Here is a 57,671-nt window from a genome sequence, read left to right on the forward strand (position 1 = left end):
TACCCAGTGCCGCCATACTGTTCGGGTTAACCGCTGGCTGTTTGCCACGGGTTTCCTGTTCAACACGGGCCGCAGCCGAAGCAATCGCATCATCCGCTTCAGTGGTGACAGCTTCATCATCAACACTACCGGTATTCAGCGCATCACGCACATCTGAAGTCAGACGACCGCGTGAGTCAGTTACGATGTCGCGGACATTCAGGCGACCAATTTCAGAACGCAAACGGTCACTGAATTTACGTTTCAACAGCACTTCAGCCTGAGACACATCACCACCACCGGTGGCCAGATAGTAACGGCTGAAATCACTGATACGCCATTTCAGGTAGGAGTCAACAATCAGGTCTTTCTTTTCGTTAGTCACGAAACGGTCAGCCTGGTTATCCATGGTCTGAATACGAGCATCCAACGTCTTCACTGTTTCGATAAATGGTATCTTGAAGTGCAGGCCCGGTGCATACACCAGCGGCTTGTTATCACTATCACGCAATACCTTACCAAAGCGCAGCACGATCCCGCGCTGACCTTCTTGCACCACAAACAGCGAAGCGTAGAGTGCGACTAACACCACAACGACGATAAGTAAAATAGACTTACGCATTGGTTATTCTCTCCCTACGCGAGTGGAAGTATCACGCTGAGCATTCGCTCGGCGCTGATCCATGATAGAGCCACTGGTTGAGCTTGAATTACTTGCACCAGACTCTTGGCTGCTATTAGCAGAGGAAGGCGGATTCAAACGAAGCAGGCTGGTGTCTTTGTTGCCATCCGCTTTATCTGCGCCTTGACCGCGCAGCATTTGATCCAATGGCAGCACCATCAGACTGTTGCCTTTATCATTAGCCAGCACTTTGCGAGTTTTGCCCAGAACCTTCTCCATGGTTTCTATATATAGACGCTCACGGGTAATTTCTGGTGCAGCCTTATACTCAGGCAGCAACTTGGCAAAACCAGCTACCTCACCTTGCGCTTCCAACACCTTACGTGCGGCATAAGCACGAGCATCTTCTAACAGACGCTGCGCCTGACCATTAGCACGTGGCTGGACTTCGTTGGTGTAGGCCTCCGCTTCACGAATATATTGCTGTTCGTTTTCACGGGCGGCAATTGCATCATCAAATGCCGCTTTAACTTCTTCCGGCGGACGTGCAGCCTGGAAGTTAACGTCCAGCAGCGTTATACCCATGTTGTACGGACGAATAGTCTCTTCCAGTACACGCTGAGTATCGCTACGAACAATGGTACGGCCTTCGGTGAGAATTTTGTCCATGGTGTATTTACCAATAACACCACGCACTGCGCTGTCTGTTGCCTGACGCAGACTATCATCCGGATTCGTCACGCTAAACAGATAAGCGGCCGGGTCAGTCACGCGATACTGTACGTTCATCTCGATGCGAACCACGTTCTCATCGGAGGTCAGCATGACGCCAGAAGCGGCCAATTCACGTACTGACTCAACGTTAACTGGGGTCACTTCATCGATAAAGGTCGGTTTCCAGTTCAAACCAGGCTGCACGATGTGGCTTAATTTACCCAAGCGAGTCACAACACCGCGCTCGGCTTCTTTAATTGTATAGAAACCACTGGCCGCCCAGATAACCACAACCGCAACTACCGCGATACCCACAATACGGCCACTGAAACCGGGGCCTTGTGTCGCGCCGTTGTTGCCATTACCGCTTCCGCCACCTTTGCCACCGAGACTACTCAGTTTTTTGCTCAGTTTACGGAAGATATCATCCAGATCAGGCGGCCCTTGGTCACGGCCACCTTTATTATTGTTATTTCCGCCAGAGTTGCCGCCATTATTATTGCTGCTCCCCCACGGATCGCGGTCCTGTCCGTTATTACCGGGCTGATTCCACGCCATGTTTTAGCTCCATTCTTCTATGATTGGTTTTCTTCAGGCCAAGAGCACATGCCAAAGACGCTGGCTCTTAATTTCACAAGAAAGATCTGATAATCAATGAGTTTGAATATAACTGATCAATTCTTGTTCTTGTTTACAGAGACGACGCCAATCCACGATAGGCATTCTTACCACCATACCGACGTTCCCGTCCTCATCTATCCACTCTTTTTCAATTGCCTGAAGCTGGTAAAAACGGCTACGTAGACGACCTGCCTGAGGCGGCAAACGCAATTCATAGTGTGCGATCTCACCTGAAAGGCGCTCCGTCAACGCTTGAAAGAGCAACGGGATCCCTGCGCCGGTTTGAGCTGAAAGCCAAACTCTGACTGGCAGATTGTCTTCGTTGCGATCAATTCGCGGGACAAAATCATCCAACAAATCAATTTTATTCATTACTAATAATGTAGGTATTTCATCGGCCTCTATTTCTGCCAAAACAGCATCGACGGCGGCCATATTCTCAGTTACCCGAGGATCTGCTGCATCGATAATGTGTAACAGTAATGAAGCCTGCCGCGTTTCTTGTAATGTCGCTTTAAAAGCAGCAACCAGATCGTGCGGCAGATGCCGGATAAAACCTACCGTATCCGCCAATACTGTATCACCCACATCAGCCACATTAATACGGCGTAATGTTGGATCCAGCGTGGCAAATAGTTGGTCAGCCGCATAAACATCAGCTGCCGTAATTTTGTTAAACAGGCTGGATTTACCGGCGTTGGTATATCCCACCAAGGATACTGTCGGAATATCAGCACGGGTACGCGCACGCCGCCCTTGCTCACGCTGCTTGGCCACACGCTCTAAACGACTTAAAATCAAAGTGATACGGTCGCGTAATAGACGGCGGTCAGTCTCCAACTGGGTTTCACCTGGCCCTCTTAGGCCAATCCCCCCCTTTTGACGCTCAAGATGCGTCCAGCCACGAACCAAACGGGTCGCGATATGACGCAATTGCGCTAACTCGACCTGTAATTTACCTTCGTGGGTACGGGCCCGTTGGGCAAAAATATCTAAAATTAGTCCAGTACGATCAATGACTCGACACTCACACAATCGCTCAAGATTTCGCTCTTGCGCTGCGGATAGAGCATGATCAAACAGGACAACAGACGCGCCACTGGCTTTCACCGCGTCAGCAATTTCTACGGCCTTTCCTTCGCCAACAAAGTACTTAGGGTGTGGTGCTTTGCGACTACCTGTCACAATTTGCAAAGCCTCTACGCCCGCAGAAGATACCAACGCTTCGAATTCACGCAGATCTTCTGAGTTTTTGTCTTGCGAGAAATAGATATGGACCAGTACGGCCTGCTCACCGGCTTCATAGCGGTCAAACAAACGTGCAACCTCTCAAACGGATCAAAACCGCTAGTGCGGAGAACATAAGCCCGAATCCGTTGCTTATGTTCTCCGTCATGGTCGACCAACAATGCGCTTTATTCAGCGTCATCGCTATCCTGCTGCGGCTGTTGCGGCGCAGACGGATTACTACCATGATAATTATTGGTGCTACCACTCGGACTATTGCTGTGATGCGAAACCGGGCGGGAAGGCACTACAGTAGAGATGGCATGTTTATAAACCATCTGGCTGACTGTGTTTTTTAACAGAATGACAAACTGATCAAAAGACTCAACTTGGCCCTGCAGTTTAATGCCATTCACTAAATAAATAGAAACCGGAACACGTTCACGACGCAATGCGTTCAGGAACGGATCTTGCAAAGATTGCCCCTTAGCCATTCTATGTTTTCCTTATTTGCTTGTTGTTTTTAACTAAGAACCTATCGGCTCAAAAATAAACTGCGTAAAAAAAATCCGCGCGTTGAGTACTAATCAATTGTACACAATCATTCAACCTATGCACTAACAACCTGTATTACAGAGTCTAAAGCCTCTCCCGGCTTATCACTGTCGAGCCACTGAACTGAACTCCAGCCCCGCAACCAGGTTATTTGGCGCTTTGCCAGTTGACGTGTCGCACAAACTCCGCGGTAAACCATTTCGTTGTAATCAATCTCACCGGACAGATAAGACCACATCTGCCGGTATCCCACACAACGAATGGCAGGCAAATCCGTATGCAAGTCACCGCGGTCAAAAAGCGCCCTAGCCTCTGCTTCAAACCCTGCCTCCAACATCTGATGAAAACGTAATTCAATCCGCTGGTGCAGAAGCTCCCGGCTAACAGGCGCAATCGCAAATTGGTGAACCCGATAAGGTAAGGATTCACCCGAAATTTTAGTCAGTTCCGTTAAAGTTTTACCTGAAATAAAAAAAACTTCCAGTGCTCTAGAGAGCCGTTGGGGATCATTAGGATGAATTCGCGCCGCCGAGACAGGATCGATATCAGCCAATTGCTGGTGCAATGCTTCCCAACCTAGTTCCGCGGCCTGCTCTTCAATACGCTGGCGTATTTGCGGATCAGCAGAGGGTAACGGCGATAACCCCTCCAATAGCGCTTTAAAGTACAACATCGTCCCCCCCACCAGCAGCGGAATTCGCCCGGCGGCGGTAATGTCGGCCATCTCTTGGAGTGCATCTTTACGGAAATCAGCGGCTGAGTAGGATTCGGCCGGGTCACGGATATCAATCAGGCGATGTGGCGCTAACGCCAGCTCTTCGGCACTGGGCTTAGCCGTGCCGATATCCATGCCACGATAGATCAGGGCAGAGTCGACGCTGATTAACTCCACAGGTAGCCGCTGTCTCAGCGCAATTGAGAGCGCTGTTTTACCTGAAGCGGTAGGCCCCATAACAAAGATTGCCGGTGGACGGTCTCTATTTTCAATATCATTCATGAGTCAGGGTTGCCAATGCAGCCTTTATATCAATAGGTTGTAATAGCCCGGCAGGGGGTGATTGCACCAACTGCGGACAAAGACGCTCAACGTCCGTCAATAACTGTATCGCTTGAGACACATTCCATACCTCATGTTCACTGCCAAGGTGGCGGGCAAGCCATGTGGCCAAAGCATCTGGCGATATCTCTTCATGCTGCGACAGATAGCCTAACAGTTCCGGTATCAGTTTTTGTAAATTTTGTTGGCGTAATGGTAAAGATACTGCACGTAAGGTCGCTCTTCCCTGTTCGACAGCCAGCTCTATCCCCATCGTCACCAACAACGCCTGATGGCGCTGACAGGCAGCGGCCTCAATTTTATCTAATGTCAGTTTTAATGGGATGAGTAACGGCTGAGGGCGCAGCCCCTCAGGGGGCGGATTCAACTGAGCTTGTTTTAGCCAACGTTCGGCCACCTTCAGTGCCAATAATGCTACCCCTTGCTTATATTCAATCAGAGCATAGCAAGGTGGCAATACCGTTAACACCCGACCAAAACTGTAATGATCGCCCTGAAGAGGGGCGTCAGCGGAGGTTTGGCGTGGTAGTGGTGGTAACGGTGGCGCAACTGCCGGTGTGCGCGGCTCTGCTGGATGAGTCACCGCAGCCGGTTGCACCAGTTGCCGATATAACTCACCTTGCTGTTTTTGGTAAGGCTGGCCGGCGCTATAACCCGGGGCCGCCTGTTCACGTACCGGTGATACCCGTTCAGGGGGCGCTCTTCGCTCTGCTGGATGGGCTTGCGTCGGTTCCGGTTGCGCATATTTATTCACCCCTGCCGCCACGCGGTTTTCTGGCTGCCAACGTGGTGCTTCTATCTCTTCGCCATCGTCATTGACGTTCAAAATTGGGGTCGCGGTTTGTTGTAAAACCGTCGTCACGGCTTGATAGATAAAGTCATGCACCAGACGCGCCTGATGGAAGCGCACCTCATGTTTAGCCGGATGCACGTTGACATCCACCTGATGGGGGTCAATATCCAGATACAAAACATAAGCTGGCTGCTGGTCGTCCTTGAGTAAATCCTGATAGGCCTGACGGATAGCATGGTTGATCAGCCGGTCGCGCATCATGCGGTTGTTTACGTAACAATACTGCATTTCACCTAGGGTGCGGCTCGCCGCTGGGTCCGCCACCCAACCACGGATGGTTAAATCACCATGCTGCCAAGAGACTGCCAGTGCATGCTGCAAAAACGCCGGGCCACAGATACTCGCCAGGCGGCGCTCATGGTGCGAAGGATCAGTGGCCGCGCGGTACTGGCGCATTAATTTACCGTTATGACTCAAATTGATAGCCACATCAAAGCGCGCCAACGCAATGCGCCGCACCACTTCATCAATGTGACCAAACTCGGTTTTTTCGGTGCGCATAAATTTGCGGCGGGCGGGCGTATTGTAAAACAGATCCAACACTTCAAGGGTGCTACCCACCGGATGCGCGGCAGGTTTGATGGTCACCGCCATATCGCGACCCTCTGCGTAAGCCTGCCAGGCTTCATTTTGCTCGGCAGTCCGTGACGTCAGAATTAGGCGGGAGACTGAGCTAATGCTGGCCAGTGCTTCACCGCGAAAGCCCATACTGAGGATGGCCTCCAGATCCTCCAGCGAGCTTATTTTACTGGTGGCATGGCGCGCCAATGCAAGCGCCAAGTCCTCTTTGTTAATCCCACAGCCGTTATCACGGATGCGAATGAGTTTCACCCCACCGCGCTCAATATCAATATCAATCCGCGTCGCCCCCGCATCCAGACTGTTCTCTACCAACTCTTTCACTACCGATGCAGGCCGCTCTACCACTTCACCTGCGGCAATTTGGTTAGCGAGCTGTGGAGGTAGAATCTGAATCGGCATAGCAGTTCCTTTCGCTTATGACTGTGGGATCGTGAGGGTCTGCCCAAGTTGGACGTTGCCTGACTTTATCTTATTCGCCCGCTCAATCTCGCTCATCGACACACCGTATCGGGCGGCAATGGCGGACAGCGTATCGCCACGTTTTACCTGATGCTTAACCGGCTGACTTTTACTCGGCTTCGCTTTAGCTGACGCGGTGGCTTTTGGCGTGACTGCCACTACCGCACTGCCAGAGGCGGGAACTTTCAACCGCTGCCCGACCCAGACCACATCATTTTTCAGCGTATTACTCTGCCGCAACAGCGCCATACTGACACCATATTGACTGGCAATGCCGGATAAAGTTTCGCCACGCTGCACTTTATGGATCTGGCTTTTACCCGTCGCAACCGGTTTAGCGGCAGATACCCTGCCGCTTTGCGCATTACTGATGACGGGATCCGGCTGATTAACACTTGAGCGTTGTGAAGATGAATCAACCGCCGCTGTTTCTATTAGCGGACGGTTTTCGACCTTTGGGTCGGCTTGTAGCGGATGCGCGAGGAAATAACTACGCAAGCCTTTATAAATGGCTTGCGCAATCTTCTCCTGATACGCGCTACTGCCAAGCAGCCGCTCCTCCGTGCTATTACTGATAAAGCCGGTTTCCACTAACAACGACGGAATATCCGGTGAACGTAGCACCCCAAGACTTGCATGCTCAGGGCGACTTTTATGAATATCGCCAATGGTTTGCAGCTCGCGCAGCACTTTGGTGGCGACGTCATACCCCACCCGCTGGGAGTGCCCAAATTGCAGATCCAGCACCGCTTGACTCAAATAGGGGTCAGATGCGGTATTGGCTAACACATCACCTGCGCCACCCAGCAGCTCGGACTGTTTCTCATGCTGCTCTAGCCAGCTCCCCATCTCACTGTTGGCGCGACGGTTAGAGAGCACCCAGACCGAAGCCCCGGTGGCACTGCGGTTAGGTGCTGCATCGGCATGGATGGAAACCAGCACGTTAGCGCTCTGTTTCCGCGCCACGTCAGAGCGGCCCATCACCGAAATAAAGTAGTCGCCATTGCGGGTCAAAACCGGTTTAAACATCGGGTCGCTGTTAAGCAGCGCTTCCAGCCGGCGGGAGATGGCAATAGTGACATTTTTCTCTTTCAGACCATTTTGCCCAATAGCGCCGGGGTCCTGCCCCCCGTGCCCCGCATCAATAGCCACCACCACACGATCACTGCTTGCGACACGGGCGGTTTTAATTGGGCGGGCAGTATTCGTGGTTGTGCTTTCGCTGCTCACCACCACCGTCGGCTTATTATTAAACGGATTTTTCGCCACTGAAGTGGTGTTGGAATTAGTTATCCGTGGAGGGGGAGTCGAATTCGTCGCCTGTGACGTCAATCGCCCCGCATTAGGGCTAGGTGTATTGGTCTGGCTCAAGACCTGCGGCTGACGTGTGGGGGCGCTATCCGTGGCCGTCATGGTGATGACAACCGTGTAATTATTGCCCGACTGCTGAGTAACGGCGCGAGTTTTCACTTTTTGCGTCAGTTCCAGTACCAGGCGGGTGCTTTGCTCATCTTTCGGGGTACTGGATCGAATCCTTTTCAGCAGATTCTGCCCACTAAACTCAAGCGGTAAGCCGGAAAGATTGCCGCTTTGGCGGACATCCAACACCACACGTTCTGGCCCGCTTAAAGAGAAAAAGGCGTAGATCGGTTTGCCATCAAAACTGAGCGTAACCCTGCTCTCAGTTGGGCCATTATTGACCTTAATATCTGTTAGTTTCATCGCGAATGCTGAAGGCAGGGTCAATAACCCCAGCACAACTAGCACTGCCGCGGCCAATGCGCGTTTCCCGCGGTTAAGCCGCGACCGGCTAATAAATTTTGTTAAGCCATGCATCATTATCAAATTATCCTTGCACAGCAGCTAAACGGCGCAATACATCCGCACCCGCATCAGAAATCGCTATCAGACGAGCTTCACGCCCCTCGTCCTGATAAGCCAAATGCAGCTCAACATCCGCCTGAGGCAGGAACCCAGCCCCTTGCTGCGGCCACTCCACCAGACAAATTGCCTGTTTATCGAAATAGTCGCGAATCCCCATAAACTCCAGCTCTTCAGGGTCAGCCAGACGATAGAGATCAAAATGGTAAACGGGCCTTGGAGTCAGCGCATAAGGTTCAACTAAGGTATAAGTGGGGCTTTTAACATGCCCAAGGTGGCCAAGGGCCTGAAGGAAGCCACGGCTAAAAGTCGTTTTTCCGGCTCCCAGATCGCCGAAGAGATAAATAACGCTGGCACCATTGAAGGCATGGGCCAAAGTGGCCCCTAATGCAACGGTCGCTGCCTCATCAGGCAAAGGTAAAACGAGTTCTTTCATTCTGTGATATCTATCTTGCTAACTCAGGATTAACGTACTTCGGAATAACTGACAGCAAATCTGTGGCCAGTAAACCCCGGGTGCCTTGAACTTCAGCCAGTTTGTCTGCGGCAACGCCATGCACAACACAACCCGCGCAGGCAGCATCATACAGCACCAGCTTTTGTGCTATCAAACTACCAATAATGCCGGACAGAATATCCCCCATACCACCGGAGGCCATACCCGCATTACCAACATCAGCAATCGCCATCTCGCCCTGTTCACTGGCAATCAGAGTACCAGCCCCTTTCAATACCACCACACCACCATATTGTTTAACGATGTTACGGGCGGAAAGTAAGCGGTCACTCTCAATATCAGCGATGCGGCAACCAAGCAGACGGGCAGCTTCCCCAGGATGAGGGGTCAATACCCGATTCTGACGCTTCAGCGGATTTAATGCCAGTAAGTTGAGCGCATCTGCGTCCCATAATGTTGGTTTATCACTTTGTTGCAATAAATTCAGCGCATTCTTGCCCCAGTCAGATTGCCCCAACCCCGGCCCGACGACCAACACATCGGCCCAGCGAATACTTTGCTTGAGGGCTTCATCGGTTAATTCCTGCACCATCAGCTCAGGGCGAGCGGCCAGAATCGGCGCCACATGTTCAATGTGAGTGAGTACTCGCACTAGCCCAGCACCGCTACGCAGGGCAGCTTCACCCGCCATCCGAATCGCGCCTCCCAGGCCTTTATCACCACCGACCAATAACAGTCGCCCATGCTCCCCTTTATGGGCGCAGGGGCGGCGCGGTTTGAGCCATTGCGGCAGATGCTCAGCGGTCAAACGCTCAATTTGCACCGGTTGCGCGGCGAGCCATTGCGCCAATCCCAAATCATTGCAGTGTAAATGCCCCACCCAATCACGGGCCTGCCCGGTGAGCAAGCCGGGTTTTAGCGCAACAAAGGTCAGGGTGTGGTCCGCACGAATGACTGAACCGGGGGCGGCGCCGCTATCGGCGCTGAGTCCTGAAGGAATATCCAAGGCAATCTTCGCCGCCCGATGGCGGTTTGCGGTATCAATAAGAGTCGCATAAACGCCTTGCGGCGCAGCGCGTAGGCCAATGCCCAACAGACCATCGATAATCAAATCGATATGTGGCGGCCATGATGCATCAGGAGGGTTAATAACACCCCCTGCCGCTAGCCACTGGGATTGTGCCTGATGCGCCTCGGCGGGCAGTGGACGATTGCCCGGACAGGCGATGAGTGTCACATTCAAACCCGCCGCTAATGCGCGGCTAGCCACAATATAACCATCGCCGCCGTTATTACCATGACCACATAAAATTAGCCAATGACGTGCGGCTGGGTACTGTTTACGCGCCAGTTGAAACGCCGCATCACCGGCTCTGACCATCAGATCAAATAGGCTCAGGGAGAGGTGTGCGGCGGCGATAGCCTCATTCTGACGCACCCAGTCCGCAGAAAAAACAGAGTGTGGTAAACTAACCCCGATTTGTTTCTTACTATGGTCCGTCATGGCACACCCCCTCGATTTGAATCAACTAGCCCAACATATCAAGCAATGGGGGCAATCGCTAGGTTTCCAGCAAGTTGGTATTTGCGATACTGATTTGTCTGCGGAAGAGCCGCGTTTGCAGGCATGGCTTGATAAACAATATCATGGCGAAATGGCTTGGATGGCCCGCCATGGAATGTTGCGCGCCCGGCCTCATGAGCTATTGCCAGGGACATTACGGGTGATCAGCGTGCGAATGAATTATCTGCCTGCCAAGGCGGCATTTGCCAGCACATTGAAAGATTCATCGTTAGGTTATGTGAGCCGTTACGCATTAGGCCGTGACTACCATAAATTATTGCGCCAACGGCTAAAAAAATTGGGTGACCAGATCCAGAGCTATTGCCTTGAGCAGCAAGCGATAAATTTCCGTCCGTTTGTCGATTCCGCTCCGATAATGGAGCGCTCACTGGCAGCCAAAGCGGGGATTGGCTGGGTTGGTAAGCACTCACTAATTTTAAATCGTGATGCTGGCTCCTGGTTCTTCCTCGGCGAGTTGCTAATTGATCTGCCGCTACCCGTCGATAAGCCGCAAGAAGAGCAATGTGGCCGCTGTGTCGCCTGCATGACTACCTGCCCGACAGGGGCTATCGTTGCTCCCTACACCGTTGATGCGCGCCGCTGTATCTCTTATCTGACCATTGAGTTGGAAGGGGCGATACCTGAAGAGTTTCGTCCACTGATGGGCAATCGTATTTATGGCTGTGATGATTGCCAGTTGATCTGCCCTTGGAACCGCTTCTCCCAATTAACTGATGAAGAAGATTTTAGCCCGCGTGCCGTGCTGCATACGCCAAAGTTACTGGATTTATTTGCCTGGAATGAAGAGAAATTTTTGCGGGTAACGGAAGGTTCTGCCATCCGGCGTATTGGTCACTTGCGCTGGTTACGTAATATAGCGGTCGCGCTGGGGAATGCGCCCTATCTCGACACTATTGTGTTGGCACTGGAGGCGCGCCGAGGTATACACCCGATGCTAGATGAACATATTGATTGGGCAATATCACAACAATTGAAAAAACGGTCTACACTGATTGTGGATCTTCAATTACCACAGAAAAAACGGCTGGTGAGGGCCATTGAAAAAGGCCTGCCACGCGACGCCTGATCCCCCTTAATAACCTGAAACTAAGTACGGTTAGGTATTGCTGTTTTTTTATTATTTCTGTAATAAATAAGCTCGGACTTTTCCTGTGCATAAAAATAAAAACACCTTGGCAATCAAGCGCAAAAAAAAGCACAAGTGATCGGCATAACGTTTTCATATAAAAATATGTTCAGCTAAATCAAATAGATAGAAAACAGGAAATAGAATCGCTTAAATTATAAGCTGGATATAAAAAGAACAGAAATTGTGGATAACTCTGTTGAAGAAGTTAATACATTGTGTGTAGAGCACGGTGCAGCGCATGACATGGCTGTGGATAATTAATTTAAGATTGAATAAAAATTTTGGAGCGGGAAACGAGACTCGAACTCGCGACCCCGACCTTGGCAAGGTCGTGCTCTACCAACTGAGCTATTCCCGCATTGAGATGCTTTTGCACCCTGCTGTTATGACAGCATTTGACATTTACTTTAAGAAAAACGGCACTAAGAGAGAGAAAAATTTGGAGCGGGAAACGAGACTCGAACTCGCGACCCCGACCTTGGCAAGGTCGTGCTCTACCAACTGAGCTATTCCCGCATCACTTTTATTTCTTTCTACTGCACTGCTTCTCTGTTACTACCCATTTCTTCATTACTGAAAGAAATTGGAGCGGGAAACGAGACTCGAACTCGCGACCCCGACCTTGGCAAGGTCGTGCTCTACCAACTGAGCTATTCCCGCTCGGGATACTATATTTTCGATACTGAATCTGTCTGCGCAGGCTTGCGAATTCTTCATCGGTACGGGGTGCGCATTATACGAGAAATCCGTTTTGCCGCAAGCCCCTGAAAGCAAAAAAATCATTTTTTAGTTTAAGTGCTGATTAAAACAGCAATGTGATGTTTTTACCAGCACCGGTTAATTAAGATTGGATAAAGTGCTCGCGATAGTAGGCCAGTTCTGCCACCGACTCACGAATGTCATCCAGTGCTTGATGGGTGTTCTGCTTCTTAAAACCAGCCAGAATTTCAGGTTTCCAGCGGCGCGCCAACTCTTTTAACGTGCTGACATCCAGATAGCGGTAATGGAAATAGGCTTCAAGCTCCGGCATGTAGCGGAACAGGAAGCGGCGGTCTTGACCCACGCTGTTGCCACAAATCGGTGAAACACCTGCCGGTACCCACTGCTTCAGGAATTCAATGGTTTGCAGCTCAGCATCATGGTCACTGAATGGGCTGGCTTTAACCCGCTCAACCAAACCACTGCCAGTGTGAGTACGTACATTCCACTCATCCATTAGCCCAAGCTGCCCATCCGTTTGATGAACCGCCAGCACCGGGCCTTCTGCCAAGATATTAAGATTAGCATCGGTGACCAGGGTTGCGATCTCGATGATCCGATCTCGTTCAGGATCAAGGCCAGTCATTTCCAGATCAATCCAGATCAAATTATTTTGGTTCTCTGCCATTTTATTTCCTGCCTGTTAACGGGTGAGTCGACCGAACAAAGGGTTAATTGATAAAATTATGTGTATCATAGCCCTTTTGGTCGCAACCAGCGATATATGCGAAATCAAGTGAGGCACAGTGAGTAAGAATAAACTGTCCAAAGGTCAACAACGCCGTGTGCAGGCGAACCATCAGCGCCGACTACGCACTGATAGAAAACCTGAGTTAGATGACTCTCAGCTTGGCGATGCGCAAGAAGGTATCGTAATCAGCCGTTTCGGTCAGCATGCCGATGTTGAAGCCGCCGATGGCGTTCAGCACCGTTGTAATATCCGCCGCACCATCAAGTCACTAGTGACCGGTGACCGTGTGGTCTGGCGCCCCGGTCTGCAAGCGCAGGAAGGTGTGCGGGTTAAAGGTATTGTCGAAGCCGTGCATGAACGGACCTCGGTTCTGACGCGCCCTGATCTTTATGATGGCGTGAAACCGATCGCCGCCAATATCAACCAGATCGTGATCGTATCGGCGATCTTACCTGAACTTTCCCTTAATATTATCGATCGCTATCTGGTGGCCTGCGAAACACTGGATGTCGAGCCATTAATCGTGCTGAATAAGATCGATTTACTGGATGCCGATGGGCGTAAATTCGTTGATGGCATGATGGATATTTACCGTCGCATTGGCTACAACGTGCTCGAAGTCTCTAGCCAAACCCGTGAAGGGATGGAGGCCTTTGAGCAGGCCCTGGCTGGGCGCATCAGTATCTTTGCCGGTCAGTCTGGTGTGGGTAAATCCAGCCTGTTAAATGCCCTGTTGCCACCAACGGATAACGAAATTTTGGTGAATACCGTTTCGGATAACTCCGGTCTGGGCCAGCACACCACTACCGCTGCTCGCTTATATCATTTCCAGCATGGCGGCGATGTGATTGATTCACCGGGGGTGCGTGAATTTGGCCTCTGGCATCTAGCTCCGGAACAAATCACCCAAGGATTTGTCGAATTCCGTGATTACCTCGGTCATTGCAAATTCCGTGATTGCAGCCATACCAATGATCCTGGCTGTGCGCTGCGTGAAGCGGTGGAACAAGGCAAAATTGCCGAAGAGCGCTTTGATAATTATCATCGGATTCTGGAAAGTATGGAGCAGGCGAAACCTCGCAAGACATCAGATAGCGACGAGAAATGATGTTTTAATCGCGGGTCTCCCCTGTAGTACCGATAACCCAAAATAATTGGTGTTGCTGCTAACAGTGCGGCAACACCAAGTAAAAGCGTACTTATCTAATGAGGTCGACGTGCTAGACAGTATCAAAATCAGATTACAATATTTGCTCCCAAAACAGGGCCTGACCCGTTTGGCTGGCTGGGGTGCCGATAAACAGGGCGGCGGGTTGACTCAACTGGTGATCAAAGCCTTTGCCCGTTACTACAAAGTTAATATGAAAGAAGCGCAGGACCCTGAATTCTCCGCTTATCGCAGCTTTAACGAATTCTTTGTTCGCCCGCTACGGGTAGGTGTGCGCCCAATAGTGGCGGAAGATAACCTCTTGGCCCAACCGGCTGATGGCGCAATCAGCCAGTTAGGCGCGATTCGTGATGGGCAAATTCTGCAGGCCAAGGGCCACAACTACAGTCTGGAAGCTCTGTTGGCAGGTAACTATATGCTGGCCGCTGAGTTCCGCAATGGCCAGTTTGTGACCACCTATCTGGCCCCGAGTGACTACCATCGCGTACATATGCCGTGTGACGGTGTGTTACGTGAAATGATTTATGTGCCAGGCGACCTGTTCTCGGTCAATCCATTGACCGCAGCGAATGTGCCGAATCTGTTTGCCCGTAATGAGCGCGTGATCTGTATCTTTGATACTGATTTTGGCCCAATGGCGCAAATTTTGGTCGGTGCCACTATTGTTGGCAGCATAGAGACCGTCTGGGCTGGCACCATTACCCCACCTCGCGAGGGTGTTATCCGCCGCTGGACATACCCTCAAACAGGCACTGAGGGCGCGGTCGTACTGGAGAAAGGGCAAGAGATGGGCCGCTTTAAGTTAGGTTCTACGGTGATTAATCTGTTCGCTGAAGGCAAAGTGTACTTAGCGCCACAGTTAAACAGCGGCGCTATCACCCGCATGGGTGAAGTGTTGGCCGAAGCCGTCCCTACCACTCCGCCGTGCTAGTTTTCTGCTGACGACGTAACTGATGCTGATGTTAAGGAACCCTTACGTGCGCCCAATAATTTCTCGGCTTTTTGCCAAGCTCGTGTCCTTCAGTAAATTCATGATTTCTGGTGTATTACTGTCATTTATCATGTTGCTCTCCCTGCCGCTTCATGCGGTAACCCAGCCCAATGAAGATCAGCTCCGGCAAGAGCTAAAGCAGGCTGAAGCGAATAAAGGGATGGCTAATCAGGCAGAAATTATCCAGGCGCTGCAAGGGGCCTTAAGCTGGCTGGCGGATGCCAAAGAGTCTGACATCCGTGCCCAGCAGTATCAAAAAGCGATTGATGACTTCCCCAAACTGACCCGCGAGTTACGCCAGGAACTGGCGCAGGAGGGCAATAAGCCCCTGCCTGTACCCAGCAACTTATCCACCTCCGAGCTAGAACAACAAGTGCTGCAAATCAGCAGCCAGTTACTGGAGTTGAACCGTCTGTCGCAGCAAGAGCAGGATCGTGCGCGCGAGATTAGCGAGTCTCTCAACCAACTGCCGCAACAGCAATCAGAAGCACGGCGCATTCTGGCCGAAATCAGCACGCGCCTTCAGGCGCAAAGTAACCCAGCAAACCCTGCCGCACAGGCGCAACTGGCGTTACTGCAGGCAGAAGCCGTGGCGCGGAAAGCGAAAGCCAATGAGTTAGAGCTTTCTCAGCTTTCAGCCAATAATCGGCAGGAGCTGTCACGGCTGCGGGCTGAGTTGTACAAAAAGCGCCAAGAGCGGGTGGATACCCAGCTTCAGGCTTTACGTAATACGTTGAATAATCAGCGTCAACAGGCAGCAGAACAGGCGCTGGAGCGCACCGAACTGCTGGCTGAGCAAGGCGGTGATTTGCCTGAATCCATTATCCAGCAGTTGCAGATAAACCGTGAGTTGTCTCAAGCACTGAATCAGCAAGCGCAGCGCATTGACCTTATCTCTTCGCAGCAACGCCAGGCGGTATCTCAGACGCAGCAAGTCCGGCAGGCACTCAGCACCATTCGTGAGCAAGCCCAGTGGTTGGGCGTTTCAACCGCATTGGGCGAAGCATTACGTGCGCAGGTCGCCAGATTACCTGATGTACCAAAATCGCAGCAGTTGGATCGTGATATGGCACAACTGCGGGTTCAGCGTCTGCAATATGAAGATATGCTGGATAAGTTACAGCAGCAAAATACCAAGTTAAAACAAGATGATGGCACACCACTAACCACCGAACAGCAGCGCATTCTGGATGCCCAGTGGCGCACCCAGCATGAATTGCTCAACTCTCTGCTCTCTGGCTATGACTCGCAGATTCTTGAGCTTACCAAGCTGAAAGTGGCGAACAGTCAGTTGGTGGATGCGCTAAGTGAAGTGCGCGAGGCTACGCACCGTTATCTGTTCTGGGTCGCGGATGTCAGTCCGATATCACTCTCATATCCAATTAACGTCGCCCATGACCTGACCCGCCTACTGTCACTGGATACCCTTTCACAGTTGAGCGGCGCATTTGTCATGATGATGACCAGCCAAGAAACATTGCTGCCGATTATTGCCGCCCTACTGTTTGTCTGTTTCAGTATCAGTTCACGCCGCCATTACCATGCCTTCCTTGAGCGCGCCAGTAGCCGAGTGGGTAAAGTCACGCAAGACCACTTCTCTCTGACATTACGTACCGTATTTTGGTCGATTCTGGTGGCCCTACCGCTGCCTGTTTTATGGGCGGCCCTCGGTTATGGGCTGCAAAATGCGTGGTCCTACCCAATGGCGATCGCCATTGGTAATGCTGTCACTGCCACCGTGCCAGTGCTGTGGGTGTTTATGATCAGTGCCGCATTTGCCCATCCTCATGGCCTGTTTATCACCCATTTCCGCTGGTCACCGACACAAGTCGGGCGGGCAATGCGCTTCTATCGCATGTCGGTATGGTTGATTATTCCATTGATGATGGCCCTGATCACTTTTGAGAATTATAACGACCGTGAATTCGCCGGCACCCTCGGCCGATTATGTTTTATCTTGCTGTGTATCGCCTTGAGCCTGGTAACCAACAGCCTGAAACGGGCGGGTATCCCGCTCTATCTGGATAAAAAAGGGTCAGGCGAAAACATTGTTAACTCAGCGCTGTGGGGGCTGTTGCTGTCCGCGCCATTGATTGCCGCACTGGCATCAGCACTCGGTTATCTCACCACCTCACAAGCGCTACTGGCGCGTTTAGAGACCTCGGTCGCCATCTGGTTCTTCCTATTGGTGGTTTACCATATTATCCGCCGTTGGATGCTAATTCAGCGCCGCCGCATTGCCTTTGACCGCGCGAAACAGCGGCGAGCCGATATTTTGGCGCAGCGCGCCCGTGGCGAAGACGACACGCCGCACAATAACAGCACCGAGGGTTCCATTGATGTCGAAGAGCCGGTCATTGATCTGGATGTGATCAGCGCCCAGTCACTGCGGCTGGTGCGATCAATCCTCACCATGATCGCCCTGGTTTCCGTGATTGCCCTATGGTCTGAGATTCACTCCGCGTTTGGTTTTTTGGAAAACATTCGCCTGTGGGATGTTTCATCCACCATTAACGGTATTGAGTCAGTGCAGGCGATCACCATGGGATCACTGCTGATCGCCATTTTGGTGATGATTGTCACCACTCAGTTGGTGCGCAATCTACCCGCCCTGCTGGAACTGGCGCTATTGCAGCATTTGGATCTGACGCCGGGGACGGGCTATGCCATCTCCACCATCACCAAATATTTGCTGATCCTGTTTGGCGGGTTACTCGGTTTCTCAATGCTGGGGATCGAGTGGGCGAAATTCCAATGGCTGGTTGCCGCTCTGGGTTTGGGGTTGGGCTTCGGTTTGCAGGAGATTTTCGCCAACTTCGTCTCTGGCCTGATCATTTTGTTCGAAAAACCGATCCGTATCGGCGATACCGTGACTATCCGTGATCTCACCGGGAGCGTGACCAAAATCAATACCCGCGCCACCACCATCTCTGACTGGGACCGCAAAGAGATCATAGTGCCGAATAAGGCGTTTATTACTGAACAATTTATTAACTGGTCACTGTCAGATTCGATTACCCGTGTGGTACTGACAGTGCCCGCACCAGCTGAAACCAGCAGTGAGGAGGTGACAGAAGTGTTACTGACCGCTGCGCGCCGCTGTACGCTGGTATTGGATAACCCACCACCGGAGGTCTATTTGGTTGATCTCCAGCAGGGGATTCAGATTTTCGAACTGCGAATTTACGCCGCCGAAATGGGCCACCGGATGCCGCTGCGCCATGAGATCCACCAGCTGATTCTGGCCGGTTATCGCGAGCACGGCATTACCCTGCCATTCCCACCATTCCAGGCGCGTCTGGAAACACTGGGACGTGGGCGTGTGGTTTCGTCAAATCGAACTCGCACACCGGGTAGTTTGTAAGATCACTGAGTGAGTAAGAAACAAAAATGCCCTGATCTGTGAAGGATCAGGGCATTTCTTTTAATACCACAGCGGCGCCAAGGACGAGGGGTAACTAGGCTATATTGACCGGGAACGCAATCACATCACTCAACCTTTCCGCATTCAACGCCAGCATCACCAAACGATCAACCCCTAGCGCCACGCCAGAACAATCCGGCAAGCCGTGCTTCAGAGCGGCAATTAGATTCATATCGATTGGGTTCTGCGGCAAACCGCGTTTAGCACGGCTGCGATTATCTTGCTCAAAACGTTGCAGCTGCTCATCACCATCTGTCAGCTCATGAAATCCATTCGCCAGCTCAATGCCTTTGAAGTAAACCTCAAAACGCTCGGCTACACGGTGATCTTCTGTGCTGATCACGGCGAGGGAAGCCTGCGATGCTGGGAAATGGTAAACGAAAGCGGGCTTATCACGGCCAATATGTGGCTCGACCCCGACAGTAAACAGCAGTTGCAGCAGCGTATCGCGATCCTCTTCGGTATCGGCGATATTGCCTAAATCCAATTTTGCTGCCGCTTCACGTAATTGCGCTTTATCTGCCGAGAGTGGGTCAATGCCGAGATGGCGCAGGAAAGCTTGCTGATAAGAGAGGGTTTCCGCGCTATTGCAATCCAGAATTTGCTGCAACAGGTCATCAACCTCATTCATTAAGCGATACATATCATAATGTGGGCGATACCATTCGAGCATGGTGAATTCAGGATTGTGATGACGGCCAGCTTCTTCATTGCGGAAACTGCGGCCCAACTGATAGATAGAGCCACTACCCGCCGCCAGCAGGCGCTTCATGTGGTATTCCGGACTGGTCATCATGTACAGCGTCACACCATCGGCAGCGCCCGGGCCAACAAACCGGGTTTGGAATGGGACTAAATGGACGTCCGTCACTGTCGCTTGGCTCATGGTCGGCGTTTCAACTTCTAATACGCCACGATCGGCAAAAAAGCGCCGGATCTCTGCCATTATTGCTGCGCGCTTCAACAAATTGGCGATAGGTGCACTCGGCTGCCAGCTTGCCGTTTCGCTCATGGTGGTTAACTCCGAAATCAAACAGAGGATGCAGTCTACTCGCATCTACTCCCTCAGACAAATCTCTCCCCCCTCCCGGTGCTTTCGCCGATGAATTCAGCATTTCACTCTGCAAAAAACTTATATACCCAGCAGATCCTGTTTGGGATCACGTTTTTGTTAGTAATGCCCTTGAGACGGTTCAAATAAAACAAAACAATCGATCACGTCAAATTTCTACTACTTAGCATTGGGTATAATTATTCCCATACAAAAAGTAAGAAATAGCTATTCTTAATACCATGATTCTCTTATCGGCTAATAAGTTAGCACGGTAATAATATAAAAAAATTATTAAGAATAGGGATTCACTTTATATACCCAAAATCGCGGGAGTTGCAGCTAACATCGCTGTGCCGCCAACGGCGAGGGGTATAGGATTTTCACTTGAACAATGGAGAAGCGCAGTGCAAACCTTTAACGCCGATCTTGCCATTATCGGGGCCGGGGGAGCTGGTTTACGTGCAGCAATAGCCGCAGCGGAAGCCAACCCTCAGCTGAAGATTGCTCTGATCTCGAAAGTATACCCGATGCGTAGCCATACTGTGGCTGCGGAAGGGGGATCAGCCGCCGTCACGCAGGACCACGATACCTTTGACTATCATTTCCACGACACCGTAGCCGGTGGTGACTGGTTATGCGAACAAGATGTTGTTGACCATTTTGTCCACAGCTGCCCGGAAGAGATGGCGCAGTTAGAAATCTGGGGCTGCCCGTGGAGCCGCAAACCTGATGGCTCAGTTAACGTTCGCCGCTTTGGTGGGATGAAAATTGAACGTACTTGGTTCGCCGCTGATAAAACCGGCTTCCACATGCTGCATACCCTGTTCCAAACCTCGTTGAAATACCCGCAAATTCAGCGTTTTGATGAACATTTCGTTCTGGATATTCTGGTCGATGATGGTCAAGCGCGTGGCGTTGTTGCCATGAATATGATGGAGGGCACCCGCGTGCAAATCCGGGCGAACGCCGTGGTCATGGCCACCGGCGGCGCAGGTCGGGTTTATCGTTATAACACCAACGGCGGTATTGTTACTGGTGATGGTATGGGGATGGCATTCCACCACGGCGTTCCGCTGCGGGATATGGAATTTGTGCAATATCACCCTACCGGCCTGCCGGGTTCTGGCATCCTGATGACCGAAGGTTGTCGTGGTGAAGGCGGTATTCTGGTTAATAAAGATGGTTACCGCTATTTGCAGGATTACGGCATGGGGCCTGAAACCCCGCTTGGCGAGCCAAAAAACAAATACATGGAATTAGGCCCCCGCGATAAAGTTTCGCAAGCCTTCTGGCATGAGTGGCGGGCGGGCCGCACTATCGCCACACCACGTGGTGATGTGGTCTATCTGGACTTGCGCCATCTGGGTGAGAAAAAACTGCTTGAGCGCTTGCCATTCATCTGCGAACTGGCGAAAGCCTATGTCGGCGTCGATCCGGTAAAAGAACCTATCCCAGTGCGCCCAACCGCGCATTACACCATGGGGGGTATCGAAACCAACCAACAGTGCGAAACTCGCATCAAGGGGCTGTTTGCCGTCGGCGAATGCTCTTCTGTTGGCCTGCACGGTGCTAACCGCTTAGGCTCCAACTCACTGGCTGAATTAGTGGTCTTTGGCCGTGTGGCGGGCGAGCAAGCGGCACTGCGCGCCATGGAAACTGGCCCGGCAAATGGTAGCGCGCTGGATGCCCAGACCCGTGACGTCGAAACCCGCCTGAGCAACCTGATGAAACAGGAAGGGACGGAAAATTGGTCCAAAATCCGCGATGAAATGGGGCTGTCGATGGAAGAGGGTTGCGGCATTTACCGCACACCGGAACTGATGCAGAAAACCGTGGATAAGCTGGCCGAGCTGAAAGAGCGCTTCAAACGGGTGAAAATCACTGATAACTCCAGTGTTTTCAACACAGATCTGCTGTACACCATTGAGCTAGGTTATGGCTTAGATGTGGCTGAATGTATGGCTCACTCAGCACTGAACCGTAGAGAGTCCCGTGGCGCACATCAGCGTCTGGATGAAGGCTGCACCGAGCGCGATGACGTTAATTTCCTCAAGCATACTCTGGCCTTCCATACCCCAGGCGGCGCACCACGCCTTGAATACAGCGACGTGAAAATCACCAAGCTGGCACCGGCAAAACGTGTTTATGGTGGTGAAGCCACAGCACAAGATGCGAAAGATGCAAAAGATTTGAAGGATAAGGAGCAGGCGAATGACTGATATGAAAGTCCTGAAAATGGAGGTCATGCGCTACAACCCAGAACGTGATAGCGAACCTCACTTCGAAACCTTTGAAGTACCTTACGATGAGCAAACTTCTCTGCTGGATGCGTTGGGCTATATCAAAGATAATCTGGCACCGGATCTCTCTTATCGCTGGTCTTGCCGGATGGCGATTTGCGGCTCGTGCGGCATGATGGTCAATAAAGTGCCGAAACTGGCCTGTAAAACCTTCTTGCGCGAATATACCGCCGGGATGAAGGTCGAGGCTCTGGGCAACTTCCCAATTGAGCGCGATTTAGTGGTTGATATGACTCACTTTATCGAAAGCCTGGAAGCCATCAAACCTTACATCATCGGCAACGAGCGCAAACCGAAAGATGGCCCGAATAAGCAGACTCCTGCTCAGATGGCGAAATACCATCAGTTCTCTGGCTGTATCAACTGTGGACTCTGTTATGCCGCTTGCCCGCAGTTTGGCTTAAATCCAGAATTTATCGGCCCGGCAGCTATCACGCTGGCTCACCGTTACAATCTGGATAACCGTGACCACGGCAAGAAAGAGCGTATGCCTCAGCTTAACGGTAAAAATGGTGTCTGGAGCTGTACCTTCGTCGGTTACTGTTCTGAAGTTTGTCCGAAACACGTAGATCCGGCGGCTGCTATCCAGCAAGGCAAGGTCGAGAGTGCCAAAGACTTCATGATAGCCATGCTGAAACCACAGTAAGGGAGGGGAGACAAGAATGATGACTAAACGTAAAGCTTATGTCCGCACCATGGCCCCCAACTGGTGGCAAAAACTTGGTTTCTATCGTTTTTATATGTTGCGTGAAGGGACATCGGTGCCGACAGTCTGGTTCAGTGTTTTGATGATTTACGGCGTATTCGCGTTGAAAAGTGGCCCCGCTGGGTGGGAAGGTTTTGTCGGCTTCCTGCAAAACCCATTGGTGCTACTGATTAATATCATTACGTTATTGGCCGCAGTGTTACATACCAAAACCTGGTTTGAACTGGCACCGAAAGCCGCCAATATTATCGTGAATAGCGAAAAAATGGGTCCAGAGCCAGTTATCAAGGCGCTGTGGGTTGTGACGGTCGTGGCTACCGCGATTATTTTAGCCGTTGCCTTACTCTAACCCGGAGGAAAACAAGATGAATCAAGTTCCTAAGCGCTCCGATGAACCTATCTTCTGGGGCCTATTTGGTGCCGGCGGTATGTGGAGTGCCATCATTGCACCTGCGGTTATTCTGTTGGTCGCTATTCTGCTGCCACTGGGTGCCTTTCCAGGTGATGCACTAAGCTATGAGCGCATTCTGGCGTTCTGTCAGAGCTTTATTGGCCGGATATTCCTGCTGCTAATGATTATTCTGCCACTTTGGTGCGGTTTACACCGTATTCATCACGCCATGCATGATTTGAGGATCCACGTCCCTGCGGGGAAATGGGTGTTCTATGGCTTAGCCGCCATTCTGAGTGTGGTTGCCATCATTGGTGTCCTGACACTGTAATCACTGACGCTCCATCAACGGCCTGCACCTCTGCGGGCCGTTTTTTTTTGCTATCCTGCCAATAACTCAGATTCATCCATTTGCTTCCTCCATAGATGATAGTTATTCTCAATGACAAGCTACCGCCTGAAAATGAGGAATACCAATGCGCCTGTGGTCAAAATTATCTGTATTGATGGCAACCCTGCTCTCTGTTGCTTGCAGTGTCACGCCGCCAAAAGACGTAAAAATCGTCGATAACTTCCAATTACCTCGCTATCTCGGCACATGGTATGAGATTGCTCGACTGGATCACTCTTTTGAACGCGGGCTAGACCATGTCACCGCCAATTACTCGCTCCGTGACGATGGTGGCGTAAAAGTGATTAATCGAGGCTATAACGCAAATAAGCAGCAATGGCAGGAGAGTGTAGGGAAAGCCTATTTTATTGGCTCCCCACAACAAGCCTCACTTAAGGTCTCATTCTTCGGGCCTTTCTATGGCGGCTACAATGTCATTGATTTAGATGATGAATATCAGCATGCCTTAATTGCTGGCCCGAACCGAGATTATCTGTGGATTTTATCCCGTACGCCGACCATTGATAGCCAAACACGCGATCGTCTGGTCGCCGTAGCAAAGAATTATGGCTTCCCGGTAGAGGATTTGATCTGGGTTAAGCAGACGCCAACTTCAACCCAATAATCCCCGCCAAAATCAGCCCCAAACTAAACACGCGTGCCAGGCTGGCGGACTCCCCTAACAGCACAATGCCTAAGATAGCTGTACCTACCGCACCGATACCGGTCCAGACCGCATACGCGGTGCCAGCCGGTAGCGTCTTCATTGCATAGGCCAACAGAAAAACACTCGCCGCCATCGCCACAATGGTGATAACACTGGGTGCCAGCCGCGTAAAACCATGGGAATACTTCAGGCCGATGGCCCAGATAACCTCTAATAAACCTGCAATAACCAGAATAATCCAAGCCATGGTAACCACCTCGCTTAGGCGGGGTCGTCCCCGGAAAACAGATGCGTGCTCAGGTCGTCCCGAACAGCCGAAAGAATAGAGGGATAAATTACCACCATCAATAATAAGCGGCAATATATTCAGCATGGGCATGGGAGATGCGGGGAGTCATTTGTGGCAAAAAATTCGGCGGGAAACACCGCCGATGACAGTATAAAAACCGCTTATTCAGCGCTACGCTCAATCGCGCTACCCGCACTTTGAACATCTTTACCCACACCCTTCGTGGTGTTACAGGCACTCAATGAAGAGATAATCAACAATGAGAAAATAATCGCGATGCTTTTCTTTACCATTATGAAAGTTCCTTATAGAGCTCTAGACATATTCGCTTTATAAGCATAGTCATAAAAACAGCATTGCGCTTTTCTCAGGCTTAAGCTACAGCAAAACCGAGTAATGCCAATCAACTCAGCTCAGATAGCAGAAAACCGCGTTTAAGCGGTTTTCTTTAATTCTCAGCACCGCTTATTTATTAAGCTTACTTAACGCGAGAAACATATTCGCCAGAGCGGGTATCAACTTTGATGATTTCGCCAACCTGTACGAATAATGGCACTTTGACCACTGCACCTGTGCTCAGTGTCGCAGGTTTACCACCGGTACCGGCAGTATCACCTTTCAGACCTGGGTCAGTGTCAACGATTTCGAGTTCAACAAAGTTTGGTGGAGTGACGGCGATAGGCAGGCCATTCCACAGAGTTACGATACATTCAGCCTGATCAACCAGCCATTTGCCGTTATCACCAATCGCTTTTGCATCAGCTTGCAGCTGTTCGTAAGTCTCGTTATTCATGAAGTGCCAGAACTCACCATCATTGTACAGGTAAGTCAGGTTCAGGTCGTTAACGTCAGCGCCTTCCAGTGAATCTGTTGATTTGAAGGTCTTTTCAACACGCCCGCCAGTCAACAGACGGCGCATCTTAACACGTGCAAAAGCCTGGCCTTTGCCTGGTTTTACGAACTCGCTGGACTCAACCGAATAAGGCTCGCCCTCGAACATGATTTTAAGACCGGGACGAAAATCGTTGCTATAATAACTGGCCATGATGGTCCTCAAGAAACTGGTAGTAAGCCTAAAAAATGGCAAGTATTGTAACCCGAAACATGCCAATTAGAGAAGATTGGTTGCAACAACTCGCCGATGTAATTACCGATCCGGACGAATTGCTAAGAATTCTGTTCTTAAATGAGCACCCTAACCTGCAACAAGGCAGTGCGGCACGTCGTTTATTCCCGCTTAGAGTACCACGGGCGTTTGTCGCACGTATGCAGCCAGGTGATCCATTCGACCCTTTATTACTTCAGGTGCTCACCGCCCGTGAAGAGTTTATCGCGGCCCCCGGTTTTACCAACGATCCGCTTGATGAACAGCGCAGTGTCGTGCCCGGCTTGTTGCATAAGTATCGCAACCGCGCGCTATTACTGGTCAAAGGCGGTTGTGCCGTCAATTGCCGCTACTGTTTCCGCCGCCATTTCCCTTATCAGGATAACCAAGGCAATAAAGCCAATTGGCATCAGGCGCTGGATTATATCCGCCAACATCCTGAGCTGGATGAGATCATCTTTTCGGGCGGCGACCCATTGATGGCTAAAGACAGTGAGTTGAGCTGGTTATTGGATGAACTAGAAAGCATCAGCCACATCAAACGGTTGCGAATCCACACACGTTTGCCGGTCGTGATCCCTGCCCGAATTACTGCGGCTCTGTGCCAGCGGTTGAGTGATTCACGATTGCAGGTGTTGATGGTCACACATATAAACCATGCCAATGAAATCGATCAGCCCTTGCGAGACAGTATGGCACAACTGAAACAGGCGGGTGTCACGCTATTAAACCAGAGCGTGCTGCTGCGCGGCGTCAATAATGATGCAGAGGTACTGGCAACATTGAGTAATGCTTTGTTTGATGCAGGGATTTTGCCTTACTACATTCACGTCCTAGATAAAGTGCAAGGTGCTGCTCACTTTATGGTCGATGATGATGAGGCGCGACAATTAATGAAAGGCTTGCTCAGCCGCGTATCCGGTTATTTGGTCCCACGTCTGGCACGAGAGATCGGCGGGCAACCCAGTAAAACACCACTGGACCTGCGATTAATGCAGAGTGAGTAACCAAACAATAAAGGGATGCCATGGCATCCCTTGTTTCAACTCGTACCTCAGCTTATCAAGGGCACTTATAAACTTCGCCAACCATTTTGCTGTCTAGTGGCGCAAAGCTTGATAAGAAGGTTTCGCTCGGGCTGGTCGCACCATAAATCACGTTACCCCCCATGGCAGCTGCTTTATTACGCAAGTCATTTGCTGCACCGCGCATAGAGCTGCTTTCACCGCCGCCACCTGATAACCAGTTGCTCTGAACCCCAGTCACCTGACCGACCAACTGACATTCACTACCCGGTTTGGTATCGGAGAACTTCACTTGCTCGCCTGCCGAACTCAATTGGTTAGTGGAGCTACAACCTGCCAGCAACAGCGCTGCTGAAAGACCAAGTAACACTTTAATCCGCATTTTTTTCTCCATTCTAAGTTGAGAATCACGCTAAAGATTACCAGAAAGCACCGCCGCCGCTTAGGCATCCGTTGCCGAAATTATCCAGATACCCAATATCGAGACTGATAGCCAATAGTTTACACATTAAATTAGCGCAGAAGCTAAAAAAAGTCCTGTCATCATCTCACCGAATGAAATAAAACCGCTTTTAGGGCGTTAGATTGCAAAAATTTGAATCAGAAAAGACCGAGTATGATGCTCTATTGGGACGGGGTTATGACAGGTTTGGAAATAGCAGGTTTAGTCATCATAAATAAAATAAAAGCGAGCAGGTTACCCCACTCGCTTTTATCAACAGCTTTACCTTCGGTTGCCATTATCTAAACGGTAACCGAAAGATTGGGAGCATTACATCATGCCGCCCATGCCGCCCATACCACCCATGCCGCCAGCGCCCATATCACCGCCTTTGTCATCACGTGGCAGGTCAGTGATCATGCACTCGGTGGTGATCATCAGGCCAGCAATAGAGGCTGCGTACTGCAGAGCAGAACGAGTCACTTTAGTTGGATCCAAGATACCCATCGCGATCATGTCGCCGTACTCTTCGCTGTATGCGTTGTAACCGTAGCTACCTGAACCCGCTTTAACGTTGTTCGCGATAACTGAGGCTTCTTCACCGGCGTTAACCACGATCTGACGCAGTGGAGATTCCATCGCGCGCAGAGCAACTTTGATACCTACGTTCTGGTCTTCGTTGTCGCCTTTCAGGCCAGAAGCAGTGATAGCAGATGCCGCACGAATCAGTGCAACACCACCACCAGCAACAACGCCCTCTTCTACTGCGGCGCGGGTTGCGTGCAGAGCATCTTCAACACGTGCTTTCTTCTCTTTCATTTCAACTTCAGTTGCGGCGCCCACTTTGATAACGGCAACGCCGCCAGCCAGTTTAGCAACACGCTCTTGCAGTTTTTCTTTGTCGTAGTCAGAAGTCGCATCTTCAATTTGCTGACGGATCTGAGTAACACGGCCCTGAATTGCAGCTTCGTCGCCTACGCCATCAATGATAATGGTAGTGTCTTTGTTGATAACAATACGTTTTGCCTGACCCAGATCTTCCAGAGTGGTTTTTTCCAGTTCCAGACCGATCTCTTCAGAGATAACAGTACCGCCAGTCAGAGTTGCGATGTCTTGCAGCATAGCTTTACGACGATCGCCGAAACCAGGTGCTTTAACAGCAGCCACTTTCACGATACCGCGCATGGTGTTAACAACCAGAGTCGCCAACGCTTCGCCTTCAACGTCTTCTGCAATGATCAGCAGTGGTTTACCCGCTTTCGCTACTGCTTCCAGTACTGGCAGCATTTCACGGATATTAGAGATTTTCTTGTCAGCCAACAGGATGAATGGGCTTTCAAGTTCAATCGAACCCGTTTCTGGTTTATTGATGAAGTAAGGAGACAGGTAGCCACGGTCGAACTGCATACCTTCTACAACGTCCAGTTCATCTTGCAGACCAGAACCCTCTTCAACGGTGATAACGCCTTCTTTACCTACTTTTTCCATCGCCTGTGCAATCAGCTCACCCACGGTTGAGTCAGAGTTCGCAGAGATGGTGCCTACCTGAGCGATAGCTTTAGAATCAGAGCAAGGTACAGACAGTTTTTTCAGTTCTTCAACCGCAGCGATAACTGCTTTGTCGATACCGCGCTTCAGGTCCATTGGGTTCATGCCGGCCGCAACTGCTTTCAGACCTTCAGTGATAATGGATTGAGCCAATACAGTTGCAGTAGTGGTACCGTCACCCGCCGCGTCATTCGCTTTAGAGGCAACTTCTTTAACCATCTGTGCGCCCATGTTCTCGAACTTGTCTTCCAGTTCGATCTCACGTGCAACTGATACACCGTCTTTGGTGATAGTTGGAGAGCCGAAAGACTTATCCAGAACTACGTTACGGCCTTTCGGGCCTAGGGTCACTTTCACTGCATCAGCAAGGATGTTTACGCCGCGTAGCATTTTGATGCGTGCGTCGTTACCGAATTTTACGTCTTTAGCTGCCATTGGTATTTCCCTTAACTCGTTCAGTTCAGAAGATTAGAGAGCGTGATTACGCTTCAACAATTGCCAGAATGTCGCTTTCGGACATGATCAACACTTCTTCATGGTCGATCTTCTCTGACTTCACGCCATAACCATCGTTGAAAATAACGATGTCGCCTACTTTCACATCCAGCGGCTTGATCTCACCGTTATCCAGGATGCGACCATTGCCGACTGCCAGAACTTCACCACGGGTAGATTTACCCGCTGCAGTGCCAGTCAGAACGATGCCGCCAGCAGATTTGGATTCAACTTCTTTGCGCTTGACGATAACGCGGTCATGCAATGGACGAATTTTCATTGATAGCTCTCCTATGAGAAGGTCCGTATCAGATTTAGGATTAATATCGGTCTGCCTTCATAACCGATACCGTGGCTTTCTAAATGGGGGCGATCTCTTATCGCTTCAAGGGAGAGGACAAAAAAAAATTCATTTTTTCTCGCCTGAAAGTGGGTTGTTTTATCCACTTCATCACCCTTACCCAAAGAAAAACCTGTCATTGACATTATAAACTTATGATTAATAAACAAGCCATTAGCAAGGAACTACTGCTTACCTATCATCTTTAAAACGATTATCTGTAGATTTATCATCCTCATCCGGACGGTGCTCTACAGTGTAGCGATCATCGGCTTTACGCTGAAACTCGCCGTCAAAGGTATTTCCGCCCCCCATTGGGCCGCTGCCTGTACCAAAACCGCCGCCACGATAAATGTTCAGATGTGGCATCAACTTTAGCGTCAACGATTTTTGAATCGGTGGTAACAGTAGCAGCAAGCCGAGGAAGTCGGTGAAGAAGCCGGGGATCAGTAACAAGAAGCCAGCTAAAATCAGCGAAACACTCTTAACCATTTCTGCTGCGGGGCTTTCACCGGCAGCCAGTTTTTGCTGCATCTGCATAAAGGTTTTGATCCCTTGGTTGCGCACCAGAGATATCCCCACGCAGGAGCTAAGGATCACTAGCAGCAGGGTCACTAAGACACCCAGCACAGCTGCGACCTTGATAAATATCGATATTTCTATGTATGCCAATAAAAATATCAGCGCTAACGGTAACCAACGCACCGCGTTCTCCTTATTCCAATCATTCAGTACCCCTCATCAGGTAACCCTGCCTGACAGATACCATGAAAACCTTAACCCAACTGGTGCTGACTCGCCCTTATTTCCCCTTAGTTACGGATTTAGGCGTCAGCTCCCCCTTCAATCTGGGTTGACCTCAATGAAGTGGTGGTGGTTGACAAGCTTTTCAAGCTGAGGAGATACTTTTATTACTAATTAGTCTAACTGTGAGTGAAATCACAGATATCAGATCATCTCAATTAATTACGACCATATAGTGATCCTAGTTCAAGGCTTTTTATTATTAGGCAGCATATGATCCTGTCAGCAATAAGATGAATGGTTAATCTTTCCGCATGAAAGGTGCAACACGGCATCATATTGCGTCCACGGCGGTATAATTTAGTTAACAAATACAAAACAAGACAGCACATTAGAGAAGGTTCTCATGTCAAATAACATTCGTATTGAAGAAGACCTGTTAGGTACACGAGAAGTCCCCGCAGAGGCTTACTACGGTGTTCATACCCTGCGTGCGATTGAAAACTTCTATATCAGTAACAGCAAAATCAGTGATGTTCCAGAATTTGTTCGCGGCATGGTTATGGTTAAAAAAGCGGCGGCAATGGCGAACAAAGAGCTGCACACTATCCCTCGTAAGATTGCTGACATTATTATTCAGGCATGTGACGAAGTTCTGGATAAAGGGAAGTGTATGGATCAGTTCCCGGTAGACGTGTTCCAAGGCGGCGCCGGTACCTCTTTAAACATGAATACCAACGAAGTTCTGGCCAATATTGGTCTGGAACTGATGGGTCACCAGAAGGGGGAGTATCAATACCTTAACCCTAACGACCATCTGAACAAATGTCAGTCCACCAACGATGCCTACCCAACCGGCTTCCGCATTGCGGTCTACGCCTCCATTATGAAGTTGATCGACGCTATCAATGAATTAGGCGAAGGTTTCGGTAGAAAATCCAAAGAATTCGAGAAAATTCTGAAAATGGGGCGCACCCAGTTACAGGATGCTGTACCAATGACGCTGGGTCAGGAGTTCCGTGCTTTCCAGGTGCTGCTGAACGAAGAGACTAAAAACCTGCAACGCACTGCAGAGTTGCTACTGGAAGTTAACCTAGGTGCTACCGCTATCGGTACTGCGCTAAATACACCAGAGGGTTACTCCGAACTGGCAATCAAAAAACTTTCTGAAATCAGTGGCTTGCCATGTATTCCAGCAGAGGATTTGATTGAAGCGACCTCCGACTGCGGTGCTTATGTGATGGTGCATAGCGCCCTGAAACGTCTGGCCGTTAAGATGTCAAAAATCTGTAATGACTTACGTCTGCTGTCATCAGGTCCACGTACTGGTTTGAATGAGATCAACCTGCCAGAGTTGCAGGCCGGCTCTTCAATCATGCCAGCTAAAGTGAATCCAGTGATTCCAGAAGTGGTTAACCAGGTCTGTTTTAAGGTGATCGGTAACGACACTTGCATTACTATGGCGGCCGAAGCAGGTCAGCTCCAGTTGAACGTCATGGAGCCAGTGATTGGCCAGGCAATGTTTGAGTCCATCCATATCCTGACAAATGCTTGTTACAACCTGTTGGAAAAATGCATTAACGGCATTACTGCCAACAAAGAGGTTTGCGAGCGTTACGTCTTTAACTCCATCGGTATCGTCACCTATCTCAACCCATTCATTGGCCACCATAACGGTGACATTGTGGGCAAAATCTGTGCGGAAACCGGTAAAAATGTACGGGAAGTGGTTCTGGAACGCGGCTTATTAACTGAAGCCGAGCTGGACGACATTTTCTCTGTTGAGAATCTGATGCACCCGGCCTATAAAGCGAAACGTTATACCGATGAAAATGAACAATAAAATAATCATCCGGTAGCCCGATAAGGCACGCATGCTCCTCTGGACAGCGTGCCTTTTTACTTTCTGGCAAACACAATTTTTTAACTTTAATTTTTCATTTGGATCAAGGAGTAAACACTATGATAGCCGTAGAATTAGTCATCGTTCTGCTGGCCATTTTTTTAGGGGCCAGGTTAGGTGGTATCGGTATCGGCTTTGCGGGTGGGATTGGTGTTCTGGTATTGGCGATTATTGGCGTCAAACCCGGCAGCATTCCCTTTGACGTTATTTCAATCATTATGGCGGTTATTGCTGCAATCTCTGCAATGCAGGTCGCAGGCGGCATGGACTATCTGGTGCAGCAAACTGAAAAGTTACTGCGCAAGAACCCAAAACACATCACTATCCTTGCACCGGTGGTCACCTATTTTCTGACCATCTTTGCAGGGACAGGTAACATCTCTCTATCCGCTCTACCGGTGATTGCAGAAGTGGCGAAAGAACAAGGCATCAAACCTTGCCGTCCACTCTCTACCGCCGTAGTTTCCGCGCAAATCGCCATCACCGCATCACCAATTTCTGCGGCAGTGGTCTATATGTCTTCAGTCATGGAAGGCCACGGCGTCAGCTACTTACATCTGCTGATGATCGTCATTCCATCCACCCTGTGTGCCGTGCTGGTGATGTCACTTATCATCTCCTTATGCTTTAACTCCAAACTGTCAGATGACCCTGTCTATCTGAAACGTTTGGAAGAGGGCTTGGTGACGCTACGTGGCGATACAGTAAAAGTGATCAAACCACGGGCTAAAACCTCTGTGCTGCTGTTCCTGGCGGGCGTATTGTGTGTTGTGGCTTATGCCATCATCAACAGTCCAAGTGTCGGTCTGGTGGCAACACCGCTGATGAACACCACCAATGCTATCCTGATCATCATGCTGAGTGTGGCGACCATCACCACGCTGATCTGCTCGGTTGATACCGATTCAATCCTGAACTCCAGTACTTTCAAAGCCGGTATGAGTGCCTGTATCTGTATTCTGGGTGTAGCCTGGTTGGGTGATACCTTTGTGCAGCACAATCTGGAGTGGATTAAAGAGACTGCGGGTAGCTTGATTCAAGCTCACTCATGGTTGCTGGCGGTTATCTTCTTCTTCTGTTCAGCACTGCTTTACTCCCAGGCGGCAACTGCCAAGGCATTGATGCCAATGGCAATGGCGCTGAACGTTTCACCACTGGCAGCCATTGCATCTTTCGCTGCGGTTTCTGGTCTGTTCATTCTACCGACCTACCCAACACTGGTCGCCGCAGTACAAATGGATGACACCGGCACCACCCGCATTGGTCGCTTCGTGTTTAACCATCCGTTCTTCATCCCAGGCACCATCGGGGTAGCACTGGCCGTCTGTTTCGGCTTCGTGATGGGCGGTTTGGTTCTGTAATTTGTCAACTATCAATGGGGCGCGTCATGCGCCCTGTTTTCTCCGCCCTATCCCATCGTGACATAAATCATCTTCTGACCAGCCCCTGCTCGCGCTATAGTGTTCACTTCTTCATCTAAGTCACACAACCCACGAGGTTAAGATGTCTGATTGTGATGCAATTATTTGTGATGCAATTGTGGTATTGTGCACCGCCCCTGATGAAGCCAGCGCACAAGATTTAGCCGCGCAGGTTCTGGGTGAAAAACTGGCCGCCTGTGCGACATTGTTGCCAGGTGCGACCTCGATTTACTACTGGGAAGGCAAGCTCCAGCAAGAGTATGAAGTCCAGCTATTGTTCAAAAGCAATGTGGCTCATCAACATGCACTTCTCAGTTTTATCAAACAGCATCACCCCTACCAAACGCCGGAACTGCTGGTGTTACCGGTACGGGACGGAGATAAAGATTACCTGTCATGGCTCAACGCTTCCTTACTCTGATTCTGCTGCTGTGCAGCATTTTACTCGCGCCGCACAGCGCACAGGCTTCACTGTTTGGTGAAAATGCCGCTTTCGGCCAAAAAAGCAGCCAGAGCCGATTTATTCCGGTAGATCAAGCATTTGCCTTTGATTTTCGCCAGCAGGGCGACCAACTCACACTGAGTTGGCAGATTCACCCCGACTACTATCTGTATCGCCAGCAAATTAAAATTGTGCCGCAAAACGCCACTCTTGGCGCTTTCGCCCTGCCGGAAGGCATCGCGCATCATGATGAATTCTATGGTGAAGTGGCGATTTTCAAGCAGCAGTTAACACTGAAAATCCCCATTACACAGGCGGGTGATGGCGCGAGCGTTAGCGTAACCTATCAGGGCTGCGCCGAAGCAGGCTTCTGCTATCCGCCGGAAACACGAGTCGTGCCGCTGGCAGCGGTGCTCGCCGGAGCAACCCCTGCACCCGCGACTGCAGCCACTGCCCCTGCTACAAATGATGTGGCTCCGGCACCGGCTGAACTGCCCTTCTCGCCATTGTGGGCGCTGTTGATTGGTATCGGCATCGCCTTTACCCCCTGCGTGTTACCGATGTATCCCCTGATTTCAGCCATCATTCTTGGCCGTGAGAAGCCCCACAGTCAGCGGCGGATATTGCTGTTGGCGGTGATCTATGTGCAAGGGATGGCGCTGACCTACACCTTGCTCGGCTTGGTAGTCGCCGCGGCAGGGTTACAGTTTCAAGCCGCGCTACAGCACCCCTATGTGTTGATTGGGTTATCGGCGCTGTTCGTGCTGCTGGCGTTATCAATGTTTGGCCTCTATTCGCTGCAACTGCCCTCGTCACTGCAAACCCGCCTGGTACAGTGGAGCAGCAGCCAACGCGGCGGTTCACTGGCGGGTGTTTTTGCAATGGGCGCGCTGGCGGGCCTGATCTGCTCACCATGCACTACCGCCCCGCTTAGCGCCATCCTGCTGTATATCGCACAAAGCGGGAATATGCTGGCCGGTGGCGGCACGCTCTATTTGTATGCATTGGGGATGGGTATTCCGCTGGTGATTGTGACACTGTTCGGCAACAAGCTGATCCCCCGCAGCGGCCCGTGGATGCAGTATGTCAAAGAAGCTTTCGGTTTCGTGATTCTGGCACTGCCGGTCTTCTTACTCGAAAGGGTGCTGGGGGATGTTTGGGGCTTGCGCTTATGGAGCCTACTGGCCGTCGCCTTCTTCGGCTGGGCCTTTGTCCTTAGCCTGAAAGCGCACTCTGGTTGGGCGCGTGCTTGCCAGCTATTGCTGCTGGCAGCGCTGCTAATCGCCGCCCGTCCGCTACAGGATTGGGCCTTTAACGACCACAGATCGCCAAATGAGATTACCCATTTAGCGTTTAAGCCCGTCGCCAACTTACCGCAGTTGCAAGCCGCACTGGCCCAGGCACAGGGCAAGCCGGTGATGCTGGATCTGTACGCCGACTGGTGCGTCGCCTGCAAAGAGTTTGAAAAATATACCTTCAGTGATGAACAGGTACAGCGCCAGTTAGCCGATACCCTGCTAATTCAAGCCGATGTGACGGCTAACAGCGCCGAACATGCGGCGATGTTGAAAAAACTGAATGTGTTGGGCCTCCCGACCATCCTGTTTTTCGATGCACAGGGGAACGAGGTGACTGCTGCCAGAGTGACCGGCTTTATGGATGCTGCTGAGTTCTTGCAGCATTTAAAAGACCAGCGGCAGTAACTTCATTCGGCTTAGAGCTACAAAACATTAAGGTAATAAGCGATGCTCTCGGCCGCTTTGCGCCCCTCAGCAATCGCGGTCACCATCAGGTCAGCGCCGCGCACGATATCACCACCGGCGAAGATCTTGGGATTGCTGGTTTGATAGGGGTAACCGGAGATGGTCGGTGCCACCACTCGCCCCTGTTTATCCAGCACGACATTGTGTTCGGCCAACCACGACATACGATGCGGGCTGAAACCAAATGCCATAACCACCGCATCGGCAGGCACGATATGTTCAGAACCGGCGATTGGCTGGGCTTGCCGCCGCCCTTTGGCATCAGCCTGCCCCATTTCGGTTCGCACCATTTTGATGCCCGTCACCTGCCCCTGATCATCCACTTCAATCCGTTGCGGCTGGAGATTGAACATAAATTCAGCCCCCTCCTCGCGCGCATTTTTGACCTCCCGTTTGGAGCCGGGCATGCTCTTTTCATCGCGACGATAGGCACAAATGACATGAGCAGCTCGATGGCGCAGCGAGGTGCGCACACAATCCATCGCCGTATCGCCGCCACCTAACACCACCACCCGCTGGTTCTCCATACTGACATAAGGGTGAGCGCTGCTGGCGGAATAGCCCATCAGATGTTGGGTATTACCAATCAGAAATGGCAATGCATCGTAAACCCCTGAAGCATCTTCGTTTTCCAATCCAGAGCGCATCGAATGGTAGGTGCCGACGCCAAGGAAAAGCGCATCAAAATCACTGAGCAGACTCTCCATGGTGATATCGCGGCCAATTTCGGTATTCAGGCAAAACTCGACGCCCATCTCGCTGAAAATCTCGCGTCGACGGCTCATCACCCCTTTTTCCAATTTGAACGCCGGGATACCAAAGGTCAGTAAGCCGCCAATTTCGGGATAGCGATCAAACACCACTGGCGTGATGCCATTGCGCACCAGAATATCCGCGCAGCCTAAGCCCGCCGGCCCGGCACCAATAATCGCCACCCGCTTACCTGTCGGTTTAACCTGCGACATATCGGGCCGCCAGCCTGTTGCCAGTGCGCTCTCCGTGATATGCCGCTCAATCTGGCCAATGGTGACCGCCCCGTCGTGATCATTCAGTGTGCAGGCCTGCTCACACAGGCGATCTTGCGGGCATACGCGGCCACAAATCTCCGGCAAACTACTGGTTTGATGGGATAACTCTGCCGCTTCGTGAATCCGCCCCTGATGGGCCAAGGCGATCCATTTTGGAATCGCATTATGCAGCGGGCAACTCCACTGGCAGATAGTTTTATCGCCACAATTCAGGCAGCGCTCAGCTTGCTCATTGATCTGACCGTCGGTGAACGGCAGATAGATTTCAGCAAAGCTGCTTTTGCGCTCCGCCAGGGGGATCTTTTTCGGCTCCTGCCGTGGGGTGCGTGGCCGCTGCAACAAGTTGACTGGGGCGACATCGCGGATATTTTTGCTTAGCGGGCTGAAAGTGTGAGTCACAGCGGCAGAAGTGGCGCTGCTAAACAGGCGGCCATTGTGCTCATTCAGTGCCGCGCGCTGATGTTTTAGCCGCTGTTGGTTCAGCAGATAGTGCTGATCGACCAGTGTCAGCGCCTGAGTGGGGCACGTTTTGATGCAGGCTGGGCCATCCGGCTGGTCAACACAGAGGTCGCATTTCTGCGCTTCTGTGCGCAAATAAGCATCGGCCAGACGATGGCTGGCAGGCTGGACAGTCTCAGTCACCACCATCATCATGCCAAATGGACAGGCGATGATGCAGGTTTTACAGCCAATACATTTTTCCTGAATAACCTGAACGCTGTTATTTATCTCAACAATGGCCCCATTGGGGCAAGTGCTGGCACAGGGGGCATCTTCACAGTGATGACAAAAGACCGCCGTCGCACTGACTCTGTTATTAAAGAGTTGCTGGCCTTTAAATACCTTAAGCCGTGGTGTGAAGTATTCCGGCTTCTCGGGGAATTTGCCCTCATGATGCGCCACCACACAAGCAACTTCACAACTCCGACAACCAATACAGCTTTCGGCGTCAGCAACAATAAATGGATTCATCTTATTTCTTCCCAGAAGTCATGCCATTGCTGGATAAATAGTTATTATTTGCAACAACTCGTCACAACTCTATCAATTCATTAACCATACAAACATAGTGGCTATGATATTGTGTTATTACAATTAATTTTTAATGCAAAAGAATCGTGCTATTGCCGATATTTTTGTCTAATTAACCGGGCAAATGCACAGAGTGAAAAAGTATTAAATTGGGGAGAAAAACATTCAAACAGGGAATTAACCCACTAACCCACCATTATAAAGAGAATTGATTGGCTTAATGCGAATTGATAAATTAATTATTCTCTTAATCACCCACGCTTAAATAGCGATCCAGATCACATTAATTTCAGAATTCAACGGCATTTTATTTAAATCAAGATTAATTGTGATGTTAACCCCATTGAGCTGTACAGCCACACAACAATTAAATAATTTACCCGCATTTTTTTGGGCCGATGCACAATGCGATTGATTGCCATTATCCATATAATGTCTACAGCGCTAACGAAGACATTTTTGCGAGTTAAATTTTGCAGTTATATAACACCAAATAAAAAATAGGTTATTGCATCTTATTCATAACGAATTTAAATGCGGCAACCTTAAAAATGATTTATAGAGGGTATAAAAATGAGTCTGGAAGCCGCTGTACCTGAAAAACGGACCCACGTCCGATATATAATATTATTAATTATCTTTATTGTGACTGCAATTAACTATGCTGACCGGGCAACATTATCGATTGCGGGCACTGAAGTGGCAAAAGAGCTACAATTAGATGCAGTTGCCATGGGGTATATTTTCTCTGCATTCGGTTGGGCTTACCTATTGATGCAAATACCCGGTGGCTGGCTGCTAGACCGCTACGGCTCCAAACGGGTCTACACCTACAGTTTATTCTTCTGGTCACTCTTCACCTTTACGCAAGGCTTTGTTGACATGTTCCCGATAGCCTATGCTGCTATCTCCATGTTTATCATGCGCTTTATGTTGGGTTTTTCTGAGGCTCCCTCCTTCCCGGCTAATGCCAGAATTGTTGCGGCCTGGTTCCCGACGAAAGAGAGGGGCACCGCATCAGCAATATTTAACTCCGCACAATACTTCTCGCTGGCGATATTCTCTCCACTGCTAGGTTATTTAACCTTTGCCTGGGGCTGGCAGCATGTATTTACCGTCATGGGTGGGTTAGGTTTTGTATTAACCATTGCTTGGGTTAAGTTTATTCATAACCCAACCGATCACCCTGATATGTCTGCTTCTGAGCTTGAATACATAAAACAAGGCGGTGCCGTTGTTGATATGGATCACAAAAAGCCAGATGGCCATAAGAGTGGCCCTAAATTAGATTACATGAAACAACTGTTATCTAGTCGTATGATGTTGGGCGTATTCTTTGGGCAATACTTCATTAATACTATCACCTGGTTCTTCCTGACGTGGTTCCCTATTTATCTGGTGCAAGATAAAGGGATGTCTATTCTAAAAGTGGGGATGGTTGCATCAATTCCCGCCTTATGTGGATTTGCCGGTGGTGTATTAGGCGGCGTATTCTCAGACTCACTGATTAAACGCGGCCATTCACTGACTTTTGCACGTAAAGTGCCGATCGTATTAGGCATGTTATTGGCATCAAGTATTATTCTGTGTAACTACGTCGACAGCGATTTCGTGGTTGTGGCATTGATGGCATTAGCCTTCTTCGGTAAAGGTTTCGGGGCCTTAGGTTGGCCGGTGATTGCCGATACCGCACCTAAAGAGATTGTCGGCCTGTGTGGGGGGATGTTTAACGTATTTGGTAATGTTGCTTCCATCGTCACACCTTTGGTTATCGGCTACTTGGTTAAAGAGTTACACTCCTTTAATGCAGCATTAATCTTTGTGGGTTGCTCTGCCATTATGGCGATGTTCTGTTACTTATTTATTGTCGGTGATATCAAACGGCTAGAATTGAAAACATCTTGATGGAATAAAAATAAGAAAAATGCGGCATTTAGAATAGTAACAGTTATGTTATCGAGATAAATATTATAAGGATAATATTATGAGCATTGGTCATAGTCCTGTAGACACCCCGCTTTATATTAAAGTACAGGACGCGGATAACGTTGCCATTGTGGTGAATAACCATGGGCTTTGTGCTGGCACCCGGTTTAAATGTGGTCTCGAACTGATTGAGCATGTCCCGCAGGGCCATAAAGTCGCCTTGGTTGATATCCCTAAAGGTGGGGCGATTATTCGCTATGCTGAGGTGATTGGTTTGGCAGTGCGTGATATTGCCCGTGGTGGCTGGATAGATGAATCACTGGTCGAGTTACCCGCCGCACCGGCGCTGGAAAGCTTGCCCCTTGCCACCGCCGTCCCCGCGCCGCTGCCGCCACTGGAAGGTTATACCTTCGAGGGCTACCGCAATGCAGACGGCAGTGTCGGCACCAAAAACCTGCTCGCCATTACCACCAGCGTACATTGCGTGGCGGGCGTAGTGGACTATGTAGTCAATATTATTGAGCGCACACTACTGCCGAAATACCCGAATGTCGACGGCGTGGTGGCGCTAAATCACCTCTATGGCTGTGGCGTGGCAATCAATGCACCGGCGGCCGTGGTGCCAATTCGTACCATTCACAATCTGGCACTCAACCCCAATTTTGGCGGCGAAGTGATGGTGGTGGGCCTGGGCTGTGAAAAACTGCAACCTGAGCGCCTATTGGAAGGGACGCCGGATGTGCAGGTTATCTCACTGGATGAGAGTAATATTGTGCGCCTACAGGATGAGAAACACGTTGGCTTCCGCTCCATGGTTGATGACATCCTGCAACTGGCTGAAAAGCACCTGCAACGCCTGAACCTGCGCCAGCGCGAAACCTGCCCGGCCTCTGATCTAGTGGTAGGTATGCAGTGTGGCGGCAGCGATGCTTTTTCCGGTGTGACCGCTAACCCTGCGGTGGGCTACGCCTCTGACTTGCTGGTGCGCTGCGGGGCAACCGTCATGTTCTCGGAAGTGACCGAAGTCCGCGATGCCATCCACTTGCTAACACCACGCGCCGTTAACAAAGAGGTGGGTAGAAGGCTGCTCGAAGAGATGAAATGGTACGACGACTATCTCGAAACCGGTAAAACTGACCGCAGCGCCAACCCTTCGCCGGGTAACAAAAAGGGCGGGCTGGCTAACGTGGTTGAAAAAGCATTGGGTTCAATTGCCAAATCGGGCAGCAGCGCCATTGCGGAAGTGCTCTCGCCGGGCCAACGCCCAACTCAACGTGGATTGATCTTTGCTGCCACACCCGCCAGTGATTTCGTCTGCGGCACACAACAACTGGCGTCTGGCATTACTGTGCAGGTGTTTACCACCGGGCGCGGCACACCATATGGTTTAGCCGCGGTGCCGGTGATCAAAATGGCAACACGCACCGATCTGGCCAATCGCTGGCATGATTTGATGGATATTGATGCCGGAACCATTGCTACCGGTGATGCAACAATCGAAGAGGTCGGTCAGCAATTATTTGAATTAATTCTGGATATTGCCAGCGACCGCAAACGCACCTGGTCAGATCAATGGGGGCTGCGCAATGCCTTGGCGGTGTTTAACCCAGCGCCTGTGACCTAACACTTTCCGCATCGCCAGCTGGCCGGGTCACTCATCCGGCCATTTTTTTCCCCCATTTTGCCGCTCTTCACGCCACTACTCTTGCTCACCCAACTGCAAGGCCACATACAGCAATAGGCGATCGTCGAAATTCGCCAAATCCAGCCCCGTCAGCTCCGAAATACGATTCAGCCGATACTCCAGGGTGTTGCGGTGAATAAACAGCGCTTTTGCCGTGGCAGTGGGTTGCACGTTGTGGCGAAACCAGCAGGCCAGGGTGCGGCGCAGCAGGCCATTACTGTCCATGGCCCGCAATTTGGCTAACGGCAGGGCCAACTCATTGGCTTGCCAGCCGCCGCGCAAACTGTCTAGCAGAACTGGCAACACCAGATCCTGATAGTAGTAGCTGCGCTGCTCCGGCAGCCGCTGTTTACCCACCGCCATTGTGGTGCGGGCGGTGCGGTATGAGCGGGCAATGCTGCCGGGGCCGGTAAAGAAGTTCCCTAATGAGAGCCGCACCCGCAGGCGACCTCGTTCCGTCATGCGAGAGAGCAACGACTCCATCCGCCGCCGGTGGTCGATGGCATCCCAGCGGCCATGGCTGTTCAGCGCCGGTTTCAGCACCACCATTTCGGTCAGGGACACAATCGCAATCAGGTTGTTGCGCTCCGGCGTCGTCAGTAGCGTTTGTAGCTCCTGCAGTTCTGACATTGCGCTATCGACACTCAACTGGCCGCTGTCCACATCCACCACCGCCACCACGCGCGGCTCATTAATATCGACCCCCAGGCGCTGCGCCCATTCAATCAGCGCGGGTGATATCTCTTCAGTACGAATTAGGTTGAGTACCAGCTCTTCACGCAGGCGGCTATCTTGCGCCAGCAAATGCACTAATCGCGCCTGCTCCATCATCATCTCTGCGGCCATACACACCAGTTCGCCATATTGGCGCAATTGGCCCGGATTGCCGGTCAAACCAATCACGCCGACTATCTCACCCTCGAGGCGCAGCGGCAGGTTGATCCCCGGCCTGACGCCATGTAGTTGGCGGGCAACAGCGTCATCAATATCGACGATCCGACCATGAGAGAGCGACAATAGCGCCCCTTCATGCAGCTCACCGAGGCGCTCTTCATCGCCGCTGCCAATGATTCTCCCTTTACCATCCATCACATTAATATTGGTATCAATGATCTTCATGGTACGGGTAACTATCTCCTGGGCTAGCCGGGGATCAAGATTATATACACTCATAAGAGGGCCTCAGTTTGGGCTGATGCATTAGCATATGAGGTCTGATGGGGGATTACATTGGACAAATGCCCAACTTGCATCACAAAGAGAGAGAGTTGCGGTGAGGGTCACAAAAATGGCGAATGCAGGTGAGGTGTTGTGGGAAAATGTTGAGCTATCCGGCGGTCAGGGCCAATCGATCGTCAGCCCTGCTCGACAGAAAATTAGTCTTTGCCCGCTGCCATGCCAATCGCCAGTGTCGCGGCAATGTTCCGCGCGGCCCTGAACACATTATCAGCGGCACTATCCAGCGCCTGCTCTAGGGTGCAAATAGTGTAGATCACACTAAATACCGCATCCAGGCCATGCTCGTACACCACATCGACATCGTCGGTCAGACTACCGGCAATACCAATCACCGGTTTGTTATAGCGCTTGGCAACTCTGGCGACCCCAACGGGCACCTTGCCGTGAATGGTTTGGCTGTCGATACGCCCCTCGCCGGTAATCACAAAAGTTGCGTCGCGAACCAGCGCGTCCAGACCTAGGGCATCCGTCACAATATCGATGCCAGGACTCAAGCTCGCCCCACAAAATGCGAGCAGCCCCGCACCTAACCCACCCGCAGCCCCCGCCCCTTCGACCTGATCAACGTCAATATCCAAATAACGTTTAATCACACCGGCGTAGTGCAACAGCCCCTCATCCAACGAGATGATCATGTCAGCTGTCGCGCCTTTCTGTGGCCCAAAAACAGCCGAGGCCCCTTCACTGCCCGTCAGCGGATTGGTGACATCACAGGCAACATCGATTTGACACTGCTGAATCCGCGGGTCGAGGGCAGTAGTATCAATCACATCCAGTTCAGCCAGTTTTTCACCCCCAAAACCTAGCTGTTGGCCCTGCTTATTCAGCAGCTTAACCCCAAGCGCCTGCACCATACCTGCGCCGCCATCATTGGTGGCACTGCCACCGATACCGATGATGATATGTTTCACCCCCTGATTCAGCGCATGAAGAATCAGTTCACCCGTGCCATAGGAGGTGGTTTTCAGTGGATTGCGCTGCGCCAGTGGCACCAGCTCTAGCCCGCTGGCGGCAGCCATTTCAATAAATGCGCACTGCTCATCACCGGAGATACCATAAAAAGCATCGACGTTATCACCTAACGGGCCGGTCACATCAACCTTGATAATCCTACCGGCCGTCGCCGCGACCATGGCTTCAACCGTGCCTTCGCCACCATCAGCAACTGGCAACTTGATATATTGCGCGTCAGGAAACTGGGTGCGAAAACCCGCTTCAATCTGCACCGCAACCTCTAGCGCGGATAAACTTTCTTTATAAGAGTCCGGGGCGATGACTATTTTCATAAATGATTCAATCTCATGAGCTATCCGACGTCACGCAGGCTCAGACTTTATCAACCAGCCGTTTTGGACTTCGGGATGCTTATCAGTATAGCTTTGCTACCCAATAGCCGGCACCGCAAGTGCCGGCACCACTGATTAACGTGTCACTTCAACTTTGGCCAATTTCTCGTAATAACAGGCCAGCGCACTGTGGTCGGCGTTGCCCAACCCATCCGCTTTCAATGCCTGCATCATCTCCATGACCGCCGCCGTCAATGGCAATTGCGCACCTACACCGTGAGAGGTGTCGAGGGCATTTGCCAGATCTTTGATATGCAAATCAATACGAAAACCCGGTTTGAAGTTGCGATCCATCACCATCGGCGCTTTGGCTTCCAGTACAGTGCTGCCCGCCAACCCACCGCGAATCGCCTGGAAGACCAGATCGGGATTCACCCCCGCCTTGGTCGCCAAGACCAGCGCTTCAGACATTGCCGCGATATTCAGCGCCACCACCACTTGATTCGCCAGTTTGGTCACATTACCGGCACCAATATCACCGGTATGCACCACTGAGCCGCCCATCGCTTTCATGATATCGAAGCAGTTGTCGAACACCGCTTTATCGCCACCGACCATCACTGACAAGGTGCCATCAATGGCTTTAGGTTCGCCACCACTAACCGGCGCATCTAACATGGCCACCTGTTTTACTGCCAGTGCTTCGCTAATTTCACGGCTGACCAAAGGGGCAATCGAACTCATATCAATCAACACAGCACCCGGTCTGGCACCTTCAATCACGCCGTTCTCACCCAAGACGACCTCTTTCACATGGGGTGAGTTAGGTAGCATGGTGATGATAATGTCACACTCTGCCGCCAGCGCTTTTGGCGTCGCCGCCGCAGTTGCCCCTGCACTAAGCAGCTCATCCAGTGCCGCAGCATTCCGATCAAGGACAATTAATGAGTAGCCTGCTTTCAGCAGATTTTTACTCATTGGCTTTCCCATAATTCCTAAACCAATAAAGCCGATTTTCATTTATTACTCCTCAATTTAAGTCGCAAGGCCGTCAATACGGCAGCGCTGAATGTTTAAAACAGACCCAACACTATTTTTTAAATTTGTCGCACAGCGCCTGAGTTGCACTGCGGAAGATACCCAAATCACTGCCGACCGCCACAAAGGTTGCCCCCCACTCCAGATAACGGCGGGCATCGGCATCAACTGGCGCCAGAATGCCGCTCGGTTTGCCCTGCGCTTTTGCGCGGTCAAAAATATGGCGAATCACTTTTTGTACTTCGGGATGGTTGGGTTGCCCCAAATAGCCCAGCGCAGCTGAGAGATCCCCCGGCCCGACAAATATGCCATCCACCCCCTCGACAGCGGCGATAGCATCCAGATTGTCGACCCCTAGCTGACTTTCGATTTGCACCAGCACGGTAATGTTGTCGTTGATGGTGGCGAAGTAGTCCGGCACGGTGCCGTAATTATTGCCACGGTGAGAGACGGAAACGCCACGTATGCCCGCTGGCGGATAGCGGGTTGAAGCCACCGCACGAGCAGCCTCCTCTTCACTCTCAACGAAAGGAATCAGGAAGTTGTAGAAACCGATATCCAATAACCGCTTGATAATAATCGGTTCATTGCAGGGTGCGCGCACCACGGGGGCACTGTTGCTGCCTTTCAGCGCCATAAGCTGCGGAATAAATGTCGTGACATCGTTCGGGGCATGTTCACCGTCCAATACCAACCAGTCGAAACCCGCCAGACCCAGCACTTCAGCTGAAATATGATTTGCCAGCGCACTCCAACAGCCGATAAGGGTTTGCCCCTGCTGTAGGTTGCGGCGGAACTGATTAGGATAATTTGGGAGACTCATTTTCGATCCTTATGATAGAACGCCCGGTCTGAACGAAGGCTCGATGCAGGACGTTATGCAATTCAGGTTGCCAGCGCACATGGCAAGCATTTTGTTGCTTAATCTTGCGCCTGTTTCTGTACGATTCGATATCGCTACAATTCACGATAATCATTATAGAAACCACGTTCCAATAAACCATCGGGCAAAAGAACAGGAATAATAAGTTATTAGTGAATGGTTATAGGCAGATGCACAATATAATGCGGACTGCTTCACAGACTATGGCGTGCTGAAAATGGCATCACATTTAGAGTGCTAGCAATAAGCCACGAAAGAGTTAGCCAAATCACGCCACAGTAGTGATAAGGTACGGAGTCAGCAGGTAGAGAGAGCTACCCCAGGTTGAGTGGCCTATCGTGTTGAACCCGTTGCGCGATAAACTACATTGCGCAATAGAGTGCGGTAAACCACACTTGCCAGAGACAAAGTGGAGGAGAGCAACGTGCAACGTGAACAAGTATTAAGCAGTGCGCTCAATCTGTTAGAGCAACAAGGACTGGCAAATACCACTCTGGAGATGCTGGCAAAAGAGGTCTCGCTCGAAATCAGTGACCTGACCCGTTTTTGGCCCGATCGCGAGGCATTACTGTATGACTGCCTGCGCTACCATGGCCAGCAGATAGATACCTGGCGGCGTCAGTTGCAGTTAGACGAAACCTTATCGCCGAAGCAAAAGCTCTTGGCGCGCTACCAAACGCTCAGTGAACAAGTGCAAAATCAGCGCTACCCCGGCTGCCTGTTTATTGCGGCGTGCAGTTTCTATCCCAATGACGAACATCCGATCCACCAGTTGGCAGAACAACAAAAGCAAGCATCATTGCACTATACACAAGAGCTATTGCGCGAGATGGATGCCGATGATGCGAGCATGGTCGCACAACAGATGGAGCTGATTCTGGAAGGTTGCCTAAGCAAGCTGCTAGTTAAGCGCCAGCTACAGGATGTTGAAGTTGCTAAACAGTTGGCGGAAGATGTATTGGATGTCGCGCAATGCCGTAAAAATGGTGCACTGAGCTAGCGGCTCAAAACAGAATTTGATGGCAATCTAGGTGGATTTCATCAATTCTTGTCTGAAAAGAGAGCGATCAGCACAGTTTTAACGGTTTTAAGCTATAAATTCGTTGACGATCAGCGGCCAATACGGTTTAATGCGCCCCGTTGCCCGGATAGCTCAGTCGGTAGAGCAGGGGATTGAAAATCCCCGTGTCCTTGGTTCGATTCCGAGTCCGGGCACCATATTTAAAGAAACCAGCTTAACAGCTGGTTTTTTGCTTTCTGACGTTTGACTCTCCATCGAACGCCGTTCGATTATTCGCCCTGCCAGCAGGACTCACCCCTTCGGGGCCGTCGCAAGCGACGTTCAACACCGCTCGCGGGTTGTCCGAGTCCGGGCACCATATTTAAAGAAACCAGCTTAACAGCTGGTTTTTTGCTTTCTGACGTTTGACTCTCCATCGAACGCCGTTCGATTATTCGCCCTGCCAGCAGGACTCACCCCTTCGGGATTCTGGCTCCATTTCGCATCAAGATTATCTCCCTACCGTATATGCCAAAGCTCATTTAGTCGTATAGTGCCGTAGTATATAACGAGCTATTCAAAGGCTAATGCTGACTGTAAGATGATAACCTGCCGAAAAAATGATAATCCGCTTTATCCGACGTCGTGCTAAACACAATTTGCGATATTGACCTATATTTAGGGTATTACAGTGGATTAATCAGAATATAATCATAAAGCTATAGAACTATTATTGCTTGTATGAGATTTTTACCGAGAAAATCCACAACATAGTCTAATGCCGGATTTATTTTAAACGTCTTGTATCAAAACTGGTGCGTACTGATGAATAAATATGATGATATTAAGCAGTTTAAAGATAGAATAGACATGCAAGACATTAATTATAAAGAAATATCTGAAGGTGAAGCTAAAAAAAGTGGATCTACATGGGCATTAATAAAACAGATGTCATCGCAAGAGAGTAATTCACTGCTAGAAAATGGTCGGACGACACAGCCGACACCTCAACCTATTTCAGCCGCTGAGTTTGCCGAGCCTGACGCGTTAAAAAAAATGAGTGGAACGCGGCAGATAAATAGTGATTTTTTACAGAATCCCAGAACAGTAGCGCGACCTGCCATAATAGAGTCGCTTTTCCCTGCGCCACCTACGCCGACAACACCCGCGCCGGAGTCACATTCAGAGCATTCAACAGTCACATCGCCTCTTGCTGAACTCAAACCAACCACACAAATTTTATCCTCATCATTTGATAAGTTAGATTCAGGTAATAAGACTGAATTTAAACATATTTTCTCGCCAAAGGGGCCTCAATCGCACCAGGTTATTTTTGCCAAGTCCTCACGAGATATTCCTTTACAATCTCTGTTAGAGAGCATCGCCTTATGCCGTTAGTTTGTATATGTTCACCGAAAGGTGGTGTAGGTAAAACAACTTTTGCAGCCAATTTGGCACATTCACTGGCTCGTAGTGGCAGTAAAGTCTTAGTAATTGATTTTGATGTACAAAATGCTCTACGTTTACATTTTGGTGTGCCGTTATCCGATGAACGTGGTTATGTCTCTGAATCAGACCATGCATCTGACTGGAGTCAATTTATTCTTAAGGCGGGTACTAATACCTTTGTGTTGCCTTATGGTGATGTTGACGAAGATAAACGGCTGGCATTTGAACACAAATTAATTTCTGATCCGCATTTTTTACAGCGCGGGCTACATTCAGTTCTGAATTACCCCGGATTAGTGGTCATTGCAGATTTTCCACCCGGCCCAAGTCCGGCATTAAAAACGATGCAGGGAATTGCCGATATGCATTTGGTTGTGATGCTGGCAGATACCGCATCCTTATCACTATTACCTCAAGTCGAGAAAGGTAAGCTCACTGGTGCACCTCTGGACAACAAATTGGGCACCTATTTCGTGGTCAACCAAAGTGATAATCGTCGCCAAATTAGCCAGGATGTCTCGCAATTCTTCGAGCAACGCTTAGGCGATCAATTGTTAGGGATGATTCACCGGGATGAGTGCGTCCCGGAGGCCAATGCCTCCCAGCGCTCCATTATTGATTTCAGTCCCGTATCAGCGGCAGCATTTGATATTGAGCTCATAAGCAAAAAAGTTGCCGCTATTTTGGGAATAAAAATCGGTGGGGGTGATGTTTACTCGACACCTAAACATGATTTATACAATTAGTGGCTGAATTCAATATGAAGAAAATTCATTTTTATCTTCTGTTATTACTGTTATTCCCGGTAGCTATATTGGTTATCGTCACACCGATGGACAGTAACAAGCAGTATATATTCGGGTTATTCAGCATTGCTATGTTCTTTTTGCTTGGATTAAGCAAAAACAGAAAAGCGACAATCGTGATGACTGTATTGTCATTTTTAATGTCATCTCGATATATCTATTGGCGCACGACTGAAACACTTCATTTTGGTTCAGTGACTGAAACCATATTGGGTATTCTGCTTTACACGGCTGAACTTTATATTTGGGTGATCCTCTCACTTAGCTATTTGCAAACAATCTGGCCGCTGAAAAGATCTATCGAACCCCTTCCCGAAGATACAAGTTTATGGCCAACTGTTGATGTTTACATCCCAACGTATAATGAAAGTCTCGATGTGGTTCGAGATACCATACTGGCAGCTCAATGCATTGATTATCCAAAAGAAAAATTAAAAATATATGTATTGGATGACGGGAAGCGCACTGAGTTTGCTGTATTTGCTGCAGATGTGGGGGTCGGTTATATCACCCGTAATGATAACCTCCATGCCAAAGCAGGTAACCTTAACCATGCAATGAAAATTACCCACGGTGAACTAATCTGTGTTTTCGATTGCGACCATGTTGCTACTCGAGGCTTTTTGCAAGCAACGGTAGGCAGTTTCCTCGCTGATAAGCGTTTAGCGCTAATACAAACCCCACATTACTTTTATTCCCCCGACCCGTTTGAGCGTAATTTATCGACTGGGCGTAATATTCCTAACGAGGGCGCACTATTTTATGGCCCAATTCAACAAGGGAATGATAACTGGAATGCCGCATTTTTCTGTGGTTCATGCGCAGTTATTCGCCGCAGTGCCTTGGATGAAATAGGTGGTTTCGCCGTAGAAACGGTGACTGAAGATTCACATACCGCCTTGAAATTACAACGTTTGGGCTGGAACTCTGCCTTTATTGCTATCCCATTAGCCGCGGGTCTAGCCACGGAGCGTTTAGCATTACATGTCATCCAGCGAACTCGCTGGGCGCGTGGTATGACACAAATTTTCCGGATTGATAATCCCCTACTCGGCCGTGGGCTATCTCTCCCTCAGAGATTGTGCTACCTCAACGCCATGATCTATTACCAATTTGGTTTACCACGGGTCATATTCTTACTTGCCCCATTGGGCTACCTCCTCTTTAACCAGAGTATTATTGCGTCTTCAGCAGAATTGATATTCGCTTATGTTCTGCCCCACTTAATTATGTCTCTTGCCATTAATTCACGAAGTAACGGCCGTTTCCGCTACTCCTTCTGGGGAGAGGTTTATGAGACAGTGATGGCATTCCATTTGGTTATTCCAACCATTGTTACAATGATTTCACCCAAACGTGGCAAATTTAATGTTACCGATAAAGGTGATCTACTCGATAAGAGCTTTTTCGACTTTAATATTGTCCGCCCGCATATTATTGCAGTAGTTCTGATGTTTCTTGGTATTGTATGGGGCTTAATCAGGGTAGCAATGCCCGATTATTTTGGCGTTAATCCGAATGTAATCGCCCTCAACGTGGCTTGGGCCACTTTCAGCGTCATCATTTTACTGGCCGCTATTTCTGTCGCGAGAGAAACACGTCAAACCCGTAAAACGATCCGTATTGATGTTCAAGTGCCGGCCATTATTCATTATGACAACGGAATATCACTGCGGACTCACACCCTAGACCTTTCAATGGGTGGCGTTCGCCTGGCCGTGAGTGAAGATAATTACCCGACTGAAGGTATTGAAGAGGTGGAGTTATTATTACACCGAGGTGCCGTCAGCCTACCAGTTAAGCTTATTGATGTTGAACCTGATGCTGTCCGTTTAATGTTTGGTGAGATCCCATTAGATAAGCGCCGCGAACTGGTTCGTATTGTACTGGCACGGGCTGATGCATGGATTACTGAGCCTCATCCTCAAGACCGGCCATTACACTCACTGGGTACTATTATCCGCTGTGCGTTCGAACTCTTTTATTTGCCTTGGAAAGAGCGCCGTGCCAAGAAGAAAAACCTTGTTCTGCTGAAAAAAGGAAATGAGGCATGAAGGTGATATTGCGCAAACTATTGCCAGCCGTTTGGTTTGCCACTGTGATGGCTTCTTGTTCTCTGATTCTGATTCTTATTCCTGTCAGTGGATTTGCTGTCGACACTTATTTAGGGGCGGGACAAGAACCACAAACCACAGAAGCGGCCACTGAGGGCGATTTCCCTTTATTACCTCGGCCACAAAGTGATAGCCAAGCTTCAGGGGATATGGTGCCTCCATCAGATAATTATCCTGCGGCAGTCAGTGCGCCGGAAAATCGCCCATTACCCACAGCGCCGATAGCGCTAAATAGTGATAATAGCACTCTGGTAACACGCCCGGTTTCATATAATGCCATCGTTAATACCACTATTACGGTGAAAGATATGGGGCAACCCAACGGGCTGCTATTAAGTGGTGGTCAGTTGCAATCCGGTATTGTTTTCACTTTGCCAAATGACTTGGTTATTACTAACGCCAAGTTATCGCTAGCACTTAAAATATCGCCAGAATTAGCGAGCAAAAATTACAGTTTACAGTTGATGCTGAACGGCCAGCCTTTAGGCGCTATACCACTGAATCAATCGAGTGATAAAAGCGCGATATATCAAGTTGATGTTCCTGCTGCGATGGTGGTTGCTACTAATAATCTGAGCATGAGCATTACCGGAGACAACAGCGCGTTACAGTGTGAAACCGATCAACTGAATAAGTTCTGGGTGAGTATTTTACCGACCTCAAGTATTCATTTAGAAGGTCAGCAACTCAATCTCGGTAAGAATCTGGGGATATTACCACGGCCATTCTTTGACATCATGCAGATGAAAGAGACCAAAGTGGTCATGGCATTCCCGGCCAATATCCGTGCTGATGTGATTGCCGCAGCGGCAGGTGTTGCATCCTGGTTTGGTTATCAAGCCAATTACCGTGATATTGATTTCCCAGTGCAATTTGATTCACTACCCGAGGGAAATGGGATCATATTTGGTCAGCCGGGCGAGCATATCGGGGATTTTGTTTTGCCGCAAAGTAGTGGCCCTAGTCTGCAATTAATTGATAACCCACAGAATCCAGTGGCTAAATTACTATTAGTTATTGGCCGCAATAATGAAGAGTTGCGTCAGGCGGTATGGCGTTTAACTTCAACTACACTGCCGCAGGATGTCAGTAGCCTGGATATTAAGCCGCAATCTATTGCGAAAAGTTTAGCCTATGACGCACCCCGTTGGATTAATACCGAACACCCGGTATTACTTAAATCATTAGTGCCAAGCCTCGACGACCTAACAGCCAATGGCATTTACCATGACGGTATTCGTGTGGGTTTCCGAGCGGCACCCGACCTATTTATGTGGGATGGCGAAACTATTCCGATTCATATCGGCTACCGCTTCCCCATTGAAAATTGGATTGATGAGAATACCTCCCAGCTCAACGTGTCAATTAACAATACATTCTTGTATAACTTGCCAGTAAATAAGAAAGGGCTGGTTGAAGCCTTGTGGCGAACGCTAGGCGGTGACACCCGTCAGGAGAGCTATACCTTACGTTTATCCCCTTATTTGATTTATGGTGATAACCAATTAGAGTTCTATTTCGCGATTAACCCAAAAGCGGGAACACCGTGTAATCTATTAAATAACAACAATATCAAGAGCCGAATTGAACCAGATTCTTATATCGATTTGAGTCACACTTATCACTTTACCTTGTTGCCGAATCTCTCTTATTTTGTCGGCGCGTCGTTCCCTTTCACCCGCTTGGCTGATTTCTCGCAAACCTTGATTATATTGCCGGAAAAACCAAGTAAAACAGAGGTGCGTACTTTACTTGATTTGGCGGCCCGCGCGGGTAATTCAACCGGTAAACCGATTATACATGTCAACGTAAAACTGGGCGTGCCGGGTAATGCACAAAATGACCCACTCTTCACTGATAACGATATTTTGGTGGTTTCAGTGTTAGAACACGCTAATTTCGCTCAGACACTATTAACCGGGACATCATTCAGCCTGGATAATGGAGTGCTGTCAGTGAAAGAGCCGTCGGCCGTGGAAAAGGCGATTGATTACCTCACTGGTTTTTGGTTCCGCCAGCAAGTTGAAGCAGACCGCTACCTCTCCTCCACCGATAATTGGCGTGGCTTCCTGAGTTTCCGCTCCACCTGGAATCCACAGAAAGTCGTGGTATTAGCAACCGCCACTGGTGATGACCAATTAGCCAATATTCACGGTGATTTGAAATCATCAACCGTCAATGCCGGAGTCCGTGGTGATTTAGCAATTATTACCAATGAAAATGGCGTGCGCAGTTTTAGCGTCGGGGAGCAATTCCCACGGGGTGAATTACCCTGGTATCAAATGATTGTTTGGTATGCCAGCCAACATATTGTGATTCTGGCACTACTCGCCCTACTGACCTCAGTCATTATTGGTTTGAGTATGTTTGCCCTATTAAAACGCCGTGCAGCATTGCGCTTAGGTAAAGATCCTGAAAAATGATAATACAACTGTTGATGGCATGGCCTTATTATTGCGAGCAGGGGGCGATATGAAGTCAAGTAAACTAAAGTCACCCATGATTAATGCCCTGCTCCTTTCAGGGATGATCGGATTTGCTGCACTTCCTGCTTTAGTTCAAGCGGCGGAGAATACACCGGCGATAAAAGCGCTGTTAGATCAGGCCGCCTACTGGCATGAGAAAGCGCATAATGATCTGGCGGCAAATGCGCTGCAAAAGATCCTGATGGTCGACCCTAATAACGTTGATGCGCTCTATTTGATGTCACTTTACGCCGCTGAAAAAGGGGATAAAGATGAAGCACTCGAATGGCGTAATAAATTGACCGCAGCATCCCCGCAAGATCCACGTTTGCAGTCATTGGATAATGCCAAAGTCATGCAGTCTATTTCGCCGAGCCAATTGGCGGCTGCACGCCAGTTTGCCAGCCAAGGCAATATTCCCAAGGCCCTTGAGAGCTATCAGAATTTATTTAACGGTAATAAGCCGTTAGATAACTTGGCCGTAGAATATTATTTAACCATGGCAGGTGATGCCGCCACCTTACCAATGGCTATCTCGGGATTACAGCAGCGGGTCGCACAACTCCCCAATGATACTGCTGCACGGATAGCACTGGGTAAGGCACTGACCTACCAACAAGCAACACGTCGTGATGGTATTGCCATGCTCAATAGCATGGCTGCAAATAATCGTGATGCTGATGCTGCATTGCGTCAGGCGCTGCTATGGATAACACCACAGCCCGCTGATGAGGGGGTGTATCAAGCTTATCAACAGCGCCATCCTGATGATCAGGTTGTCACTGATTATTATAAGAAAAATATCGGTGGGGCAGCTAAAGGCCAAGGTTACAGCGAGCTTAATAGCGGCGATTTAGCCAGCGCGAAAAGTCAGTTTGAATCAGTACTGGCGATCAACCCAAATGATGGTGATGCATTAGCGGGCTTAGGGTTTATTGCTTTACGCAGTGGTGATTTCGCCAATGCTGAAAATTATCTGACTCAGGCGGCTAAACAAGGGGGGGCGAACAGTGCGCAACTGGCCGCCCAAGCACAGGATGCCCATTTCTACGGCGAGCTAGATAAGGCCAAGAAAGCCCTCGCTAGCGGAAATATTGATAACGCGCTGGCCTTGAGCGCCCCACTCTCCCAAGCCACTGGCGATAAAGGCACCGCAGTGGCGCTATTTCGCGCCGATCTGTTGCGCCGTAAAGGTGATTTAAGCGCGGCTGAACAAGCGTATCGCAATCTGTTGGCGCAACAACCGCAAAACAATGATGCAAAACTGGGTTTGTATTATGTGTTGCAACAACAAAAACATGATGCAGAAGCGCAGCAAGTCCTGCAAACGGTGCCGAATAATCTAAGACCTGCCGCTGCACCGGCGAGAGTTAATGTTGAGCCGATCCGCCGTGAAGCGGCGTTAGCGTTACAGCGCAATGATCCGCAGGCCGCATTAAATCTGCTGCAACAAGCACTGGCGAAACAACCATCCAATATCTGGCTGCGCCTAGATATGGCGAGGATCCTGCAACAACAGGGCAATGCCGCTCAAGCGCAAAGTCTGATGGCGGAAGCCTCAGCGCCGGGTGCGCCGGCAGATAATTTGTATGCCGCAGCACTGTTTGCGGCCGAAAATAGGGATTGGGCCACCAGTCATGCCCTATTGAATCAGATCCCAGCCGCGCGCCAGACCAAAGAGATCCATGCACTGAGTGAGCGCGTAGAATTTAATCAAAAAATGGCCAGTGCAGAAGCTTATCTGGCAAATGGTGATTCAGCGAGTGCTGCCGCCATTTTGCGTGGCTTGGCGCAAAATCCACCATCGGCCCCTGCTGATGTCGGCAATCTGGCTAAGGATTTGATGGCTGCCGGTGACAGCACCACGGCGGTGAGTTTAGTCCGCAAAAATATCAGTGGCGGTATTCAGGGCAAAGCGGGCGACTATGCGGCACAGATTGGGGTGCTGACACAATCGGGTCTGACGCAGGAGGCGGAAGCCTTGCTGAGCAACCCGGCGATTCAGAGCAGCAGTTCACCAATTGAAATCAGCCGATTGCGAATGGGAAGTGCCATTAATCAGGCTGATGAATTACGAGAGCAGGGCCAATATGCTGCGGCCTATGACAAGTTGATTGTGGCGCTGCAAAGTGATCCGCAAAATATTGATCTGATGCTGGCAATGGGTCGTCTTTATCAATCCGGTAAAATGAATGATGAAGCGGGCAGAGTCTATGCTTATTTATTAAAACGTGACCCTACGAATGAAGGTGCACGAGTTGGTGCGGTAAACGTGGCACTGGCAAAGGGTGATGTACAGAGCGCCCGCCAATTAATGCTAGGTATGCGTGGGCCGAGAACACCGGAGCGGTTATTACTGGCAGCCAGAGTTGCTGAAGCGGAAGGGGATCACGAGCAAGCACTGGCCCTATTGCGTTCAGCCAAAGGAAAAATGATTGGGCTGGCGGGGGCGGACAGTGTCACTGGAGCCAATATTGCTGGCTTACAATTAACCGATAATCCCTTTATTAATCAAACCACTCGCACCCAGGCGCGCACCGGTTCCATTTATGGCGCGGTACTGCCGTGGCAAAATGCCGCTGGCGATGGCGTCGTTGCCGGTGGGGTCAATAATCTCGCCACCACCGCCAATGGGGCGCAAAACGGCACGCTGAAGCAAGTCGATCAGATGCTCGACAGTTTGCAGGATAAAACCGCCAGTTGGGCACAGGCCAATATCAGTATCCGCAGCCGTGATGGTGAATCGGGCCTGAGCCAATTGACCGAAGCTAAAGCGCCGCTGACCTTTGCCGGCGTGCCCTTTGATACCTCGCGCCTGAGCTTTACCGTTACACCCACCTCACTCAATGCCGGTTCCACCTCCGGCACCGGTAGCAACCGCTTCGGTACTGGGGCATTGCAGCAGGGGTTGGAAGTGAAAAACGCGACTGAGGCATCGGCGCTTGCGGCGGCGGCATCGGGCAAAGTGTTGGCAGATGCTACTGCGGCCTTAAGACCGCTCCAGACTATAAGAGAAGATGCTTGTAGGACTTCGACGACAGCACAGGGTTGTCTTGATGCTATCGATAATGAAAATGCTGGCATTCTTGCAAGACAATTGGCTGAGAATAATAGAACCACCGCCCAGACCTTTAGCCCAAATGACTTCACCGCAGACTCTCCGGGTTCCCAGCAGGAGTCTGGTGTTGAATTGGCACTGGCGCTGGCCGGTGAAGATTATAAGGCCGATATCGGCACCACCCCATTGGGGCAAGATATGAGCTCCCTGATCGGTGGCTTGCAGTGGGCACCTAAACTGGGGCAATTTGCTAAATTAGCCATGACCGCCGAACGCCGTCCAGTAACCGACAGTTTGCTCTCTTATGTCGGTGCAACAGATAGAATTAGCGGTAAACAGTGGGGGGCGGTGACCAAAAATGGCGGCGGCTTAAACCTAAGTTATGATGATGGCGATGCTGGCCTTTATGCTGGCGTCAATTATTACAACTATTTGGGTGATAATGTTCCGAGCAACGGCTCAATAACGTCATCAGTAGGCGCTTATATTCGCCCTTATCGTTATGATGACCGCGAATTAAAAGCGGGCGTGAATATCAGCTATATGAATTTCTCCAAAAACCTCAGCTACTTCAGCTTTGGGCAAGGGGGTTATTTCAGCCCGCAAGATTATGTCAGTGTCTCCTTCCCCGTGGAGTATAGCCAGCATTATGGTAACTGGAATTATAAATTGGGTGGTGCTGTAGGTTATCAATCTTATTCTCAGGATGAGAGTAAATACTTCCCAAATAATCCAGAGCTGCAAGCACAACTTGAGCAATATGTTCGTGACGGTTATAGCACCGAGTCCCATTATGCGGCACAAAGCAAAAATGGTATTGGGTATAACTTTAAAGCAGATGGCAGCTATAACTTACAGAAAAATATGCAGATCGGCGGTCAGG

General features: G+C 50.1%; 45 protein-coding genes and 4 tRNA genes (2 of these 49 cut by a window edge). 23 read left to right on the plus strand and 26 right to left on the minus strand.

Going from position 1 to position 57,671, the window contains the following annotated elements:
- The 9 genes from hflC to nnr all read right to left on the minus strand — a co-directional run.
- On the minus strand, nucleotides 1-601 hold the 5' portion of the coding sequence (gene hflC, locus FFE93_RS19095) for a protease modulator HflC (RefSeq protein WP_005275747.1). The gene continues 404 nt to the left of window position 1, outside the view; only the first 601 of its 1,005 coding nucleotides appear in the window; the start codon lies at nucleotides 599-601; its stop codon lies off the left edge, out of view.
- 3 nt (nucleotides 602-604) lie between these two features.
- Nucleotides 605-1,873 (minus strand): FtsH protease activity modulator HflK, encoded by a 1,269-nt coding sequence (hflK, locus tag FFE93_RS19100; RefSeq protein WP_049602982.1) that lies wholly within the window; start codon nucleotides 1,871-1,873, stop codon nucleotides 605-607.
- 93 nt (nucleotides 1,874-1,966) lie between these two features.
- A complete protein-coding gene (hflX, locus tag FFE93_RS19105; RefSeq protein WP_005275754.1) occupies nucleotides 1,967-3,253 on the minus strand; it encodes a ribosome rescue GTPase HflX in 1,287 nt (428 codons plus the stop codon).
- A 98-nt stretch (nucleotides 3,254-3,351) separates the two neighbouring features.
- Entirely contained in the window at nucleotides 3,352-3,657 is a 306-nt protein-coding gene (gene hfq / locus FFE93_RS19110; RefSeq protein WP_005275756.1) for an RNA chaperone Hfq, read from the minus strand.
- Nucleotides 3,658-3,773: 116 nt separating this feature from the next.
- The gene (gene miaA / locus FFE93_RS19115; protein ID WP_032898190.1) at nucleotides 3,774-4,715 is read right to left on the minus strand and encodes a tRNA (adenosine(37)-N6)-dimethylallyltransferase MiaA; all 942 of its coding nucleotides are present in this window, start codon (nucleotides 4,713-4,715) and stop codon (nucleotides 3,774-3,776) included.
- Nucleotides 4,708-6,609: a DNA mismatch repair endonuclease MutL gene (gene mutL / locus FFE93_RS19120; RefSeq protein ID WP_138775788.1), complete on the minus strand. Its 1,902-nt coding sequence runs from the start codon at nucleotides 6,607-6,609 to the stop codon at nucleotides 4,708-4,710. Before mutL ends, miaA begins: the two co-directional genes overlap by 8 nt.
- A 15-nt stretch (nucleotides 6,610-6,624) precedes the next feature.
- Nucleotides 6,625-8,436, minus strand: coding sequence for an N-acetylmuramoyl-L-alanine amidase AmiB (gene amiB, locus FFE93_RS19125; RefSeq protein WP_099460636.1), 1,812 nt, complete (start codon nucleotides 8,434-8,436; stop codon nucleotides 6,625-6,627).
- A gap of 79 nt (nucleotides 8,437-8,515) precedes the next feature.
- The gene (gene tsaE / locus FFE93_RS19130; RefSeq protein ID WP_004875470.1) at nucleotides 8,516-8,986 is read right to left on the minus strand and encodes a tRNA (adenosine(37)-N6)-threonylcarbamoyltransferase complex ATPase subunit type 1 TsaE; all 471 of its coding nucleotides are present in this window, start codon (nucleotides 8,984-8,986) and stop codon (nucleotides 8,516-8,518) included.
- A 10-nt stretch (nucleotides 8,987-8,996) separates the two neighbouring features.
- The gene (gene nnr, locus FFE93_RS19135) at nucleotides 8,997-10,511 is read right to left on the minus strand and encodes a bifunctional ADP-dependent NAD(P)H-hydrate dehydratase/NAD(P)H-hydrate epimerase (RefSeq protein WP_138775790.1); all 1,515 of its coding nucleotides are present in this window, start codon (nucleotides 10,509-10,511) and stop codon (nucleotides 8,997-8,999) included.
- Between nnr and queG the strand changes: the two genes are divergently transcribed.
- Nucleotides 10,510-11,658: a tRNA epoxyqueuosine(34) reductase QueG gene (queG, locus tag FFE93_RS19140; RefSeq protein WP_138775792.1), complete on the plus strand. Its 1,149-nt coding sequence runs from the start codon at nucleotides 10,510-10,512 to the stop codon at nucleotides 11,656-11,658. The two genes, nnr and queG, sit on opposite strands and share 2 nt — an antisense overlap.
- 345 nt (nucleotides 11,659-12,003) lie before the next feature.
- Here queG and FFE93_RS19150 read toward each other — a convergent pair.
- From FFE93_RS19150 to orn, 4 genes are all read right to left on the minus strand, one after another.
- A tRNA-Gly gene (locus tag FFE93_RS19150) sits at nucleotides 12,004-12,079 on the minus strand.
- 82 nt (nucleotides 12,080-12,161) lie between these two features.
- Nucleotides 12,162-12,237 (minus strand) — tRNA-Gly (locus FFE93_RS19155).
- A 68-nt stretch (nucleotides 12,238-12,305) separates the two neighbouring features.
- Nucleotides 12,306-12,381 (minus strand) — tRNA-Gly (locus FFE93_RS19160).
- Between the two features lie 181 nt (nucleotides 12,382-12,562).
- A complete protein-coding gene (orn, locus tag FFE93_RS19165; protein WP_138775796.1) occupies nucleotides 12,563-13,108 on the minus strand; it encodes an oligoribonuclease in 546 nt (181 codons plus the stop codon).
- Nucleotides 13,109-13,226: 118 nt separating this feature from the next.
- Between orn and rsgA the strand changes: the two genes are divergently transcribed.
- From rsgA to mscM, 3 genes are all read left to right on the plus strand, one after another.
- Nucleotides 13,227-14,279 (plus strand): small ribosomal subunit biogenesis GTPase RsgA, encoded by a 1,053-nt coding sequence (gene rsgA / locus FFE93_RS19170; protein ID WP_005275771.1) that lies wholly within the window; start codon nucleotides 13,227-13,229, stop codon nucleotides 14,277-14,279.
- A 109-nt stretch (nucleotides 14,280-14,388) separates the two neighbouring features.
- Nucleotides 14,389-15,270 carry an archaetidylserine decarboxylase gene (asd, locus tag FFE93_RS19175; protein ID WP_049602978.1) on the plus strand — a complete coding sequence of 294 codons (882 nt, stop codon included), beginning with the start codon at nucleotides 14,389-14,391 and terminating at the stop codon, nucleotides 15,268-15,270.
- Between the two features lie 46 nt (nucleotides 15,271-15,316).
- Nucleotides 15,317-18,694 carry a miniconductance mechanosensitive channel MscM gene (gene mscM, locus FFE93_RS19180; protein ID WP_409994326.1) on the plus strand — a complete coding sequence of 1,126 codons (3,378 nt, stop codon included), beginning with the start codon at nucleotides 15,317-15,319 and terminating at the stop codon, nucleotides 18,692-18,694.
- A 94-nt stretch (nucleotides 18,695-18,788) separates the two neighbouring features.
- Here the strand turns inward: mscM and epmA are convergent, their stop codons facing one another.
- Complete coding sequence (epmA, locus tag FFE93_RS19185) at nucleotides 18,789-19,766, minus strand: elongation factor P--(R)-beta-lysine ligase (protein ID WP_049602977.1); 978 nt, start codon at nucleotides 19,764-19,766, stop codon at nucleotides 18,789-18,791.
- Nucleotides 19,767-20,212: 446 nt separating this feature from the next.
- Here epmA and frdA point away from each other — a divergent pair, with 446 nt between their 5' ends.
- From frdA to blc, 5 genes are all read left to right on the plus strand, one after another.
- Complete coding sequence (gene frdA / locus FFE93_RS19190) at nucleotides 20,213-22,027, plus strand: fumarate reductase (quinol) flavoprotein subunit (protein ID WP_005275784.1); 1,815 nt, start codon at nucleotides 20,213-20,215, stop codon at nucleotides 22,025-22,027.
- Nucleotides 22,020-22,754: a succinate dehydrogenase/fumarate reductase iron-sulfur subunit gene (locus FFE93_RS19195; protein WP_032898196.1), complete on the plus strand. Its 735-nt coding sequence runs from the start codon at nucleotides 22,020-22,022 to the stop codon at nucleotides 22,752-22,754. The genes frdA and FFE93_RS19195 overlap by 8 nt, the downstream gene beginning before the upstream one ends.
- Before the next feature lie 16 nt (nucleotides 22,755-22,770).
- Nucleotides 22,771-23,163, plus strand: a complete 393-nt coding sequence (gene frdC, locus FFE93_RS19200; protein WP_005275791.1) for a fumarate reductase subunit FrdC — start codon at nucleotides 22,771-22,773, stop codon at nucleotides 23,161-23,163.
- A 16-nt stretch (nucleotides 23,164-23,179) separates the two neighbouring features.
- The gene (gene frdD, locus FFE93_RS19205; RefSeq protein ID WP_004873939.1) at nucleotides 23,180-23,536 is read left to right on the plus strand and encodes a fumarate reductase subunit FrdD; all 357 of its coding nucleotides are present in this window, start codon (nucleotides 23,180-23,182) and stop codon (nucleotides 23,534-23,536) included.
- Between the two features lie 145 nt (nucleotides 23,537-23,681).
- Nucleotides 23,682-24,221, plus strand: a complete 540-nt coding sequence (gene blc / locus FFE93_RS19210) for an outer membrane lipoprotein Blc (RefSeq protein ID WP_049602976.1) — start codon at nucleotides 23,682-23,684, stop codon at nucleotides 24,219-24,221.
- On the opposite strand, the gene sugE is transcribed toward blc, so the two are convergent.
- From sugE to efp, 3 genes are all read right to left on the minus strand, one after another.
- Nucleotides 24,193-24,510 (minus strand): quaternary ammonium compound efflux SMR transporter SugE, encoded by a 318-nt coding sequence (gene sugE, locus FFE93_RS19215; RefSeq protein ID WP_032898197.1) that lies wholly within the window; start codon nucleotides 24,508-24,510, stop codon nucleotides 24,193-24,195. The genes blc and sugE overlap by 29 nt on opposite strands.
- 203 nt (nucleotides 24,511-24,713) lie before the next feature.
- Nucleotides 24,714-24,845 (minus strand): entericidin A/B family lipoprotein, encoded by a 132-nt coding sequence (locus tag FFE93_RS19220; protein WP_005275796.1) that lies wholly within the window; start codon nucleotides 24,843-24,845, stop codon nucleotides 24,714-24,716.
- A gap of 185 nt (nucleotides 24,846-25,030) precedes the next feature.
- Nucleotides 25,031-25,597, minus strand: a complete 567-nt coding sequence (efp, locus tag FFE93_RS19225; protein WP_032898198.1) for an elongation factor P — start codon at nucleotides 25,595-25,597, stop codon at nucleotides 25,031-25,033.
- Nucleotides 25,598-25,632: 35 nt separating this feature from the next.
- Between efp and epmB the strand changes: the two genes are divergently transcribed.
- Nucleotides 25,633-26,664, plus strand: coding sequence for an EF-P beta-lysylation protein EpmB (gene epmB, locus FFE93_RS19230; protein ID WP_138775798.1), 1,032 nt, complete (start codon nucleotides 25,633-25,635; stop codon nucleotides 26,662-26,664).
- A gap of 55 nt (nucleotides 26,665-26,719) precedes the next feature.
- Here epmB and FFE93_RS19235 read toward each other — a convergent pair whose 3' ends face one another.
- From FFE93_RS19235 to FFE93_RS19250, 4 genes are all read right to left on the minus strand, one after another.
- Nucleotides 26,720-27,064: a DUF4156 domain-containing protein gene (locus FFE93_RS19235; protein WP_032898200.1), complete on the minus strand. Its 345-nt coding sequence runs from the start codon at nucleotides 27,062-27,064 to the stop codon at nucleotides 26,720-26,722.
- Between the two features lie 390 nt (nucleotides 27,065-27,454).
- Nucleotides 27,455-29,107: a chaperonin GroEL gene (gene groL / locus FFE93_RS19240; protein ID WP_005275816.1), complete on the minus strand. Its 1,653-nt coding sequence runs from the start codon at nucleotides 29,105-29,107 to the stop codon at nucleotides 27,455-27,457.
- Nucleotides 29,108-29,153: 46 nt separating this feature from the next.
- Complete coding sequence (locus FFE93_RS19245; RefSeq protein ID WP_004391824.1) at nucleotides 29,154-29,447, minus strand: co-chaperone GroES; 294 nt, start codon at nucleotides 29,445-29,447, stop codon at nucleotides 29,154-29,156.
- Nucleotides 29,448-29,699: 252 nt separating this feature from the next.
- Nucleotides 29,700-30,212, minus strand: coding sequence for an FxsA family protein (locus FFE93_RS19250; RefSeq protein ID WP_049602974.1), 513 nt, complete (start codon nucleotides 30,210-30,212; stop codon nucleotides 29,700-29,702).
- 445 nt (nucleotides 30,213-30,657) lie between these two features.
- Between FFE93_RS19250 and aspA the strand changes: the two genes are divergently transcribed.
- The 4 genes from aspA to FFE93_RS19270 all read left to right on the plus strand — a co-directional run bounded on the left by aspA (nucleotide 30,658) and on the right by FFE93_RS19270 (nucleotide 35,720).
- Nucleotides 30,658-32,094 (plus strand): aspartate ammonia-lyase, encoded by a 1,437-nt coding sequence (gene aspA / locus FFE93_RS19255; protein WP_004873951.1) that lies wholly within the window; start codon nucleotides 30,658-30,660, stop codon nucleotides 32,092-32,094.
- Between the two features lie 119 nt (nucleotides 32,095-32,213).
- The gene (locus FFE93_RS19260; RefSeq protein ID WP_138775800.1) at nucleotides 32,214-33,515 is read left to right on the plus strand and encodes an anaerobic C4-dicarboxylate transporter; all 1,302 of its coding nucleotides are present in this window, start codon (nucleotides 32,214-32,216) and stop codon (nucleotides 33,513-33,515) included.
- Nucleotides 33,516-33,657: 142 nt separating this feature from the next.
- Nucleotides 33,658-33,996, plus strand: a complete 339-nt coding sequence (cutA, locus tag FFE93_RS19265) for a divalent cation tolerance protein CutA (RefSeq protein WP_032898201.1) — start codon at nucleotides 33,658-33,660, stop codon at nucleotides 33,994-33,996.
- Complete coding sequence (locus FFE93_RS19270) at nucleotides 33,972-35,720, plus strand: protein-disulfide reductase DsbD (protein WP_138775802.1); 1,749 nt, start codon at nucleotides 33,972-33,974, stop codon at nucleotides 35,718-35,720. The genes cutA and FFE93_RS19270 overlap by 25 nt, the downstream gene beginning before the upstream one ends.
- A 17-nt stretch (nucleotides 35,721-35,737) precedes the next feature.
- On the opposite strand, the gene aegA is transcribed toward FFE93_RS19270, so the two are convergent.
- Nucleotides 35,738-37,780 (minus strand): formate-dependent uric acid utilization protein AegA, encoded by a 2,043-nt coding sequence (gene aegA, locus FFE93_RS19275; RefSeq protein ID WP_138775804.1) that lies wholly within the window; start codon nucleotides 37,778-37,780, stop codon nucleotides 35,738-35,740.
- A gap of 633 nt (nucleotides 37,781-38,413) precedes the next feature.
- Here aegA and FFE93_RS19280 point away from each other — a divergent pair.
- On the plus strand, nucleotides 38,414-39,745 hold the full coding sequence (locus FFE93_RS19280) for an MFS transporter (protein WP_005275841.1): 1,332 nt from the start codon (nucleotides 38,414-38,416) through the stop codon (nucleotides 39,743-39,745).
- A 79-nt stretch (nucleotides 39,746-39,824) separates the two neighbouring features.
- Nucleotides 39,825-41,390 (plus strand): galactarate dehydratase, encoded by a 1,566-nt coding sequence (gene garD, locus FFE93_RS19285; protein ID WP_049602971.1) that lies wholly within the window; start codon nucleotides 39,825-39,827, stop codon nucleotides 41,388-41,390.
- Nucleotides 41,391-41,465: 75 nt separating this feature from the next.
- Here garD and FFE93_RS19290 read toward each other — a convergent pair whose 3' ends face one another.
- The 4 genes from FFE93_RS19290 to garL form a co-directional block, all read right to left on the minus strand.
- Nucleotides 41,466-42,623 (minus strand): CdaR family transcriptional regulator, encoded by a 1,158-nt coding sequence (locus tag FFE93_RS19290; protein ID WP_032898202.1) that lies wholly within the window; start codon nucleotides 42,621-42,623, stop codon nucleotides 41,466-41,468.
- 203 nt (nucleotides 42,624-42,826) lie between these two features.
- Nucleotides 42,827-43,975, minus strand: coding sequence for a glycerate kinase (locus tag FFE93_RS19295; RefSeq protein WP_138775806.1), 1,149 nt, complete (start codon nucleotides 43,973-43,975; stop codon nucleotides 42,827-42,829).
- A gap of 135 nt (nucleotides 43,976-44,110) precedes the next feature.
- The gene (gene garR / locus FFE93_RS19300) at nucleotides 44,111-44,995 is read right to left on the minus strand and encodes a 2-hydroxy-3-oxopropionate reductase (protein WP_049602970.1); all 885 of its coding nucleotides are present in this window, start codon (nucleotides 44,993-44,995) and stop codon (nucleotides 44,111-44,113) included.
- 70 nt (nucleotides 44,996-45,065) lie between these two features.
- Complete coding sequence (garL, locus tag FFE93_RS19305; protein WP_049602969.1) at nucleotides 45,066-45,836, minus strand: 2-dehydro-3-deoxyglucarate aldolase; 771 nt, start codon at nucleotides 45,834-45,836, stop codon at nucleotides 45,066-45,068.
- 484 nt (nucleotides 45,837-46,320) lie between these two features.
- Here garL and FFE93_RS19310 point away from each other — a divergent pair, with 484 nt between their 5' ends.
- From FFE93_RS19310 to FFE93_RS19340, 7 genes are all read left to right on the plus strand, one after another.
- On the plus strand, nucleotides 46,321-46,896 hold the full coding sequence (locus FFE93_RS19310) for a transcriptional regulator (protein ID WP_032898203.1): 576 nt from the start codon (nucleotides 46,321-46,323) through the stop codon (nucleotides 46,894-46,896).
- 142 nt (nucleotides 46,897-47,038) lie between these two features.
- Nucleotides 47,039-47,114 (plus strand) — tRNA-Phe (locus FFE93_RS19315).
- 607 nt (nucleotides 47,115-47,721) lie between these two features.
- Nucleotides 47,722-48,294 (plus strand): cellulose biosynthesis protein BcsO, encoded by a 573-nt coding sequence (locus tag FFE93_RS19320; protein ID WP_138775808.1) that lies wholly within the window; start codon nucleotides 47,722-47,724, stop codon nucleotides 48,292-48,294.
- Nucleotides 48,285-49,091: a cellulose biosynthesis protein BcsQ gene (gene bcsQ / locus FFE93_RS19325; RefSeq protein WP_032898359.1), complete on the plus strand. Its 807-nt coding sequence runs from the start codon at nucleotides 48,285-48,287 to the stop codon at nucleotides 49,089-49,091. Before FFE93_RS19320 ends, bcsQ begins: the two co-directional genes overlap by 10 nt.
- Nucleotides 49,092-49,105: 14 nt before the next feature.
- The gene (gene bcsA, locus FFE93_RS19330) at nucleotides 49,106-51,205 is read left to right on the plus strand and encodes a UDP-forming cellulose synthase catalytic subunit (protein WP_138775810.1); all 2,100 of its coding nucleotides are present in this window, start codon (nucleotides 49,106-49,108) and stop codon (nucleotides 51,203-51,205) included.
- Nucleotides 51,202-53,688: a cellulose biosynthesis cyclic di-GMP-binding regulatory protein BcsB gene (gene bcsB / locus FFE93_RS19335; RefSeq protein ID WP_186367676.1), complete on the plus strand. Its 2,487-nt coding sequence runs from the start codon at nucleotides 51,202-51,204 to the stop codon at nucleotides 53,686-53,688. Before bcsA ends, bcsB begins: the two co-directional genes overlap by 4 nt.
- A 49-nt stretch (nucleotides 53,689-53,737) precedes the next feature.
- A protein-coding gene (locus tag FFE93_RS19340; protein ID WP_186367677.1) for a cellulose biosynthesis protein BcsC crosses the window boundary here: on the plus strand, nucleotides 53,738-57,671 show its 5' portion. 77 nt of this gene lie beyond the right edge of the window; 3,934 of the gene's 4,011 nt are visible here — the first part of the coding sequence; it begins with the start codon at nucleotides 53,738-53,740; its stop codon lies beyond the right edge, outside the window.

Origin of the sequence: Yersinia sp. KBS0713 (assembly GCF_005937895.2) — a bacterium.
Lineage (GTDB): Bacteria > Pseudomonadota > Gammaproteobacteria > Enterobacterales > Enterobacteriaceae > Yersinia > Yersinia bercovieri.

Excerpts from the sequence above, each read along its gene's own strand:
- hflK (WP_049602982.1), bottom strand. The coding sequence starts at position 1,873 with ATGGCGTGGAATCAGCCCGGTAATAACGGACAGGACCGCGATCCGTGG.
- hfq (WP_005275756.1), bottom strand. The coding sequence starts at position 3,657 with ATGGCTAAGGGGCAATCTTTGCAAGATCCGTTCCTGAACGCATTGCGT.
- miaA (WP_032898190.1), bottom strand. The coding sequence starts at position 4,715 with ATGAATGATATTGAAAATAGAGACCGTCCACCGGCAATCTTTGTTATG.
- mutL (WP_138775788.1), bottom strand. The coding sequence starts at position 6,609 with ATGCCGATTCAGATTCTACCTCCACAGCTCGCTAACCAAATTGCCGCA.
- tsaE (WP_004875470.1), bottom strand. The coding sequence starts at position 8,986 with ATGAAAGAACTCGTTTTACCTTTGCCTGATGAGGCAGCGACCGTTGCA.
- queG (WP_138775792.1), top strand. The coding sequence starts at position 10,510 with ATGGCACACCCCCTCGATTTGAATCAACTAGCCCAACATATCAAGCAA.
- nnr (WP_138775790.1), bottom strand. The coding sequence starts at position 10,511 with ATGACGGACCATAGTAAGAAACAAATCGGGGTTAGTTTACCACACTCT.
- orn (WP_138775796.1), bottom strand. The coding sequence starts at position 13,108 with ATGGCAGAGAACCAAAATAATTTGATCTGGATTGATCTGGAAATGACT.
- epmA (WP_049602977.1), bottom strand. The coding sequence starts at position 19,766 with ATGAGCGAAACGGCAAGCTGGCAGCCGAGTGCACCTATCGCCAATTTG.
- FFE93_RS19195 (WP_032898196.1), top strand. The coding sequence starts at position 22,020 with ATGACTGATATGAAAGTCCTGAAAATGGAGGTCATGCGCTACAACCCA.
- frdC (WP_005275791.1), top strand. The coding sequence starts at position 22,771 with ATGATGACTAAACGTAAAGCTTATGTCCGCACCATGGCCCCCAACTGG.
- frdD (WP_004873939.1), top strand. The coding sequence starts at position 23,180 with ATGAATCAAGTTCCTAAGCGCTCCGATGAACCTATCTTCTGGGGCCTA.
- blc (WP_049602976.1), top strand. The coding sequence starts at position 23,682 with ATGCGCCTGTGGTCAAAATTATCTGTATTGATGGCAACCCTGCTCTCT.
- sugE (WP_032898197.1), bottom strand. The coding sequence starts at position 24,510 with ATGGCTTGGATTATTCTGGTTATTGCAGGTTTATTAGAGGTTATCTGG.
- FFE93_RS19220 (WP_005275796.1), bottom strand. The coding sequence starts at position 24,845 with ATGGTAAAGAAAAGCATCGCGATTATTTTCTCATTGTTGATTATCTCT.
- efp (WP_032898198.1), bottom strand. The coding sequence starts at position 25,597 with ATGGCCAGTTATTATAGCAACGATTTTCGTCCCGGTCTTAAAATCATG.
- epmB (WP_138775798.1), top strand. The coding sequence starts at position 25,633 with ATGGCAAGTATTGTAACCCGAAACATGCCAATTAGAGAAGATTGGTTG.
- FFE93_RS19235 (WP_032898200.1), bottom strand. The coding sequence starts at position 27,064 with ATGCGGATTAAAGTGTTACTTGGTCTTTCAGCAGCGCTGTTGCTGGCA.
- groL (WP_005275816.1), bottom strand. The coding sequence starts at position 29,107 with ATGGCAGCTAAAGACGTAAAATTCGGTAACGACGCACGCATCAAAATG.
- FFE93_RS19245 (WP_004391824.1), bottom strand. The coding sequence starts at position 29,447 with ATGAAAATTCGTCCATTGCATGACCGCGTTATCGTCAAGCGCAAAGAA.
- aspA (WP_004873951.1), top strand. The coding sequence starts at position 30,658 with ATGTCAAATAACATTCGTATTGAAGAAGACCTGTTAGGTACACGAGAA.
- FFE93_RS19260 (WP_138775800.1), top strand. The coding sequence starts at position 32,214 with ATGATAGCCGTAGAATTAGTCATCGTTCTGCTGGCCATTTTTTTAGGG.
- cutA (WP_032898201.1), top strand. The coding sequence starts at position 33,658 with ATGTCTGATTGTGATGCAATTATTTGTGATGCAATTGTGGTATTGTGC.
- FFE93_RS19270 (WP_138775802.1), top strand. The coding sequence starts at position 33,972 with ATGGCTCAACGCTTCCTTACTCTGATTCTGCTGCTGTGCAGCATTTTA.
- aegA (WP_138775804.1), bottom strand. The coding sequence starts at position 37,780 with ATGAATCCATTTATTGTTGCTGACGCCGAAAGCTGTATTGGTTGTCGG.
- FFE93_RS19280 (WP_005275841.1), top strand. The coding sequence starts at position 38,414 with ATGAGTCTGGAAGCCGCTGTACCTGAAAAACGGACCCACGTCCGATAT.
- garD (WP_049602971.1), top strand. The coding sequence starts at position 39,825 with ATGAGCATTGGTCATAGTCCTGTAGACACCCCGCTTTATATTAAAGTA.
- FFE93_RS19290 (WP_032898202.1), bottom strand. The coding sequence starts at position 42,623 with ATGAGTGTATATAATCTTGATCCCCGGCTAGCCCAGGAGATAGTTACC.
- FFE93_RS19295 (WP_138775806.1), bottom strand. The coding sequence starts at position 43,975 with ATGAAAATAGTCATCGCCCCGGACTCTTATAAAGAAAGTTTATCCGCG.
- garR (WP_049602970.1), bottom strand. The coding sequence starts at position 44,995 with ATGAAAATCGGCTTTATTGGTTTAGGAATTATGGGAAAGCCAATGAGT.
- garL (WP_049602969.1), bottom strand. The coding sequence starts at position 45,836 with ATGAGTCTCCCAAATTATCCTAATCAGTTCCGCCGCAACCTACAGCAG.
- FFE93_RS19320 (WP_138775808.1), top strand. The coding sequence starts at position 47,722 with ATGAATAAATATGATGATATTAAGCAGTTTAAAGATAGAATAGACATG.
- bcsQ (WP_032898359.1), top strand. The coding sequence starts at position 48,285 with ATGCCGTTAGTTTGTATATGTTCACCGAAAGGTGGTGTAGGTAAAACA.
- bcsA (WP_138775810.1), top strand. The coding sequence starts at position 49,106 with ATGAAGAAAATTCATTTTTATCTTCTGTTATTACTGTTATTCCCGGTA.
- bcsB (WP_186367676.1), top strand. The coding sequence starts at position 51,202 with ATGAAGGTGATATTGCGCAAACTATTGCCAGCCGTTTGGTTTGCCACT.